This window comes from Pseudomonas sp. GW460-12-10-14-TSB1 (assembly GCF_017349775.1).
GTDB classification, from domain to species: domain Bacteria; phylum Pseudomonadota; class Gammaproteobacteria; order Pseudomonadales; family Pseudomonadaceae; genus Aquipseudomonas; species Aquipseudomonas piscium.
In genome coordinates, this window is the sequence record NZ_JACNAC010000036.1 from 1 (window position 1) to 55,535 (window position 55,535).

General features: G+C 64.0%; 52 protein-coding genes and 1 riboswitch. Of the genes, 23 read left to right on the forward strand and 29 right to left on the reverse strand.

All coding sequences use genetic code 11. The features are described 5' to 3' along the window. Positions 1-321 precede the first annotated feature (321 nt). From J4D52_RS19820 to yccS, 6 genes are all read left to right on the forward strand, one after another. Positions 322-1,764, forward strand: a complete 1,443-nt coding sequence (locus tag J4D52_RS19820; protein WP_102676328.1) for a TldD/PmbA family protein — start codon at positions 322-324, stop codon at positions 1,762-1,764. Further along, the gene (locus J4D52_RS19825; protein ID WP_102676329.1) at positions 1,764-3,101 is read left to right on the forward strand and encodes a TldD/PmbA family protein; all 1,338 of its coding nucleotides are present in this window, start codon (positions 1,764-1,766) and stop codon (positions 3,099-3,101) included. The genes J4D52_RS19820 and J4D52_RS19825 overlap by 1 nt, the downstream gene beginning before the upstream one ends. A gap of 66 nt (positions 3,102-3,167) precedes the next feature. Next, the gene (gene mdtD / locus J4D52_RS19830; RefSeq protein WP_371860279.1) at positions 3,168-4,667 is read left to right on the forward strand and encodes a multidrug transporter subunit MdtD; all 1,500 of its coding nucleotides are present in this window, start codon (positions 3,168-3,170) and stop codon (positions 4,665-4,667) included. Positions 4,668-4,925: 258 nt separating this feature from the next. Then, complete coding sequence (gene dbpA / locus J4D52_RS19835) at positions 4,926-6,263, forward strand: ATP-dependent RNA helicase DbpA (RefSeq protein ID WP_230589677.1); 1,338 nt, start codon at positions 4,926-4,928, stop codon at positions 6,261-6,263. A 158-nt stretch (positions 6,264-6,421) separates the two neighbouring features. Further along, positions 6,422-7,600: an NAD(P)/FAD-dependent oxidoreductase gene (locus J4D52_RS19840; protein WP_102676331.1), complete on the forward strand. Its 1,179-nt coding sequence runs from the start codon at positions 6,422-6,424 to the stop codon at positions 7,598-7,600. Positions 7,601-7,842: 242 nt separating this feature from the next. Then, positions 7,843-10,035: a YccS family putative transporter gene (gene yccS, locus J4D52_RS19845; protein ID WP_025807249.1), complete on the forward strand. Its 2,193-nt coding sequence runs from the start codon at positions 7,843-7,845 to the stop codon at positions 10,033-10,035. A gap of 89 nt (positions 10,036-10,124) precedes the next feature. On the opposite strand, the gene J4D52_RS19850 is transcribed toward yccS, so the two are convergent. Then, positions 10,125-10,862: an ABC transporter substrate-binding protein gene (locus J4D52_RS19850; protein WP_025807247.1), complete on the reverse strand. Its 738-nt coding sequence runs from the start codon at positions 10,860-10,862 to the stop codon at positions 10,125-10,127. 274 nt (positions 10,863-11,136) lie between these two features. On the opposite strand from J4D52_RS19850, the gene J4D52_RS19855 reads away from it, so the two are divergent. Then, a complete protein-coding gene (locus tag J4D52_RS19855) occupies positions 11,137-11,589 on the forward strand; it encodes a GNAT family N-acetyltransferase (protein WP_063433269.1) in 453 nt (150 codons plus the stop codon). Between the two features lie 66 nt (positions 11,590-11,655). Here J4D52_RS19855 and J4D52_RS19860 read toward each other — a convergent pair whose 3' ends face one another. Genes J4D52_RS19860 through J4D52_RS19870 form a run of 3 tightly spaced genes read right to left on the reverse strand, consistent with a single transcriptional unit; the run spans position 11,656 to position 14,653 of the window. Continuing rightward, complete coding sequence (locus tag J4D52_RS19860; protein WP_025807245.1) at positions 11,656-11,952, reverse strand: helix-turn-helix domain-containing protein; 297 nt, start codon at positions 11,950-11,952, stop codon at positions 11,656-11,658. 22 nt (positions 11,953-11,974) lie between these two features. After that, on the reverse strand, positions 11,975-12,487 hold the full coding sequence (locus J4D52_RS19865) for a M48 family metallopeptidase (RefSeq protein ID WP_063433270.1): 513 nt from the start codon (positions 12,485-12,487) through the stop codon (positions 11,975-11,977). Between the two features lie 42 nt (positions 12,488-12,529). Continuing rightward, a complete protein-coding gene (locus J4D52_RS19870) occupies positions 12,530-14,653 on the reverse strand; it encodes a bifunctional diguanylate cyclase/phosphodiesterase (RefSeq protein WP_063433271.1) in 2,124 nt (707 codons plus the stop codon). Between the two features lie 319 nt (positions 14,654-14,972). Between J4D52_RS19870 and J4D52_RS19875 the strand changes: the two genes are divergently transcribed. Next, positions 14,973-15,644 carry a polysaccharide lyase family 7 protein gene (locus tag J4D52_RS19875; protein ID WP_025807242.1) on the forward strand — a complete coding sequence of 224 codons (672 nt, stop codon included), beginning with the start codon at positions 14,973-14,975 and terminating at the stop codon, positions 15,642-15,644. 162 nt (positions 15,645-15,806) lie between these two features. Here the strand turns inward: J4D52_RS19875 and fba are convergent, their stop codons facing one another. The 6 genes from fba to tkt all read right to left on the reverse strand — a co-directional run bounded on the left by fba (position 15,807) and on the right by tkt (position 22,088). After that, positions 15,807-16,871, reverse strand: coding sequence for a class II fructose-bisphosphate aldolase (fba, locus tag J4D52_RS19880; protein WP_003229012.1), 1,065 nt, complete (start codon positions 16,869-16,871; stop codon positions 15,807-15,809). 170 nt (positions 16,872-17,041) lie between these two features. Beyond that, positions 17,042-17,371, reverse strand: a complete 330-nt coding sequence (locus tag J4D52_RS19885; RefSeq protein ID WP_007922315.1) for an MliC family protein — start codon at positions 17,369-17,371, stop codon at positions 17,042-17,044. A gap of 60 nt (positions 17,372-17,431) precedes the next feature. After that, on the reverse strand, positions 17,432-17,650 hold the full coding sequence (locus J4D52_RS19890; RefSeq protein WP_102676332.1) for a hypothetical protein: 219 nt from the start codon (positions 17,648-17,650) through the stop codon (positions 17,432-17,434). A gap of 31 nt (positions 17,651-17,681) precedes the next feature. Then, positions 17,682-18,845 (reverse strand): phosphoglycerate kinase, encoded by a 1,164-nt coding sequence (locus J4D52_RS19895; RefSeq protein ID WP_063433272.1) that lies wholly within the window; start codon positions 18,843-18,845, stop codon positions 17,682-17,684. A 42-nt stretch (positions 18,846-18,887) separates the two neighbouring features. Continuing rightward, positions 18,888-19,943 (reverse strand): erythrose-4-phosphate dehydrogenase, encoded by a 1,056-nt coding sequence (epd, locus tag J4D52_RS19900; protein WP_063433273.1) that lies wholly within the window; start codon positions 19,941-19,943, stop codon positions 18,888-18,890. Between the two features lie 147 nt (positions 19,944-20,090). Then, entirely contained in the window at positions 20,091-22,088 is a 1,998-nt protein-coding gene (gene tkt / locus J4D52_RS19905; RefSeq protein WP_053281235.1) for a transketolase, read from the reverse strand. 273 nt (positions 22,089-22,361) lie between these two features. On the opposite strand from tkt, the gene J4D52_RS19910 reads away from it, so the two are divergent. The 3 genes from J4D52_RS19910 (at position 22,362) to J4D52_RS19920 (ending at position 25,346) form a co-directional block, all read left to right on the forward strand. Then, the gene (locus tag J4D52_RS19910; RefSeq protein ID WP_063433274.1) at positions 22,362-23,357 is read left to right on the forward strand and encodes a metalloregulator ArsR/SmtB family transcription factor; all 996 of its coding nucleotides are present in this window, start codon (positions 22,362-22,364) and stop codon (positions 23,355-23,357) included. Positions 23,358-23,376: 19 nt separating this feature from the next. After that, positions 23,377-24,567, forward strand: a complete 1,191-nt coding sequence (gene metK, locus J4D52_RS19915) for a methionine adenosyltransferase (protein WP_025807234.1) — start codon at positions 23,377-23,379, stop codon at positions 24,565-24,567. A gap of 383 nt (positions 24,568-24,950) precedes the next feature. Continuing rightward, complete coding sequence (locus J4D52_RS19920) at positions 24,951-25,346, forward strand: DUF1090 domain-containing protein (protein WP_063433275.1); 396 nt, start codon at positions 24,951-24,953, stop codon at positions 25,344-25,346. A 52-nt stretch (positions 25,347-25,398) separates the two neighbouring features. Here the strand turns inward: J4D52_RS19920 and J4D52_RS19925 are convergent, their stop codons facing one another. Then, the gene (locus J4D52_RS19925; RefSeq protein WP_063433276.1) at positions 25,399-25,848 is read right to left on the reverse strand and encodes a cytochrome c; all 450 of its coding nucleotides are present in this window, start codon (positions 25,846-25,848) and stop codon (positions 25,399-25,401) included. A gap of 128 nt (positions 25,849-25,976) precedes the next feature. Here J4D52_RS19925 and J4D52_RS19930 point away from each other — a divergent pair, with 128 nt between their 5' ends. Further along, positions 25,977-27,152, forward strand: a complete 1,176-nt coding sequence (locus J4D52_RS19930) for a murein transglycosylase A (protein ID WP_063433277.1) — start codon at positions 25,977-25,979, stop codon at positions 27,150-27,152. A gap of 52 nt (positions 27,153-27,204) precedes the next feature. Here J4D52_RS19930 and J4D52_RS19935 read toward each other — a convergent pair whose 3' ends face one another. Both J4D52_RS19935 and J4D52_RS19940 read right to left on the reverse strand, forming a co-directional pair. Then, on the reverse strand, positions 27,205-27,591 hold the full coding sequence (locus tag J4D52_RS19935) for an MAPEG family protein (protein WP_025807229.1): 387 nt from the start codon (positions 27,589-27,591) through the stop codon (positions 27,205-27,207). Between the two features lie 36 nt (positions 27,592-27,627). Beyond that, positions 27,628-28,461 (reverse strand): EamA family transporter, encoded by an 834-nt coding sequence (locus tag J4D52_RS19940; RefSeq protein WP_063433278.1) that lies wholly within the window; start codon positions 28,459-28,461, stop codon positions 27,628-27,630. A 212-nt stretch (positions 28,462-28,673) separates the two neighbouring features. Between J4D52_RS19940 and J4D52_RS19945 the strand changes: the two genes are divergently transcribed. Both J4D52_RS19945 and J4D52_RS19950 read left to right on the forward strand, forming a co-directional pair. Further along, positions 28,674-29,843 carry an MFS transporter gene (locus tag J4D52_RS19945; RefSeq protein ID WP_053270111.1) on the forward strand — a complete coding sequence of 390 codons (1,170 nt, stop codon included), beginning with the start codon at positions 28,674-28,676 and terminating at the stop codon, positions 29,841-29,843. Positions 29,844-30,023: 180 nt separating this feature from the next. Beyond that, positions 30,024-31,283 (forward strand): sodium:proton antiporter, encoded by a 1,260-nt coding sequence (locus J4D52_RS19950; RefSeq protein ID WP_063433279.1) that lies wholly within the window; start codon positions 30,024-30,026, stop codon positions 31,281-31,283. A gap of 146 nt (positions 31,284-31,429) precedes the next feature. Here the strand turns inward: J4D52_RS19950 and J4D52_RS19955 are convergent, their stop codons facing one another. Next, a complete protein-coding gene (locus J4D52_RS19955; protein WP_063433280.1) occupies positions 31,430-31,834 on the reverse strand; it encodes an acyl-CoA thioesterase in 405 nt (134 codons plus the stop codon). Positions 31,835-32,031: 197 nt separating this feature from the next. Next, positions 32,032-32,138, forward strand: a riboswitch (S-adenosyl-L-homocysteine riboswitch). Between the two features lie 22 nt (positions 32,139-32,160). Here J4D52_RS19955 and ahcY point away from each other — a divergent pair. From ahcY to J4D52_RS19980, 5 genes are all read left to right on the forward strand, one after another. Next, the gene (ahcY, locus tag J4D52_RS19960) at positions 32,161-33,570 is read left to right on the forward strand and encodes an adenosylhomocysteinase (protein WP_009045993.1); all 1,410 of its coding nucleotides are present in this window, start codon (positions 32,161-32,163) and stop codon (positions 33,568-33,570) included. Between the two features lie 189 nt (positions 33,571-33,759). Then, positions 33,760-34,605 (forward strand): methylenetetrahydrofolate reductase [NAD(P)H], encoded by an 846-nt coding sequence (gene metF, locus J4D52_RS19965; protein ID WP_025807224.1) that lies wholly within the window; start codon positions 33,760-33,762, stop codon positions 34,603-34,605. Between the two features lie 82 nt (positions 34,606-34,687). Beyond that, positions 34,688-35,770 carry a hypothetical protein gene (locus J4D52_RS19970; protein ID WP_063433281.1) on the forward strand — a complete coding sequence of 361 codons (1,083 nt, stop codon included), beginning with the start codon at positions 34,688-34,690 and terminating at the stop codon, positions 35,768-35,770. Between the two features lie 55 nt (positions 35,771-35,825). Next, positions 35,826-36,641 (forward strand): ABC transporter substrate-binding protein, encoded by an 816-nt coding sequence (locus tag J4D52_RS19975; protein ID WP_063433282.1) that lies wholly within the window; start codon positions 35,826-35,828, stop codon positions 36,639-36,641. Between the two features lie 225 nt (positions 36,642-36,866). After that, complete coding sequence (locus J4D52_RS19980; RefSeq protein WP_063433283.1) at positions 36,867-38,726, forward strand: DEAD/DEAH box helicase; 1,860 nt, start codon at positions 36,867-36,869, stop codon at positions 38,724-38,726. A 75-nt stretch (positions 38,727-38,801) separates the two neighbouring features. On the opposite strand, the gene J4D52_RS19985 is transcribed toward J4D52_RS19980, so the two are convergent. Together J4D52_RS19985 and J4D52_RS19990 are read right to left on the reverse strand one after the other, a co-directional pair. After that, a complete protein-coding gene (locus J4D52_RS19985) occupies positions 38,802-39,401 on the reverse strand; it encodes a YceI family protein (RefSeq protein ID WP_007932534.1) in 600 nt (199 codons plus the stop codon). A gap of 32 nt (positions 39,402-39,433) precedes the next feature. Continuing rightward, entirely contained in the window at positions 39,434-39,985 is a 552-nt protein-coding gene (locus J4D52_RS19990) for a cytochrome b (protein ID WP_025807220.1), read from the reverse strand. A gap of 279 nt (positions 39,986-40,264) precedes the next feature. On the opposite strand from J4D52_RS19990, the gene J4D52_RS19995 reads away from it, so the two are divergent. Together J4D52_RS19995 and J4D52_RS20000 are read left to right on the forward strand one after the other, a co-directional pair. After that, a complete protein-coding gene (locus J4D52_RS19995; protein WP_102676333.1) occupies positions 40,265-41,671 on the forward strand; it encodes an adenosylmethionine--8-amino-7-oxononanoate transaminase in 1,407 nt (468 codons plus the stop codon). 97 nt (positions 41,672-41,768) lie between these two features. Next, a complete protein-coding gene (locus J4D52_RS20000; RefSeq protein ID WP_102676334.1) occupies positions 41,769-42,488 on the forward strand; it encodes a 16S rRNA (uracil(1498)-N(3))-methyltransferase in 720 nt (239 codons plus the stop codon). A 218-nt stretch (positions 42,489-42,706) separates the two neighbouring features. Here the strand turns inward: J4D52_RS20000 and J4D52_RS20005 are convergent, their stop codons facing one another. Genes J4D52_RS20005 through J4D52_RS20015 form a run of 3 tightly spaced genes read right to left on the reverse strand, consistent with a single transcriptional unit; the run spans position 42,707 to position 45,256 of the window. Continuing rightward, positions 42,707-43,609, reverse strand: coding sequence for a transporter substrate-binding domain-containing protein (locus tag J4D52_RS20005; protein ID WP_102676335.1), 903 nt, complete (start codon positions 43,607-43,609; stop codon positions 42,707-42,709). 27 nt (positions 43,610-43,636) lie between these two features. Beyond that, positions 43,637-43,987: a RidA family protein gene (locus J4D52_RS20010; protein ID WP_063433286.1), complete on the reverse strand. Its 351-nt coding sequence runs from the start codon at positions 43,985-43,987 to the stop codon at positions 43,637-43,639. A 27-nt stretch (positions 43,988-44,014) separates the two neighbouring features. Continuing rightward, the gene (locus J4D52_RS20015) at positions 44,015-45,256 is read right to left on the reverse strand and encodes a D-amino acid dehydrogenase (protein WP_063433287.1); all 1,242 of its coding nucleotides are present in this window, start codon (positions 45,254-45,256) and stop codon (positions 44,015-44,017) included. Positions 45,257-45,362: 106 nt separating this feature from the next. On the opposite strand from J4D52_RS20015, the gene J4D52_RS20020 reads away from it, so the two are divergent. Further along, entirely contained in the window at positions 45,363-46,277 is a 915-nt protein-coding gene (locus tag J4D52_RS20020) for a LysR family transcriptional regulator (RefSeq protein ID WP_102676336.1), read from the forward strand. A 117-nt stretch (positions 46,278-46,394) separates the two neighbouring features. Here J4D52_RS20020 and J4D52_RS20025 read toward each other — a convergent pair whose 3' ends face one another. Then, complete coding sequence (locus J4D52_RS20025; protein WP_025807209.1) at positions 46,395-47,012, reverse strand: PAQR family membrane homeostasis protein TrhA; 618 nt, start codon at positions 47,010-47,012, stop codon at positions 46,395-46,397. Between the two features lie 154 nt (positions 47,013-47,166). Between J4D52_RS20025 and J4D52_RS20030 the strand changes: the two genes are divergently transcribed. After that, positions 47,167-48,081: a LysR substrate-binding domain-containing protein gene (locus J4D52_RS20030; protein ID WP_025807208.1), complete on the forward strand. Its 915-nt coding sequence runs from the start codon at positions 47,167-47,169 to the stop codon at positions 48,079-48,081. 121 nt (positions 48,082-48,202) lie between these two features. On the opposite strand, the gene madM is transcribed toward J4D52_RS20030, so the two are convergent. The 9 genes from madM to mdcA form a co-directional block, all read right to left on the reverse strand. Continuing rightward, positions 48,203-48,967, reverse strand: a complete 765-nt coding sequence (gene madM, locus J4D52_RS20035) for a malonate transporter subunit MadM (protein ID WP_025807207.1) — start codon at positions 48,965-48,967, stop codon at positions 48,203-48,205. 1 nt (position 48,968) lies between these two features. Further along, positions 48,969-49,385: a malonate transporter subunit MadL gene (gene madL, locus J4D52_RS20040; protein ID WP_063433290.1), complete on the reverse strand. Its 417-nt coding sequence runs from the start codon at positions 49,383-49,385 to the stop codon at positions 48,969-48,971. 66 nt (positions 49,386-49,451) lie between these two features. Further along, entirely contained in the window at positions 49,452-50,387 is a 936-nt protein-coding gene (mdcH, locus tag J4D52_RS20045) for a malonate decarboxylase subunit epsilon (RefSeq protein WP_102676337.1), read from the reverse strand. Continuing rightward, positions 50,384-51,004, reverse strand: coding sequence for a malonate decarboxylase holo-ACP synthase (locus J4D52_RS20050; RefSeq protein WP_102676379.1), 621 nt, complete (start codon positions 51,002-51,004; stop codon positions 50,384-50,386). Before J4D52_RS20050 ends, mdcH begins: the two co-directional genes overlap by 4 nt. Positions 51,005-51,009: 5 nt before the next feature. Then, the gene (gene mdcE / locus J4D52_RS20055; RefSeq protein ID WP_102676338.1) at positions 51,010-51,813 is read right to left on the reverse strand and encodes a biotin-independent malonate decarboxylase subunit gamma; all 804 of its coding nucleotides are present in this window, start codon (positions 51,811-51,813) and stop codon (positions 51,010-51,012) included. Continuing rightward, the gene (locus J4D52_RS20060; RefSeq protein WP_102676339.1) at positions 51,813-52,661 is read right to left on the reverse strand and encodes a biotin-independent malonate decarboxylase subunit beta; all 849 of its coding nucleotides are present in this window, start codon (positions 52,659-52,661) and stop codon (positions 51,813-51,815) included. Before J4D52_RS20060 ends, mdcE begins: the two co-directional genes overlap by 1 nt. After that, a complete protein-coding gene (locus tag J4D52_RS20065; RefSeq protein WP_007932573.1) occupies positions 52,654-52,953 on the reverse strand; it encodes a malonate decarboxylase subunit delta in 300 nt (99 codons plus the stop codon). Before J4D52_RS20065 ends, J4D52_RS20060 begins: the two co-directional genes overlap by 8 nt. Beyond that, entirely contained in the window at positions 52,953-53,828 is an 876-nt protein-coding gene (locus tag J4D52_RS20070) for a triphosphoribosyl-dephospho-CoA synthase (RefSeq protein ID WP_102676340.1), read from the reverse strand. Before J4D52_RS20070 ends, J4D52_RS20065 begins: the two co-directional genes overlap by 1 nt. Next, complete coding sequence (gene mdcA / locus J4D52_RS20075) at positions 53,829-55,505, reverse strand: malonate decarboxylase subunit alpha (RefSeq protein WP_102676341.1); 1,677 nt, start codon at positions 55,503-55,505, stop codon at positions 53,829-53,831. It abuts the gene before it with no gap. Between the last annotated feature and the right edge of the window lie 30 nt (positions 55,506-55,535).

Genomic DNA, 55,535 nt, shown 5'->3' on the forward strand with positions numbered 1-55,535 from the left:
CTCCGTACGCAGCCGACGCAAACCAGCCACCAGGATTCACCAGGCAAGAACCCGATTGCCGAATCACAGCCCTTGGCAACAACTACAGTTCTCCAACATTTCCCTGCGCCTCCCCGCTTGATACCGCCCACCGCACAGGCCTAATCTAGGCGCTCGCAGCATTCCCCAGCACCTTTTCCGACCTGGCTTCAAAGCCCTTCGGGCTTTATCGCGAGCAATCGAGCGTCGACCAGTTGCCCCTACAGAAAAACCCTGGCCCGACGCTCGCTTGCTCTCGATAAGGCCTGCAACAGCCGGACTGTTCACATGGAGGTTCCTCACATGTTCGATTTCCACCCCCAGCTCAAGCAGCGCTTCGCTGCCTTGCGCACGGGCGCCGAATTCTTTTCCCTGCGTTACGTGCGCGAATCCGGCCAGTACCTGTCGGTGCGCAAGAACGTGGCGGAGCCGCCGAGCCTGAGCCGCGACGAAGGCGCGATGCTCACCGTGCGGGTCAATGGCGTCGAGGCTTACGCCGCCACCAATGACCTGTCGCAAAGCGGCCTGCAGGCCGCGCTGCAACGCGCCGAGCAACAAGCCCGGCTGATCGCCGCCCACGCCCTGCTCGACCTGCGCGAACAGCCGGTGTCCAGCGACCGCGCCGATTACTTCTCGCCCAACCTCGAGCAGCCCTTCCCGTCCCTGAGCGACTGCTACCAGCTGCTCGGCGACGAGTCCGCGGCCGTGCCCAAGGACGAGCGCCTGGTGAACTGGCAGGTCAGCCTCGGCCTCACCCACGTCGAGCAGATCTACCTCAACAGCGCCGGCGCCGAACTGCGCCAGGCCCAGCGTTTCGTCTACCCGGGCATGGACGTCACCGCCTACGACGGCAATGACAGCCAGACCCGCAGCCTGGGCCGCGAGAACTTCGGCCAGCAGGGCGGCGCCGACGTGATCAGCCGCTGCGGGCTGATCGGTGCCGGAACCCAGGTCGCCGACCAGGCGCTGCAACTGCTGCTGGCGCCCAATACGCCCCAGGGCCCGCGCGACCTGCTGCTGATGCCGGACCAGATGATGCTGCAGATCCACGAATCCATCGGCCACCCGCTGGAGCTGGACCGCATCCTCGGCGACGAACGCAACTACGCCGGCACCAGCTTCGTGAAAAGCAGCGACTTCGGCAGCCTGCAATATGGCTCCAGCCTGCTCAACGTGACCTTCGACCCGGACATTCCCGAGCAACTGGCCAGCTACGGCCATGACGACGACGGCACGGCCGCCAGCAAGCAGTTCCTGATCAAGCAAGGCCTGCTGCTGCGTCCGCTGGGCGGCGCGCTCTCGCAATTTCGCGCCGGCCTCGACGGCGTGGCCAACAGCCGCGCCTGCGGCTGGAACCGCCCGCCTATCGACCGCATGGCCAACCTCAACATCGAGCCCGGCGACCAGCCGCTGGAGAAGCTGATCGGCGGCATCGAGAACGGCATCCTGATGTCCACCAACCGTTCCTGGTCCATCGACGATGCGCGCAACAAGTTCCAGTTCGGCTGTGAATGGGGCCAGTTGATCGAGAACGGCGAACTCAAGGGCGTGGTGAAAAACCCCAACTACCGGGCGATTTCCGCGCACTTCTGGAAGAGCCTCAGCGCCGTCGGCGACACCAGCACCTTCAAGGTCCTGGGCACACCGAACTGCGGCAAGGGCGAACCGAACCAGGTGATCCGCGTCGGCCATGCCTCGCCGGCCTGTGTTTTCAGCAATGTCGATGTATTTGGAGGAGACGCCTGATGAGTACGTCCCTGAATCAGGCCGAGCAGTTCAAGGCTTTGGTGCAATGGCTGCGCGATGCCGTGCGCGAGCCCGAACAGTTCACCCTGAGCTATGCCGCCGAGTCTTCGCAGTTCATCCGCTTCAACCACGCCAAGGTGCGCCAGGCCGGGCACGTGCAACAGGCCAGCCTCGGCTTCAAGCTGATCGATGGCGGACGCCATGCCGACCTCAGCATCACCCTCGCCGGCGACCCGCAGGTCGACATCCAGCGCCTGGCCGAAGGCCTGCAGCAGTTGCGCGAGACCCTGCCGCTGCTGCCCCAGGACCCGTACCTGCTGCTCAACCACGACGCTTGGAACACCCACAACGTGCAGGAGCACCCGCTGCCCAGCAGCGAGCAGGTGGTGGCCGAAATCGGCCAGGCCGCCGCCGGGCTGGACCTGGTGGGGTTCTATGCCGCCGGCCCGATCAGCCGTGGTTTCGCCAGTTCCTCGGGAGCCTTTGGCTGGCACCAGGCCAACAGCTTCAACTTCGACTTCAGCCTGTTCCACGACAACGGCCAGGCCGTCAAAGCCAGCTACGCCGGGCACGAATGGAGCAGCCAAGGCTTCGCCCAGCGCTTCCAGCAGGCCCGGGAACAGCTGGCGTTTCTCGGACGACCGCTGCGCACCCTGGCGCCCGGGCAGTATCGCGCCTACCTGGCGCCGGCGGCCCTGGAGGAAATCATGGGCATGCTGAGCTGGGGCGGTTTTTCCGCGCAGTCCATCGCCAGCAAGCACAGTCCGCTACAAAAGCTCTATGCCGGCGATGCCAGCCTGAGCCCCCTGGTGTCGCTGGACGAGCAGGTCAGCGGCTCGTTGAGCCCGGCGTTTTCCGATGAAGGCTACCCGCGCAGCGACCTGTCGCTGATCGCCGGCGGCGTCGCCCAGGGGCAACTGATCAACTCGCGCAGCGCCGCCGAATACAGCCTGGCCACCAACGGCGCCGGCAGCGGCGAATACCCCAGCGCGTTGAACATGGCGCCCGGGCAGTTGTCGCAGCAGGAGATTCTCAAGCAACTGGGCACCGGCCTGTACATCAGCAACCTGTGGTACCTGAACTACTCGGACCAGCCGGCTGCGCGCCTGACCGGCATGACCCGCTTCGCCACCTTCTGGGTGGAGAACGGCGAGATCCAGGCTCCGGTCAGCACCATGCGCTTCGATGACAGCGTCTACAGCCTGCTGGGTTCGCACCTGGAAGGCCTGACCCAGGAGCGCGAGCTGCTGCTGTCGGCCAGTACCTACAGCCAGCGCCAGACCGCCTCGGCGCAGCTGCCGGGCGCGCTGGTGAGCCGGCTGACGCTGACCTTGTAAGCGCAGGGGTAACCGGTCGATGCTCGATTGCTCGCGATAACGGTTGGTCTTCGACATCGATGTTGAATGTCGCATCGTTATCGCGAGCAAGCTTCGCTCCTACAGGGGGATACGTGCTCACAACAAGAAAGAGGTCCCATGCCCAACCGTGCCGAGCTTGACGCCACCACCGCCCGCTGGCTGCCCTGGGTGGTGGCCATCGCCTTTTTCATGCAATCCCTCGACGGGACCATCCTCAACACCGCCCTGCCGGCCATGGCCCGCGACCTGGCGGAAGATCCGTTGCGCATGCAGGGCGTGGTCATCGCCTACATGCTCACCGTGGCGTTGCTGATCCCGGCCTCCGGCTGGATCGCCGACCGCTTCGGCACCCGCAAGATTTTCTTCGGCGCCATCCTGCTGTTCAGCATCGGCTCGTTGCTCTGCGCCCTGTCCAACTCCCTGAGCCTGCTGGTCGGCGCCCGGGTGATCCAGGGCCTGGGCGGCGCCTTGATGCTGCCCGTAGGCCGGCTGGTGGTACTGCGCGCCTACCCGCGCTCGGAACTGGTGCGGATCATGGGCTTCATCACCATTCCCGGGCTGCTTGGCCCGCTGATCGGCCCGACCATGGGCGGCTGGATGGTGCAGTACCTGACCTGGCACTGGATCTTCCTGATCAACCTGCCGGTGGGCGTGATCGGCTGTTATGCCGTCTGGCGCTTCATTCCCGACCTGCGCGGCAGCGAACGCACACGTTTCGACAGCCTGGGCTTTTTGCTGTTCGGCGCGGCGATGGTGCTGATCACCATCGCCATGGAAGGCCTGGGCGAACTGCACCTGCCGCACCTGCGGGTGATGTTGCTGCTGTTCGGCGGCCTGGCCTGCCTCGCGGCTTACTGGCTGCGGGCCGGGCACGTCGACAATCCGCTGTTCGCGCCTTCGCTGTTCAAGGTGCGGACCTTCGCCGTGGGCATCCTCGGCAACCTGTTCGCCCGCCTCGGCAGCGGCGCCCTGCCGTTCCTGGTGCCGCTGCTGCTGCAAGTGGCCCTCGGTTATTCACCGTCCCAGGCCGGGATGAGCATGCTGCCGCTGGCCGCCGCGGCGATGCTCGCCAAGTCCATCGCCCGCCCGCTGATCGAGCGCCTGGGCTATCGCATCGTCCTCACCGGCAACACCTTGGCGCTGGGGATCATGCTCGCCAGCATGGGCCTGGTCACGGAGCAGACGCCCTACCCGCTGCTGCTGGGCATGCTGGCGGTGCTGGGGGCAATCAACTCGCTGCAGTTCACGGCGATGAACACCGTGACCCTGATCGACCTCGACGACGCCTCCGCCAGCAGCGGCAACAGCCTGCTGTCGGTGGTGGCGCAACTGTCCCTGAGCCTGGGGGTGGCCTGCGCCGGCGCGCTGCTCGGCGGCTTCACCGCCGAAGTCGGCAACGATGGCGTGAGCACCGTGCTCGGCGCCTTCCAGCTGACCTTCCTCACGGTGGGGATCATGGCGATGCTGGCGGCGGCGATCTTCCTGCAGTTGTCGCCCAAGGACGGCCTGCGGGCGAAGAAGGTCCAGGAGCATATCGAGCACTGATCTCCATTTCCTGTAGGAGCGAGCTTGCTCGCGATGAACGTCAGGGCAACACGGTATGTCAGGAGTCTTGCGTTGCCTTGAAGGTTTTTTCGCGAGCAAGCTCGCTCCTACAGGAAACGTGGGAGTTCTGGCTACTTTTCGTCCAGAAATTGCAGGTAAAGGGAGCGGGACTGATACACTGCGCGACATTTTGTTTTGCAGGCCCGTCCCGTGACCACCATTGCCACCGCTTTTAATACTTTGCCGCTGTCCGCCGCCATGCTGGCTAACCTCGACTCACTCGGTTATGCCCAGATGACGCCGGTGCAGGCGCAAAGCTTGCCGGTGATCCTCAAGGGGATGGACCTGATCGCCCAGGCCAAGACCGGCAGCGGCAAGACCGCCGCGTTTGGCATCGGCCTGCTGAACCCGATCAATCCGCGCTATTTCGGTTGCCAGGCCCTGGTGATCTGCCCGACCCGCGAGCTGGCCGACCAGGTGGCCAAGGAAATCCGTCGCCTGGCCCGCTCCGAAGACAACATCAAGGTCCTGACCCTGTGCGGCGGCGTGTCCTTCGGCCCGCAGATCGCCTCGCTGGAACACGGCGCGCACATCATCGTCGGCACCCCGGGCCGCCTGTCCCAGCACCTGCGCAAAGGCTCGCTGAAGCTTGACGGCCTCAACACCCTGGTCCTCGACGAAGCCGACCGCATGCTGGACATGGGCTTCTACGACCCGATCGAAGAAATCATCGCCTACACCCCCGAGCGCCGGCAGACCCTGCTGTTCTCCGCGACCTACCCGGTGGGCATCAAGCAGCTTGCTTCCAAATTCATGCGCGACCCGCAGCAGGTGAAAGCCGAAGCTCTGCACGCCGACAGCCAGATCGAGCAGCGTTTCTACGAGATCTCGCCGGAAGAACGCATCGATGCAGTGGTCAAGGTGCTGAACCACTTCCGTCCGCAATCCTGCGTGGCCTTCTGCTTCACCAAGCAGCAGGTCCAGGAAACCGTCGACCACCTGACCGCCAAGGGCATGTCCGCGGTGGGCCTGCACGGCGACCTGGAACAGCGCGACCGCGACCAGGTGCTGGCGATGTTCGCCAACCGCAGCACCTCGGTGCTGGTGGCCACCGATGTGGCCGCCCGCGGCCTGGACATCGATGCCTTGGACATGGTGATCAACGTCGAGCTGGCACGGGACTCGGAGATCCACATCCACCGCGTCGGCCGCACCGGCCGCGCCGGCGAGAAAGGCCTGGCGGTCAGCCTGGTGGCGCCGTCCGAGGCGCACCGCGCCCAGGCCATCGAGCAACTGCAGAAGTCGCCCTTGAACTGGGAACAGATCGACAGCCTGAAATCCCAGGGCGGCGGCCCGCTGCTGCCGGCCATGAGCACCCTGTGCATCGGCGCCGGGCGCAAGGACAAAGTGCGCCCGGGCGACATCCTCGGCGCCCTGACCGGTGAAGCTGGCATCCCCGGTACCCAGGTCGGCAAGATCGCGATCTTCGACTTCCAGGCCTATGTCGCCGTGGACCGCGGCATTGCCAAGCAGGCCCTGCAACGCCTGAACAGCGGCAAGATCAAGGGCCGTTCGCTGCGCGTGCGCATCCTGTAATACCACCACGCTCTTATAGGAGCGAGCGGGCGGCGATCTGACTTGCTCGCGATCAGGGCACCGCGGTCCGCCAGGTACAACCGCGTTATCGTTCATCGCGGGCAAGCCTCGCTCCTACGGGAACGGGGTTGCCGCGACACTTGTGTGAGGACACCGTTTTGCGCTCTACCGAAGTCGTGATCATTGGCGCTGGCGCCGCAGGGTTGATGTGCGCGCTGACCGCGGCCGGTCGTGGCCGCCAGGTGATGCTGCTGGACCACGCCAACAAGGCCGGCAAGAAGATCCTCATGTCCGGCGGTGGGCGCTGCAACTTCACCAACATGTACACCGAGCCCGGCAACTTCCTCTCGCAGAATGCGCACTTCTGCAAGTCGGCCCTGGCCCGCTACACCCAGTGGGACTTCATCGGCCTGGTGGCGAAGCACGGCGTGCCGTACCACGAGAAAAAGCTCGGCCAGCTGTTCTGCGACAACAAGTCCAGCGACATCCTCGGCATGCTGCTCGACGAGTGCGACCAGGTCGGCGTGCAGCTGCACCTGGACACCTCGATCCAGCAGATCGAGAAGCTCGACACCGGCTACCTGCTGGAAACCACCCTCGGCCAGCTCCAGTGCGAATCCCTGGTGATCGCCACCGGCGGCCTGTCGATTCCGACCCTGGGCGCCACCGGCTTCGGCTATCAGGTCGCCAAGCAGTTCGGCCACGAGCTGCTGCCGACCCGCGCAGGCCTGGTGCCGTTCACCATCACCGACCAGCTCAAGGAGCTGTGTGGCGAGCTGTCCGGCACCTCGGTGGATTGCCTGGTGAGCTGCAACGACATGAGTTTCCGCGAGAACATCCTGTTCACCCACCGCGGCCTGAGCGGCCCGGCGATCCTGCAGATTTCCTCGTACTGGCAACCCGGCGACACGCTGGAGATCAACCTGCTGCCGGACCACGACGTGCCGGGCTGGCTGCAACAGCAGCAGGCCGAACGTCCCAACAGCGAGCTCAAGACCCTGCTCGGCGAGATCTTCACCAAGAAGATGGCCGGCCTGCTGGCCGACAGCTGGTTCGTCTCCAAGCCGATGAAGCAGTACACCCACGCCGAGCTGGCGGACATCGCCAGCAAGCTGGCGAGCTGGCAGCTGGTGCCCGCCGGCACCGAGGGTTATCGCACCGCCGAGGTGACCCTGGGCGGCGTCGACACCCGCGAGGTGTCGTCCAAGACCATGGAATCGCTGAAGAGCCCGGGGCTGTATTTCATCGGCGAGGTGCTGGACGTCACCGGCCACCTGGGCGGCTTCAACTTCCAGTGGGCCTGGGCGTCCGGCTACGCGGCTGCGCAGTACGTCTGATCCGCTTCCTGACGTTCACCTGATCCCTGTAGCCGCTGCCGCAGGCTGCGATAGGTCCGCAGGACCTCGGGGGACGCCAGATCGCTGCACCCCTTCGGGTCGATCGCAGCCTTCGGCAGCGGCTACAGGTACCGATGAACATCAGCGGGAACAGAATTTGCTGTCGGATGTGACGACCCCATTGCGCGGTCGTCAATACTGGCTCAATTTAGCGGCATCGCCCCGGAAGGCTTTCTCACTTCATGTCATCGACCAGCTTTCGTCAGTCACTGCGGCGCCTTTGGGCGCTGGATAAATTCAGCTACAGCGTGCGGGTGTTCATCGCTCTGACCGGGAGCATGGCGCTGTGCTGGTACCAGGACGAAATGGCCTTGCTGATCCCCTTGTTCCTGGGGATTATCGCCAGCGCCCTGGCCGAGACCGACGACAGCTGGCAAGGCCGGATCAATGCCCTGGCCGTGACCCTGGTGTGCTTCAGCGTCGCCGCCCTTTCCGTCGAACTATTGTTCCCCTACCCTTGGATCTTCGTCATCGCCCTGGCGCTGGCCAGCTTTGGCCTGACCATGCTCGGCGCCCTGGGCGAACGTTACGGGGCGATTGCCTCGGCGACCCTGATCCTGTCGGTCTACACCATGATCGGCGTGGACCAGCGCGGCGGCGCCGTCACCGACTTCTGGCACGAGCCGCTGCTACTGGTGGCCGGCGCCGCCTGGTACGGCCTGCTGTCGGTACTGTGGCAGGCGATGTTTTCCAACCAGCCGGTGCAGCAGAGCCTGGCGCGCCTGTTCCGCGAGCTGGGCTATTACCTCAAGCTCAAGTCGTCGCTGCTCGAACCGATCCGCCAGCTGGACGTGGAAGCGCGCCGGCTGGAGCTGGCGCAGCAGAACGGCCGGGTGGTGGCGGCCCTGAACGCCGCCAAGGAAATCATCCTGCACCGGGTCGGCAACGGCCGGCCGGGCTCGAAAGTCAGCCGCTACCTGAAGCTGTACTTCCTCGCCCAGGACATCCACGAACGCGCCAGCTCGTCCCACTACCCCTACAACGCCCTGGCCGATGCGTTCTTCCACAGCGATGTGCTGTTCCGTTGCCAGCGCCTGCTGCGCCAGCAAGGCAAAGCCTGCCGGGCCCTGGGCGAATCCATCCAGCTGCGTCAGCCCTTCGTCTACGACGCCAGCTTCGCCGAGGCCCTGAGCGACCTGCACGCCTCCCTGGAACACCTGCGCATCCAGAGCAACCCGGCCTGGCGCGGCCTGCTGCGTTCGCTGCGAGCGCTGGCCGCCAACCTCGGCACCCTCGACCGCCTGCTCAGCGACGCCAGCAACCCCGACGCCCTCGCCGACGCCACCGACAGCAGCCTGCTGGACCGTTCGCCGCGCAACCTCAAGGATGTCTGGACCCGCCTGCGCACCCAGCTGACCCCGACGTCGCTGCTGTTTCGCCATGCCCTGCGCCTGCCCCTGGCCCTGACCATCGGCTACGGCATGGTGCACCTGATCCACCCGTCCCAGGGTTACTGGATCATCCTCACCACGCTGTTCGTCTGCCAGCCGAACTACGGCGCCACGCGGCGCAAGCTGGGCCAGCGGATCATCGGTACCGCCATCGGCCTGGTGGTCGCCTGGGCGCTGTTCGACCTGTTCCCCAGCCCGCTGGTGCAGTCGCTGTTCGCCATCGCCGCCGGGGTGGTGTTCTTTACCAACCGCACCACCCGCTACACCCTGGCCACCGCCGCCATCACCATCATGGTGCTGTTCTGCTTCAACCAGGTGGGCGACGGCTACGGGCTGTTGCTGCCGCGCCTGTTCGATACCCTGCTGGGCAGCCTGATCGCCGGCCTGGCGGTGTTCCTGTTCCTGCCGGACTGGCAGGGCCGACGCCTGAACAAGGTGCTGGCCAATACCCTGACCTGCAACAGCATCTACCTGCGGCAGATCATGCAGCAGTACGCGGCCGGCAAGAGCGACGACCTGGCTTACCGCCTGGCCCGGCGCAATGCCCACAACGCCGACGCGGCGCTGTCCACCACCCTGGCCAACATGCTGATGGAGCCCGGGCATTTCCGTAAGGAAGCGGACGTGGGCTTTCGCTTCCTGGTGCTGTCGCACACCTTGCTCAGTTACCTCTCCGGCCTCGGCGCGCACCGGGAAACCCAGTTGCCGGCGGAAGTCCGCGAGCACCTGATCGACGGGGCCGGGGTCAGCCTGGCCAGCAGCATCGATGAAATCGCCCAGGGCCTGGCGAACAAGCAGCCGGTGGCAATCCAGAGCGATGCCGAAGAAGCCCTGGCCAACGAGCTGGAGCAGATGCCGGATGAGATCGATGAAAGCCAGCGCCTGGTGCAGACCCAATTGGCGCTGATCTGCCGCCAACTGGGCCCCTTGCGGACCCTGGCGGCGCATCTGATCAAGGACACTGGCGAAGAACAAGCCGCGTAGCCGCTGCCGCAGGAGGCGCAAGCTATCAAGCACGCCGCAGGTTTTGGCCTTGGTACCCAACCTGCGGCAGCAGCTTTAATGGCGTCGTTTTACATCCCGTGCTGACGCAGCAAGCGGTCGTAGCTGCCGTCGGCTTTCATCGCCTCGATCTCCCGATCGAACTTCGCCACGATCTGCGCATGCTCGGGGTTCTTCAGGCTGACCAGGATATGCAAGCCGTTCTCGCTCAGGGAATTGGGCAGGAACTCCACCGCATTGCGCACCCGCGGCGACTCCCGCGCCAGGTAGTAACGGGCGACATATTCGTCCTCCAGGGTCAGCTTGACCCGGTCGGCCGCCAGCATGCGCACCGCCATCGCGAAGTTGTGCACCAGGACCTTCTGCAGTTCCGGATCGCTGTCGAAATCGGGGGAATAGGCATAACCACGCACCACCGCGATGGGGTACTGGTGCAATTGCTTGAGGCTGGTGTATTCGATGGGTGCATCCTTGCGCCGGATAAAACGCACCCGATTGACCAGGTACTCCGAGGAGAACTGCCCCAGCTGGGTGCGCGCCTCATTGAACCAGGCATTCACCAGCACGTCGTAACGGCCCTCGCCGACGCCGAACAAGGCCCGCGCCCAGGGCACCTGTTCGAACTCGCTGGCGTAACCGGCCCGGGCCAGCGCGGTGCTGACAATATCGGTGGCCAGCCCGCCGTTGACCAGCGTCGCATCCGTAAAGGGTGGCCAGGCGTCGGCCACCAATCGCAATTTTTCCGCATAAGCGCTCTGGCCCAGCAACAGCAATCCGATCAAAGCAAAAGCTCGATGCAATCGCAGCATGCTAAAAGATCCTTAGCGGGCGGACAGCCCTGCGTGTTTTTTGCCCAGACTCGAGGTCCTGCGGCCGGTGGACGGCCGCGACCCAGCCCCTAACAGTAGCTTATGGGCGCCACTGCACAGCGCTTCAGAGCAGATTACACAAAGAAGACAGTCGCGAACCAACGCGATGATGGCATTTTGACCTACCTCACAGAATCGCCACTGCGCTGCCAGGCAAGACAAGCCACCCGCCAGGCGCTTAACATCCGGGCACAGCTTTCCAAAGGATGAAACGATGACAATCGAATGGGTCTGCAAACACCACACCGATCTGGGCAAGGAGCAGCTGTACGCGATCCTGCAGTTGCGTACCGAAGTCTTCGTGGTCGAGCAGAAATGCGCCTACCAGGAAGTCGATGGCCAGGACCTGGAAGGCGACACCTGCCACCTGATGGCCTGGGACGATGACCAACTGGTGGCCTACCTGCGCCTGCTCGATCCGGTTTCCCAGGGTGGCGACGTGGTCATCGGCCGCGTGGTGATCGCCCCGCAGGCACGGGGCAAGGGGCTGGGCCATGAGCTGATGGAGCACGCCCTGAAACAGGCGCAGAAACACTGGCCGCAAACGCCGATCTATCTGTCGGCACAGGCCCATTTGCAGGGGTATTACGGGCGCTACGGCTTCAACGTGGTGGGCGAACAATACCTGGAAGACGATATCCCGCATATCGGCATGCGCCGCAGCTGATATCGCGATCGCGAGCCTGCTGCAGCCAGCAGGTTCGCGTTCACATCGACGGACTGCCGAGGTCCCTCAGGGATACTCCAGCACCGCCTTGATCCGCGACAGATTCGCCTCGATCCAGCCCTTGTCGATGGCGCCCCAGCTTTTGATCCGATAGCTGCCGGCATGATTGCGTGCGCCGTCCTGTTGCTCGAACTCACAGAGGATATCCAGATCCGCCAGGGCGGCGATGGTGTCCTGCGCCGTGCGCCGCGGCATGCCGGTCGCCTCGGTCAGGGCCGGGACGTTGCTGGCCAGGCCGCTGTCGATCAGGTAGGCCACGTACAGCCGGCGGTAAAAACTGCTCTTGGTCTTGCTCACGTCCATCGCCCGCTCCTTGTGCCCGGGGTCACTCGGCCCCGCCCGGGCGCGCTTGCAGGTCGCGCCAGGTCAGGTAGACCCGCAGATCGAATTCCAGTTGGTGATAGCCCGGCAGCATGTGCTCGCAGAGCTTGTAGAAGGCCTTGTTGTGCTCGCTTTCCTTGAAGTGCGCCAGCTCGTGGACGACGATCATGCGCAGGAATTCCGGCGCCGCTTCCTTGAACAATGAGGCGATGCGGATTTCCTTCTTGGCCTTGAGCTTGCCGCCCTGGACCCGCGAGATCGTGGTGTGCAGCCCCAGGGCGCGGTGCGTCAGGTCCAGGCGGTTGTCGAACAGCACCTTGTCGATGGCCGGGGCATTGCGCAGGTACTCCTGCTTCAACTCCAGAGCATAACCGTACAGCGCCTTGTCGCTCTGTACCCCGTGCTTGCCGGGGTAACGCTGGCTCAGGTAATCGCCCAGCCGCCCTTGCGCAATCAGCTGGCGCACTTGCTCTTGCAGGGTGGCGGGATAGGCCTGGAGGTATTTCAACGCGGTCATGGGGCGGCAACGCAATCACGAAAGGCCGCCAGTGTAGCGAATTCAACCCGGCAACGCGCTCCAGTCGAAGGGCTCGGCGAAGCGCTCGACATCCGCGGCGATCAACGGCCGCGCCACCAGGAAACCCTGCACGTACTCGCAGCCGTTGTCCTGCAGCCAGCGGTACTGTTCCAGGGTTTCCACGCCCTCGGCGATCACCAGCACACCGAACGCCTTGCACAGGTCGATCACGCAGCGTGCCAGCGTCGCGTCCCGTGTCGAACCCGGCAGCCTGGCGATCAGGTGGCGGTCGAGCTTGAGGGTATCGAGCTCCAGGTCCCGCAGGTGGGCCAGCGAACAGGCGCCCGAGCCGAAGTCGTCCAGCGCCACCCGCACCCCGAGACTGCGCAACAGGCGCAGTTGCTTGCGCGATTCATCGAGGTTCTGGGTCAAGGCGTCTTCCGTGACCTCGACCTCCAACTGCCGCGGTTCCAGGCCATGCCGCTCCAGGACCTGGCGCAATTCGGTGGCCAGGTTCGGCATGGCGAACTGGGTGCCGCTCAGGCTCACGGCCAACACGGTCTGTTCGGCAAACAGCGTTTTCCAGGACGCCCGCTGGCTCGCACTCTGCTGGTAGATCCAACTGCCCAGGCGACTGATCAGCCGCGCTTCCTCCAGCAGCGGCAGAAACAACCCCGGCGGTACATCGCCGACGCTCGGATGCCGCCAGCGCAACAAGGCTTCGAAACCGCGCAGGCGCCCATCGGCAATCGATACCTGGGGCTGGTACACCAGGTTGAACTCCTTGCGCTCGACCGCGCTGCGCACACTTTCCTCGAGCATCAGCCGCGAGCGGGCACGACCGTTCATTTCGTGGTCGTAATAACGGTACTGCTGGCGCCCGGCACGCTTGGACTCGTACATGGCGATGTCCGCCGCGCGCATCAGGCCATCCAGGTTGGAACCGCAATCGGGGTAGATGGCGATGCCGATGCTGGCCCCCAGGGCGACATCCAGGCCGTCGATCTGCTGACAGATGGATATCCGCTCGATGAGCTTCTCGGAAATCTTCGCCGCCTGTTCCGGGAACTCCAGTTCCAGTAAGGCGGTGAACTCATCGCCGCCCATGCGCGCCAGGATATCGAAGGAGCGCAGGCAGGCCTTGATCTGCTCGGACACCCAGCGCAACACCCGGTCCCCTGCGTCGTGCCCGAGGGAATCGTTGACCCGCTTGAAACCATCCAGGTCCAGGTACAGCAGCACCAGTGACTTGTCCGAACGCTCGCTGCGCAATAACACGCTTTCCACCGTCTGGTAGAAGCCGCGCCGGTTGAGCAGGCCGGTCAGCGGATCGGTCACCGCCTGGTACTCCAGTTGCTGATGCAGGTGGCGGACTTCCGACATGTCGAGCAGGGTCACCACCATCGCCTTCTGTTCGCTCGGCAACGGCGCGCAGGACAACGCCACCGACACCTGCTGGCCCGGGACGGTACGCAAGGTGGCGTCGTGCAGGCGATAGGTCTCGCCCTTGCGATAGCTGGCAAACAGCTCGGATTCGGCCCACAGCGGCACATGGGGCTTTTGCAGATAGTCGAGCAGCGCCGAGCCCTCCAGCTCGCTCACCGGGGCGTTGAGCAAGCGCGAGATCGCCGGGTTGGCGAAACGGACGATCCCGCCTTCGTCCACCACCAGAATCCCTTCCGCGGCGTTGTCCAGCACCGAGGCGTTGAAGGCCCGGGCGTTCTCCAGATCGTGGCTCAGGCGCTGCAGCGCGCGGCGATTGCGCTGCTGTTCCAGCAACGCCTGGACCTTGGGTTTGAGGATCTGCGGGTCGAACGGCTTGAACAGGTAATCCACCGCGCCGCTGGCATAGCCCTTGATCACGGCGTCCTTGGACTGCTCGTTGGCGGTGAGGAAAATGATCGGGGTCAGGCGGGTTCGCTGGCTGCCGCGCATCAGGCGAGCCACCTCAAAACCGTCCATTTCCGGCATCTGCACATCCAGCAACACCAGATCGATGTCGTGTTCCAGTAACAGACCCAGGGCCTCGACACCCGAGGCGGCGGTCATGACCTGCCAGTCGTGGCGCTGCAAGAGGGCTCGCATGCTGAGCAGGTTTTCGGGGTAATCATCAACAATCAGTAAGACCGAGCTGGCTTCACCTGGCCGAGTTTGCGCGCATTCCATGCTGCTTCTCTTGTCTGTGTAGGGCCGGCCTGCGAAGAAGACCGGACAAAAACTGAGCCTTCACTCTAGACCCGGATCCTGCAAAGCAGAAGCTGTCACAGCGCCATCATTTAGCCAAAGCCCCAGGCTCCCGACTAACGGTCAGCCCCATAGGGGTTGAAACCGGTAGAGGCATTTTTTCGACAGATGGTTGACGCCAATTATCCGCCGGACGGGCATTAACAAAAGCACCTTCTACGCTTATAAAGATCGCCTTCAAAAGCGCAGGCTAAAGCCTTTGTCGGCTTTTCATCCGGCATCAAATCGGGAAGCTTTGACTATGATCGACCTCGCAACCTGGAATCTGAGCATTCCCGAAGGCAGTCCACCGGCGACCATCGACACCCCAAAACTGGTGGATGGCTTCAAGGATCAGTACTTCCATTCCGACACCGGCACCCTGTTCTTCTGGTCGCCCGTCACCGGCTCCCGCACCGCCAACGCCATCTACCCGCGCAGCGAGCTGCGTGAAACCTACTCCAACGGCACCCTGAAGAACTGGACCTACCCGGAAGCCGACAACCTGCTCTACGCCACCCTGGCGGTGAACCAGGTGCCGTCCACGGGCAAGATCGTCATCGGCCAGATCCACGCCTACAACAGCACCAAGCCCCTGGTGAAGGTCGAGTACCAGTACAAGACCACCACCCAGAGCGGCAACATAGTCGCCAAGGTCCGCATGCGTCCGGACGATACCGAAAGCCGGGTGATCATCGTCGCCGAGAACGTGCCGCTGAACCGGGAGTTCTCCTACCTGATCCACCTGAGCCCGGGCGGCGCCCTGGGCGTCAGCGCCGCGGGCTACCAATGGGACACCCAGCTCAGCAGCACCTGGCGCGACAAGCCGCTGTACTTCAAGGCCGGGGTGTACGTGCAGGACAACACCGGCTACACCAGCGAAGGCGGCAAGGTGACCTTCTACAAGCTGGATATCGATCACAACGAAACCTGATCTTCTGCAGGAGCGAGGCTTGCCCGCGATAGCGGTCTGCCAGGCGACATCCATGGCGAATGTCAGGTCCTCACCGCGGGCAAGCCTCGCTCCTGCCAGATTCTGGAGACCGGGCACAAAAAAACCCGCATCGCTGCGGGTTTTTTCGTTCAACGCTAAGGCTTAGTTGACCTTGGCGTTCAGCTCACCTTTGAGGTAACGCTGGAACATCGCTTCCAGGGAGATCGGCTTGATCTTCGAAGCGTTGCCCGCGGTGCCGAAGGCTTCGTAACGGGCGATGCACACGTCGCGCATGGCGGTTACGGTGGCGCCGAAGAACTTGCGCGGGTCGAACTCGCTCGGGTTGGTGGCCATCAGGCGACGCATCGCACCGGTGGACGCCAGGCGCAGGTCGGTGTCGATGTTGACCTTGCGCACGCCGTACTTGATGCCTTCGACGATTTCTTCAACCGGCACGCCATAGGTTTCTTTGATGTCGCCGCCGTACTGGTTGATGATCGCCAGCCACTCTTGCGGAACCGAAGAAGAACCATGCATCACCAGGTGGGTGTTGGGGATGCGCTTGTGGATCTCTTTGATGCGGTCGATGGCCAGCACGTCGCCGGTAGGCGGCTTGGTGAACTTGTAGGCACCGTGGCTGGTACCGATGGCGATGGCCAGGGCGTCGACCTGGGTCTTCTTGACGAAGTCCGCGGCTTCTTCCGGGTCGGTCAGCATCTGGCTGTGGTCCAGCACGCCTTCGGCGCCGATGCCGTCTTCTTCACCGGCCATGCCGGTTTCCAGGGAACCCAGGCAGCCCAGCTCGCCTTCTACCGAAACACCGCAGGCGTGAGCCATGGCCACGGTCTGCTGGGTCACGCGCACGTTGTACTCGTAGTCGGTCGGGGTCTTGCCGTCTTCGCCGAGGGAGCCGTCCATCATGACCGAGGAGAAACCCAGCTGGATCGAGCGCTGGCAGACGTCAGGGCTGGTGCCGTGGTCCTGGTGCATGCACACCGGGATGTGCGGGAATTCTTCGATCGCCGCCAGGATCAGGTGGCGCAGGAAAGGCGCGCCGGCGTATTTGCGGGCACCGGCCGAAGCCTGGACGATCACCGGAGAGTCAGTCTTGTCAGCTGCTTCCATGATGGCGCGCATCTGTTCAAGGTTGTTGACGTTGAAGGCTGGAACGCCGTAGCCGAATTCGGCTGCGTGGTCCAACATCTGGCGCATGCTGATGAGTGCCATTGTGTGTATCTCTCCCGGTCGAGGGTCGTTAATCGTGCAAGCCTGCCGTAGCGGCGGCTGCTATTCAAGTGATTGCAGATCGAGGGTCAGCCCGGCCTGCGGATTCGTTACTGCATCAATCTTGCGAGCCCTGTGCGCTGCTATTAATAGAAGCGGCATCGGCTCCCGGCCTACGGCGCTTTACAGCCGCGGCCGATCAAATCGTTGGTGGCGACCCAGTAAACCAGGCCTTCGTCACCTTTTTCGTGAAACGCCAGCATGTCGTTGCTGTACAGCGAACCGGAACCGCTCGGCTCCAGCTTCAGGCGATAGACCTGATCGGCCCCGCCCAGCCGCACATCGACTTCCTTGCGGCTGCTGTCGGTGTAGCGCCAGACCACTTGCGCCTGGCTGTCGCACACCCAGGTCGTCCAGTTATCCGTCTCGGCCGGCTTGAACAGGTCGAAGTTGGCGCAACCTGCCAGCAATCCCAGCGCAGCCACGGCGATAAAGCCTTTCATCGGTGTTCCTCGGCTGACGGCCCACGGCCGCCAGCACAGCGCGTTATCGAATCAGACCCGTCAAGGGCAACCATGTTCCTTGGCCTTGGCTGGAGTCTCGTACTTGTCCAGACCATCGGGCCCCATGCGCTTGTTGATCACCGGCGCAGTCTCGGCCTGCCAGTCGGCCTGATAGCAGCCTTTCTCGGGCTCTGCCGAATCGGGCTCCGACTGGGCAGGCTGGCTGCCGCAACCGGCAAGCAATCCCGCGACGATCAACAGCGGTAACGTCTTGACCATATGAACACTCCCTTGCCTGGCCATTGGGGCTTCAGGCCTTGGCCCGGCTTTCCAGGACTTCGACCGCCGGCAGCACCTTGCCCTCGACGAATTCGAGGAAGGCGCCACCGCCGGTAGAAATGTAGGAGATCTGCTCGGCTACGCCATATTTATCGATGGCCGCCAGGGTGTCGCCGCCGCCGGCGATGGAGAATGCCGCACTTTCCGCGATGGCCTGGGCCAGCACCTTGGTGCCGTTACCGAACTGGTCGAACTCGAACACGCCGACCGGGCCGTTCCACAGGATGGTCTTGGACGACTTCAGCAGTTCAGCGAAGTTCGCCGCGGTTTGCGGGCCGATGTCCAGGATCATGTCGTCGGCAGCCACGTCGGCAATCAGCTTGACGGTGGCGGTCGCGCTCTCGGCGAACTCCTTGGCTACTACCACGTCCACCGGCAGCGGCACGCTGACCTTGGCGGCGATGGCGCGAGCGGTATCCAGCAGGTCCGGCTCGTACAGCGACTTGCCGACCGGGTGACCGGCAGCGGCGAGGAAGGTGTTGGCGATGCCGCCGCCGACGATCAGCTGGTCGCAGATCTGGCTCAGGCTATTGAGGACGTCGAGTTTGGTCGACACCTTGGAGCCCGCGACGATGGCGGCCATCGGCTTGGCCGGAGCGCCCAGGGCCTTGCCCAGTGCTTCCAGCTCGGCGGCCAGCAGCGGGCCGGCAGCGGCGACCTTGGCGAACTTGGCCACGCCGTGGGTCGAACCTTCGGCGCGGTGCGCGGTACCGAAGGCGTCCATCACGAACACATCGCACAGGGCGGCGTATTGCTGGGCCAGTTCGTCGGCGTTCTTTTTCTCGCCCTTGTTGAAGCGCACGTTCTCGAACAGCACGATGTCGCCGGCCTTGACCTCGACGCCGCCCAGGTAGTCGGCCACCAGCGGCACTTCGCGACCCAGGGCACGACTCAGGTAGTCGGCCACTGGCTTGAGGCTGTTCTCGGCGGAGAATTCGCCTTCGGTCGGACGACCGAGGTGCGAGCAGACCATCACGGCCGCGCCTTTTTCCAGGGCCAGCTTGATGGTCGGCAGCGAAGCCAGGATACGCGCATCGCTGGTGACAACACCGTCCTTGACTGGGACGTTGAGGTCTTCGCGGATCAGTACGCGCTTACCTTGCAGATCGAGGTCGGACATCTTCAACACGGTCATGGGTCGCAATTCCTGGGTTACTGTTTTTTTGGAAACGGGAAGTTAAGAGACAGCTTTGGGTGCAGCGGCTTGCAGATAGTGTCCTGCAACATCCAGCATTCGGTTGGCAAAACCCCATTCGTTGTCGAACCAGGCCAGGATGTTCACCAGCCGCGGGCCGGAAACACGGGTCTGGCTGGCATCGACGATCGCCGAATGCGGATCATGGTTGAAATCACAACTGGCGTGCGGCAACTCGGTATAGGCCAACAGGCCCTTGAGCGGGCCGCTGGTGGCAGCCTCGCGCAGGATCCGGTTGACTTCGCCGGTGTCGGTATCGCTCACGGTCTGCATCGTGATGTCGAGGCAGGACACGTTGACGGTCGGCACGCGCACAGCTTTGGCCTGAATTCGCCCGGCAAGTTCCGGCAACAGCCGTTCGATGCCACGCGCCAGACCGGTGGACACCGGGATCACCGATTGGAACGCCGAACGGGTGCGGCGCAGGTCCTCGTGGTGATAGGCGTCGATCACCGGCTGGTCGTTCATCGCCGAGTGAATGGTGGTGATCGACACGTATTCCAGACCGATGGCCTGGTCCAGCAGGCGCAACAGCGGCACGCCGCAGTTGGTGGTGCAGGATGCGTTGGACACCAGCAGCTCGTCGCCAGTCAGGCAGTCCTGGTTGACGCCGTAGACGATGGTGGCGTCGACATCCGCCTCGCTGGCCATCGGCTGGGAAAACAGCACCCGCGGCGCACCGGCGTCGAGAAAACGCTGGCCGTCTTCACGGGTGTGATAGGCACCGGAACATTCAAGCACCAGATCGACGCCCAGGGACGCCCAATCGATGCCTTCGGGGGTGGCACTGCGCAGGACCTTCACGCAGTTGCCATTGATATGCAGACAGTCGCCGTCGACCTTCACCTCGCCGGGAAACCGGCCGTGGGTGGAGTCGAAGCGTGTCAGGTATTCCACGCTGGCCATGTCGGCCAGGTCGTTGATCGCGACAATCTCGAACCCGGCCGCAGCCCCCCGTTCGAACAGGGCACGCAAGACACAACGACCGATCCGGCCGTAGCCGTTGAGTGCAACTTTGTAGGGACGCGGTTGAGGCATGGGATTCTCGATTACCGGGGTGAATCCATCACTGTCGTGTTGCCTGTTCAATTGTCATCGCGGGCAAGCCTCGCGCCTACGGGATCGTGATGATCTGTAGGAACGAGGCTTGCCCGCGAAGAACAGCAGACAATGCGACTGGCGGACTTAGTCTTCCAGCAGCTCTTCAGCCTGACCCAGGATGTTCTCCAGGGTGAAACCGAACTCTTCGAACAAGGCCGGCGCAGGCGCCGACTCGCCGTAGGTGGTCATGCCGATGACGCGACCTTCCAGGCCGACGTACTTGTACCAGTAGTCCGCGTGAGCGGCCTCGATGGCAATACGGGCGCTGACCTGCAGCGGCAGGACCGACTGCTTGTAACCGGCGTCCTGAGCATCGAACACGCTGGTGCATGGCATGGACACCACGCGCACCTTGCGGCCCTGCTCGGTCAGCTTGTCGAAAGCCTGCACCGCCAGACCGACTTCGGAACCGGTGGCGATCAGGATCAGCTCAGGCTCGCCTGCGCAGTCCTTGAGCACGTAGCCGCCGCGGCTGATTTCGGCGATCTGCACGGCATTGCGGGTCTGATGCTGCAGGTTCTGGCGGGAGAAGATCAGCGCCGAAGGACCGTCCTTGCGCTCGATCGCGTTTTTCCAGGCTACCGCCGATTCCACGGCATCGGCTGGACGCCAGGTGTCGAGGTTCGGGGTGCAGCGCAGGCTGGCGATCTGCTCGATCGGCTGGTGCGTCGGGCCGTCTTCGCCCAGACCGATGGAGTCGTGGGTGTAGACGTGGATCACGCGCTGCTTCATCAGGGCCGACATGCGTACTGCGTTGCGGGCGTATTCCATGAACATCAGGAAGGTCGCGCCGTAAGGCACCAGGCCGCCGTGCAGGGCCACGCCGTTCATGATGGCGGTCATGCCGAACTCGCGAACGCCGTAGTACATGTAGTTGCCGCTGGCGTCTTCAGCGCTGACACCCTTGCAGCCTTTCCACAGGGTCAGGTTGGAACCGGCCAGGTCGGCCGAACCGCCGAGGAACTCCGGCAGCAGCGGGCCGAACGCATTCAGGGCGTTCTGGCTGGCTTTACGGCTGGCGATGGTTTCGCCCTTGGCCGCGACTTCGGCGATGTAGGCATCGGCCTTCTCGGAGAAATCGGCCGGCAGGTCACCGCTCAGGCGGCGCACCAGTTCGTTGGCCAGCTCAGGGAATTCGGCGGAATAGGCGGAGAAACGCTGGTCCCACTCGGCTTCGACGGCGCGACCGGTTTCCTTGGCGTCCCACTCGGCGTAGATGTCGGCCGGGATTTCGAACGGGCCGTGGTTCCACTTCAGCGCGGCGCGGGTCAGGGCGATTTCCTCGGCACCCAGTGGCGCGCCGTGGCAGTCTTCCTTGCCCTGCTTGTTCGGCGAACCGAAACCGATGGTGGTCTTGCAGCAGATCAGGGTCGGCTGCTCGCTTTTGCGCGCGGTGTCGATCGCGGTCTTGATCTCTTCAGGGTCGTGACCGTCGACGTTGCGGATCACCTGCCAGTTGTAGGCTTCGAAACGCTTTGGCGTGTCGTCGGTGAACCAGCCTTCGACTTCGCCGTCGATGGAGATGCCGTTGTCATCGTAGAAGGCGATCAGCTTGCCCAGGCCCAGGGTGCCGGCCAGGGAAGCGACTTCATGGGAAACGCCTTCCATCATGCAGCCATCACCCAGGAACACGTAGGTGTGGTGGTCAACAACGTTGTGGCCGGGACGGTTGAACTGCGCCGCCAGGACCTTTTCCGCCAGGGCGAAGCCCACGGCGTTGGCCAGGCCTTGGCCCAGCGGGCCGGTGGTGGTCTCGACGCCCGGGGTGTAGCCGAATTCCGGGTGACCCGGAGTGCGGCTGTGCAGCTGGCGGAAGCTCTTCAGGTCGTCGATGGTGACGTCGTAGCCAGTCAGGTGCAGCAGCGAGTAGATCAGCATCGAGCCGTGGCCGTTGGACAGCACGAAGCGGTCACGGTCGGCGAAGGATGGATTGCTCGGGTTGTGCTTCAGGTAGTCACGCCAAAGTACTTCGGCGATATCCGCCATACCCATAGGGGCACCGGGATGGCCGCTGTTGGCTTTTTGCACGGCATCCATGCTGAGGGCACGAATGGCGTTGGCACGCTCACGACGGCTTGGCATCGCTGATCTCCTGAGGGTTATCTAAGTCGAGTTGAATAAAACGAATCGGAAAAAGGCGTGCATTTTCCCTCAGCCGGTAGGCCGGGGGCAATGACAGATAGTCACTCTAGAGCGTTTTTCCGGTCGATAAAGGTGCAATCGCCTGATGAAACCATTCCGCAGCTCGTCTGTAGAACACAGCGACCTGCGTTAAGTGCCATCTATCGAGCAATATCAAAACTTTTTGATATTGGTCTTGCGAGGTTGGGGGGGCATCACTAGACTGCTGGCCTTATGAATTTACGCGCGCCCTCCATGAGCCATGATGACTGCGACGAGCTGGCGGCCCTGTGCAAGGCCGGCGGCGATCCGCTGCGGCTGAATGTATTGCGCGCGCTGGCCAACGACTCGTTCGGCGTACTGGAACTGGCGCAGATCTTCGCCATCGGCCAGTCCGGCATGAGCCACCACCTGAAGGTCCTGGCCCAGGCCGGCCTGGTGGCGACCCGCCGCGAAGGCAATGCGATTTTCTACCGGCGCGCCCTGCCCCACACCGAACTGCTGGGCGGCAGGCTGCACGCCGCCCTGCTGGATGAAGTGGACAACCTGACGCTACCCGGCGAAGTGCAGTCGCGTATCGGCCTGGTGCACCGCCAGCGGGCGGCCGCCAGCCAGGACTTTTTCTCACGGGTCGCGGAGAAGTTTCGCGCCCAGCAGGACCTGATCGCAGGACTGCCCCAGTACCGCGAAAGCGTGCTGGCACTGCTCGACAAGCTCAACTTCACGGACACCGCCACGGCGATCGAAGTCGGCCCCGGGGATGGCAGTTTCCTGCCGGAACTGGCCCACCGCTTCACCCGGGTGACCGCGCTGGACAACAGCCCGGCCATGCTCGAACTGGCACGCCAGGTCTGTGAACGCGAAACGCTGGCTAACGTCAGCCTGCAACTGGCCGATGCATTGAATGGCGTGAGCCTGGCGGCCGATTGCGTGGTACTGAACATGGTCCTGCACCATTTCGCCGCGCCGGCCGATGCGCTGAAACGCCTGGCCGGCTTGCTGCAACCGGGCGGCAGCCTGTTAGTGACAGAGTTGTGCAGCCACAACCAGAGTTGGGCCAGGGAGGCCTGCGGTGATCTCTGGCTGGGGTTTGACCAGGACGATCTGGCCCGCTGGGCCACCGCTGCGGGACTGGTTCCCGGAGAAAGTCTGTATGTAGGTTTACGTAATGGTTTCCAGATCCAGGTCCGCCACTTTCAGCGACCGGCTGGCAACACTCACCATCGGTAAATTTTAGGAAACCGTCGAGATGAGCGAATACTCCCTTTTCACCTCCGAGTCCGTGTCTGAAGGGCATCCGGACAAAATCGCCGACCAGATTTCCGATGCGGTGCTGGACGCCATCATTGCCCAGGACAAGCACGCCCGCGTAGCGGTGGAAACCCTGGTCAAGACCGGCGTGGCCATCGTCGCCGGCGAAGTCACCACCTCGGCCTGGGTTGACCTGGAGCAGATCGTTCGTGACGTGATCACCGACATCGGCTACACCAGCTCCGACGTCGGTTTCGACGGCGCGACCTGCGGCGTGATGAACATCATCGGCAAGCAGTCCCCCGACATCAACCAGGGTGTCGACCGTGCCAAGCCTGAAGACCAGGGCGCCGGTGACCAGGGCCTGATGTTCGGCTACGCCAGCAACGAAACCGACGTGCTGATGCCGGCACCGATCACCTTCTCGCACCAACTGGTACAGCGCCAGGCCGAAGCCCGCAAGTCCGGCCTGCTGCCTTGGCTGCGTCCGGATGCCAAGTCCCAGGTCACCTGCCGCTATGAAGGCGGCAAGGTGGTCGGCATCGACGCCGTGGTCCTGTCGACCCAGCACAACCCTGACGTGTCGTACAAAGACCTGCGCGAAGGCGTGATGGAACTGATCGTCAAGCACGTGCTGCCGGCCGAACTGCTGTCCAAGGACACCCAGTTCCACATCAACCCGACTGGCCAGTTCATCATCGGCGGCCCGGTCGGCGACTGCGGCCTGACCGGTCGCAAGATCATCGTCGACAGCTACGGCGGCATGGCCCGTCACGGCGGCGGCGCGTTCTCCGGCAAGGACCCATCGAAGGTCGACCGTTCGGCCGCCTACGCCGGTCGTTACGTGGCCAAGAACATCGTCGCCGCCGGCCTGGCCGAGCGCTGCGAGATCCAGGTGTCCTACGCCATCGGCGTGGCGCAACCGACGTCGATCTCGCTGAACACCTTCGGCACCGGCAAGATCAGCGACGACAAGATCATCAAGCTGGTCCGCGAAATCTTCGACCTGCGCCCTTACGCGATCACCACCATGCTCGACCTGCTGCACCCGATGTACCGCGAAACCGCGGCCTACGGCCACTTCGGCCGTACCCCGCAAACCAAGACCGTGGGTGACGACACCTTCAGCACCTTCACTTGGGAAAAGACCGACCGCGCCGAAGCCCTGCGCGCCGCTGCCAGCCTGTAATCACGGCAGCACCCAAGCAGCCCCGCAAGGTTCGCCCTTGCGGGGCTTTTTTGTGGCTGCGATTCAGGCCAATTGCTGGCGAAAGAACCACTCACCACGCCTCCTCCCCCAAGCGGCAGAAACGGCCGGACACACTACGAATCAACAGCGGGGTGGATTGGTTGCCCCTTCCTCCCCACAGAGCTTGCTACCATTACCAGCTTCGGACGCGCCGCTCGGACGAGCCTTTGTTCCCGCGATCCGCAGGTCCCGGCCTGAAAAAAATTGCCTGCCGACGGAATGCAGCCCCCTTTACATCCGGCGGCGTTGAACCCCGGGGACGCAGATGGCTCAAACAGCCCATCGCCCCACTCCTGCTATTCATCTTTTCACATGGAGCCTTTATGAAATTTCTTGCACCGCTCACCCTTTTCGCCGCGTTCAGCCTGGCAACCCCAGCCCTGATGGCCGCCGAACAGACCCCGGAACTCACCGGTTGCGCCGCCAAGCGCCAGGCCATCAGTACCCAGATCGAACAGGCCAAGGCCCACGGCAACAGCGAGCAACAGGCTGGCCTGGAAAAAGCCCTGAGCGAAACCACCGCGAACTGCACCGACGCCTCGCTGAAAAAGGAACGCGAAAACAAGGTGCTGGAAGCCAAGCACGAAGTCAGTCGGCGTCAGACCGACCTGGACAAGGCCATGAAAAAAGGCGACGCCGAGAAGATCAACAAGCGCAAGGACAAGCTGGCCGAGTCCCGCAAGGAATTGCAGGAAGCCCTCGACGAACTGGACAAGTAAGTTCGAGCCGCCGCGGCAGATGTGCCTGCCGCAGCCACCTCAGGCGACGGGATCAGTGATCGCGAAACTCTTTATGGCAGGCACTGCAGGCATCTTCGACTTTCTGCACCGCCGGTCCCAGATTGCTGGCCCTGTACGGCTGGACCTTGCTGGCGACTACCAATTCACCGGTGGCCGCCTCGAGGGTACGGGCCAGTTCCTGGAAACGCGCCTGCTTCTGCCAGACATCGTCAGTCGCGCTGGTGTGCTCCTGCTCCTTGACCTGCGGGAAGTGCTTCCAGGGTTCGTGAGACAGGTTGTCCAGCTTGATCGCGCCTTCGGTAAAACGCGGGCCGTCGAAGGGGATACGCCCACGGAGCATGCCGCCCAGGTCTTCACCGGTCTTGAGCATCTGTTTGAAGATCGCCTTGCGCTGCCCCAGCGGGGAGTTCGGATCGACACCGCCGCAGGCGGACAACGTCAGGCAGGCCAGCAATACAACAGAGAGTCTTTTAAGAGTCATGGTGGCTTCGGGTCACGGGAAACGGCCGCCAGTATCCTCGCCTGCCCGGCAAAGACCAATAGCCCTATTAACAATATGGATTGCCTGAAGTTGCCATGCGCCCAGGCAAGCCACAAAGGAAGTACCCAATGAACACCCGTTTCAAACTGTGGCGTCGACACCTGGCCTGGGCCTTGCCGACCGCGATCCTGCTGGCCGGATGCAATGGCGGCGAAGTCGGCAAGCCCCCCCAACCCCACGCTATCGCCACCTATACCAGCACCAACTGGGAAGCCTTGCCCACTGTGTCCGACGACGACCTGCTGGCCGGCTTCGGCTCCTGGCGCAGCGCCTGCACTCGGCTGAAGGCCGACCCGGTATGGGGCCCGACCTGCGCGACGGCGGCCAACGTGCCGCTCACTGCCCTGGATGTCCGCAGCTTCCTCAAGGAACACCTGGACGTCTACGGCCTGCGCTCGGCCAGCGGCAGCAGCAACGGCCTGATCACCGGCTACTACGAACCTGTCTATCCGGGCAGCCTGACCCAGACCAAGACCGCGTCGGTACCGGTCTATGGCGTGCCGGAAGACATGATCATCGTCGCCCTTGACAGCATTTATCCCGAACTCAAGGGCAAGCGCCTGCGTGGCCGCCTCGAAGGCCGGGTGCTGAAACCCTATGACGATGCCGCGACCATCGAGACCAAGGGGGTCAAGGCGCCGGTGATCGCCTGGCTGACCGACCCGATGAACCTGCAGTTCCTGCAGATCCAGGGCTCAGGCCGCATCCAGCTGGAAGACGGGCGCCAGTTGCGCATCGGTTATGCCGATCAGAACGGTCACCCCTACCGCCCCATCGGCCGCTGGCTGGTGGATCAGGGCGAGTTGAAGAAAGAAGACGTGACCATGGGCACCATCGCCGCCTGGGCCAAGGCCAACCCCAATCGCATCCCGGAACTGCTGGGCAGCAACCCCAGCTACGTGTTCTTCAACCGCAACCCGGACAGCAACGAAGGCCCGCGCGGCTCGCTGAACGTACCGCTGACGTCCGGCTACAGCGTGGCGGTGGACCGCAAGGTGATTCCGCTGGGCAGCCTGCTGTGGCTCTCCACCACCCGGCCCGATGGCAGCAGCCTGATCCGCCCGGTGGCGGCGCAGGACACCGGTGGCGCGATCGCCGGCGAAGTTCGCGCCGACCTGTTCTGGGGCACCGGCGACGCGGCCGGGCAACTGGCGGGGGACATGAAACAGCAGGGTCAGATCTGGATGCTCTGGCCCAAGGGCGCCACGCTGCCGAAAGTGCCTGAAGTCACCGACAGCAAGTAACCCCGTGACTGCTGCCGCTTCGGCGAGAGGCGGCAGCCGCTACCAAAGCCGGTCAGATCGATACGAAAAAGAAGCTGGCAATCAGCGCCATGCCGACAAACCACACCAGCGAACGCAGGACCGCCCAGTCCGCCAGGTAGCAGATGATGTACAGCAGGCGGCTGGTGATGAACAGCACCGCCAGCACATCGATGGTCACCAGTTCGGCGACGTTGGCGACATGGGCAATGATCACCCCCGCCGCAAAGGCCGGGGTCACTTCAAAACTGTTGAGCTGTGCCGCTTGCGCCCGCCGGGGGAAACCCTCGAGGGTCTCGAGATAGGCCCGCGGGTCATGGTTCTGCCGCAGGCCAAAGTTGCCCCCGCTGAACTTGGCGATGCTGTTACACAGGTACGGCAGGAAGATGGCGATCAATACACACCAGAAAGCGACGGTCATGGCAGAGTCCTTTTTAAAGTCATGAGGGGAGCGGGGTCAGAACTTCATCACCAGCATGCCGATCAGCACCAGCCCACAAGCTAAGAGCCGAGGTCGACCGAAAGGTTCTTGCAGGTAACGCATGCCGAACAACACCACCAGGATCACGCTGATTTCCCGCAGCGCCGCCGCCTCGGCGATCGATCCCAGCTGCATGGCCCACAGCACCAGAGCGTAGCTGAACAATACGCAGAACCCGACACTCAACCCCAACTGCCATTGCTCGCGCCAGAACAGGGTGAAGGCCGCACGCTTGCGCAGCAGCGCCAGCAGCGGGAAGGGCCAGGCGCTGAGCAGCGTCACCCACACCAGGTAATCCAGCGGATGGGACCAGCGGCGCAGCGCCTGGCCGTCGATAAAGGTGTAGCAGCCGATGCACAGGCCGATCAGCGCCACCACCGGCAACATCGACCACGGCAGGCGATCGCCGCCACCGCCCTGCCACAGCAGGCACAGCATGCCGAAAGGGATCAACAGGATGCCGAGGATCTGCTGGGGGCTGAGCACCTCGCCCGCGAAAATCAGGGTCAAGGCCAGCACCACCAGGGGCGAAAGGCCGCGCATCAATGGATAGACCAGGCCCAGGTCGCCGACCCGATAGGCCTGGATCAACAGGTAGCGGTAGAACAATTCGAAAACCGCCGACGCCAGGATCCACGGCCAGATCTCCAGCGGCGGCCACTCGACGAACCCCAGCATCAGCGCCACGAACAGCAAGCCGACGCTGTCCATGCAGGCCACCACCAACAACCGCTCGCCGCTGAACTTGATCAGGGTATTCCACGCCGCATGCAGCAGCGCCGCCACCAGAACCAGAGTTGTCGCCAGCACCTCACACTCCCTGTTTGCTACAAGAGAATCGATTCACCTAGGCGCAACGGCTGTCTATACTGACGCCGACCACGCCGCACTCATGTTGCGCATATACCTATTCCAATATTTTTTGCTGCTGCCCGATCCGCCGGACCCGATCCGATGGAGGAGCAAAGCCGGCATGCGTATGCCTGACCAGGGCGTCAAGACTACAGACAGAGAACCCTCGCATGCCACTCGCCTTGCTCGCACTGGCTGTTGCCGCCTTCGGCATCGGTACCACTGAATTCGTCATCATGGGCCTGCTGCCCGATGTCGCCCGCGACCTGTCCGTCAGCATTCCCCATGCCGGCCTGCTGATTACCGGTTACGCCCTGGGCGTGGTGTTCGGCGCGCCGATCCTCGCCGTCGGCACCGCCAACATGCCACGCAAGGCCACGTTGCTGGGTATGACCCTAATGTTCATCCTCGGCAATGTGCTCTGCGCGCTGGCGCCGAACTACGCCACGCTGATGGCCGCGCGGGTGATCACCGCGCTGTGCCACGGCGCGTTTTTCGGCATCGGCTCGGTGGTTGCCGCCAGCCTGGTGGCGCCGAACAAGCGCGCCCAGGCGATCGCCATGATGTTCACCGGCCTGACCCTGGCCAATGTGCTCGGCGTGCCGCTGGGCACGGCGCTGGGGCAATACGCCGGCTGGCGCTCGACCTTCTGGGCGGTGTCGGTGATCGGAGTGATCGCCGCCATTGCCCAGTGGCTCTGGCTGCCCCGGCACATCGCCATGGACAAGGCCAACCTGGCCAGCGAGTTCAAGGTCCTGGGCAAGACCAACGTGCTGCTGGCCCTGGGCATGAGTGTGCTGGCGTCCACCAGCCTGTTCAGCGTCTTCACCTATATCGCGCCGATCCTGCAGGACGTCACCGGCGTCAGCCCCCATGGCGTGACCATCATGTTGCTGCTGTTCGGCGTCGGCCTGACGGCCGGCAGCATGCTCGGCGGCCGCCTGGCCGACAGCCGCCTGCTGCCGTCGCTGGTGGCCATGGCGCTGGCCGTGGTGCTGGTGCTGGCCGCGTTCAGCCAGACCAGCCACCTGCTGATTCCGGCGGCGATCACTTTGCTGTTGTGGGGGATTTTCGCCTTCGCCCTGTGCCCGATCCTGCAACTGCTGATCATCGACCAGGCCCATGAGGCACCCAACCTGGGCTCGACCCTGAACCAGAGCGCCTTCAACCTGGGCAACGCCGCCGGCGCCTGGATCGGCGGCCTGGTGGTGGCCAGCGGCGCCGACCTGGCCGACCTGCCGTGGACCGGCGCGCTGGTCGGCGGACTGACGGTGCTGACCGCGCTGCTGTTCATTCACCTGCAACGTCGCCAGGCGGCCGCGGTCAATGTATCCGGCTGAGCCCCGACGAGCGCGCGACTGACCGACAGTCGCCTGCAGGTCCCCAGGCTGGCAGCCGGCTCACCGCCAGAAGAATCTGAACTTTCCTTGTCGGTGTGCCCCGGGCCGCCAGCGGCCCATCAAACCCATGCCCGATGGCTTTCGGGCTTTCTTTTCACGTTTCTATCCAAGGGACTCCGGATGCTTGAACTCGTTGCCGCCTTCATCTGCCTGACCACCCTGCTCACCTACGTCAACTTCCGCTTCATCGGCCTGCCGCCGACCATCGGTGTGATGGTCACCGCCCTGCTGTTTTCCCTGCTGCTGCAAGGCTTGAGCTTCCTCGGCTATCCCGGCCTGGAAGAGCACGTGCAACAGCTGATCGGCCAGATCGACTTCGGCGACCTGCTGATGAACTGGATGCTGTCGTTCCTGCTGTTCGCCGGCGCCTTGCACGTCAACCTCAACGACCTGCGCAGCTACCGCTGGCCCATCGGCCTGCTGGCCACGGTCGGCGTGCTGATCGCCACGTTCGTCATCGGTAGCCTGGCCTACTGGATCTTCGGCCTGTTCGGCTGGCACGTGAGCTTCCTCTATTGCCTGCTGTTCGGTGCCCTGATCTCGCCGACCGACCCGATCGCGGTGCTCGGCGTGCTGCGTACCGCCAACGCGTCGAAGCCACTGAAAACCACCATCGTCGGCGAATCGCTGTTCAACGACGGCACCGCGGTGGTGGTGTTCACCGTGCTGCTGGGTATCGCCCAGCTCGGCGAAACCCCGACCATCGGCGCCACCGCCCTGCTGTTTGCCCATGAGGCCATCGGCGGCGTGGTGTTCGGCGGGCTGATCGGCTACCTGGTGTACCTGATGATCAAGAGCATCGAGCAGCACCAGATCGAGGTGATGCTGACCCTGGCCCTGGTGATCGGCGGCTCGGCGATGGCCAGCGAACTGCACGTCTCGGCACCGATCGCGATGGTGGTGGCGGGCCTGATCATCGGCAACCTGGGGCGCAACCTGGCGATGAACGACATGACCCGGCGTTACCTGGACGGTTTCTGGGAACTGCTCGACGACATGCTCAACGCCCTGTTGTTCGCCCTGATCGGCATGGAGCTGTTGCTGCTGCCGTTCAACTGGCTGCACTTGCTGGCCGCGAGCCTGCTGGCGGTGGCGATCGTGCTGTCGCGCCTGCTCACCGTGGCCCCGGCCATCGTCCTGCTACGCCGCTGGCGCAGCGTGCCGCGCGGCACCATCCGGGTACTGACCTGGGGCGGCCTGCGCGGCGGGGTTTCGGTGGCGCTGGCGCTGGCCCTGCCATTGGGCCCGGAGCGCGACCTGGTGCTGAGCATCACCTACATCGTGGTGCTGTCGTCGATCCTCCTGCAGGGCCTGACCATCGGCAAGCTGGTGCGCCATGTCACCAAGGATGCGCCGGCCGCCGAGCAGGAGGCTCACTGACAACCTGCATCTGTAGGAGTGAAGCTTGCTCGCGATTGGGCCGTCCAGACACCGCGCTGCCTCAAGCAGATCGCGGCGCCTGGCAGCTCTGATCGCGAGCAATCGAGCGTCGACCGGTTGCTCCTACAAAGGGTATGGCGCGAAGTTCAGGCGATGGGCTCGTCGTCCTTGAACTGATCCTTCACGTATTTGATTTCGGTACGACCGTGGGGAGCCGGCAAGCCGTCCTCGCCCAGGTTGACGAAGACCATCTTCTCGACGGTGAGGATGCTTTTGCGGGTGATCTTGTTGCGCACTTCACAGGTCAGGGTGATCGAGGTGCGGCCGAATTCGGTGGCGGTGATACCCAGTTCGATGATGTCGCCCTGGCGCGAGGCGCTGACGAAATTGATTTCGGAAATGTACTTGGTGACCACGCGCTGGTTGCCCAGCTGGACGATGGCGTAGATAGCGGCTTCTTCGTCGATCCAGCGCAACAGGCTGCCGCCGAACAGCGTGCCGTTGGGGTTGAGGTCTTCGGGTTTTACCCATTTGCGGGTGTGGAAATTCATACTCACTCCTGACCGTCTTGCCGATTGATGCCGGCATCATGGCAGACCCCGGCGCAGAGCTCTATTGGGCTTCTACTATGGTCGCGATTACCGTTCGAACATCGTCCGACAGAAATCCTTGGGAAGTCGCAAGCAGACAGCTATAATCGCCCCCGTTTCAAAACGGTAACGATCACCTGATACCGTTTTCCCGCCACCTGTCCGAGGGGCGCTGCAGCAGGCTAAGCCTGTCAGGCTCGGATGGGGCGTTGTCTGGCCGTGATGGTTCGGTCAGTCACTAAACGCACAACGGCGCCCATTCGCATACTTACGAATGGAGGCTCTTCATGAGCGCTGTAATCACGCCTGCAGATTTTACCGACTACAAAGTCGCCGACATGTCCCTGGCCGCCTGGGGCCGTCGTGAAACCATCATCGCCGAATCGGAAATGCCGGCCCTGATGGGTCTGCGTCGCAAGTACGCCGCTGAACAACCGCTCAAGGGCGCGAAGATTCTCGGCTGCATCCACATGACCATCCAGACTGCCGTGCTGATCGAAACCCTGGTTGCCCTGGGTGCCGAAGTACGCTGGTCGTCCTGCAACATCTTCTCGACCCAGGACCAGGCCGCTGCCTCCATCGCCGCTGCCGGTATCCCGGTATTCGCCTGGAAAGGCGAGACCGAGCAAGAGTACGAGTGGTGCCTGGAGCAGACCATCCTCAAGGATGGCAAGCCTTGGGACGCCAACATGATCCTCGACGACGGCGGCGACCTGACCGAGCTGCTGCACAAGAAGTACCCGCAGGTGCTGGATCGCGTCCACGGCGTGACCGAAGAAACCACCACTGGCGTGCACCGCCTGCTGGACATGCTGGCCAAGGGCGAACTGAAGATCCCGGCCATCAACGTCAACGACTCGGTGACCAAGAGCAAGAACGACAACAAGTACGGCTGCCGTCACAGCCTGAACGATGCGATCAAGCGCGGTACCGACCACCTGCTGTCCGGCAAGCAAGCGCTGGTCATCGGTTACGGTGACGTGGGCAAGGGCTCGGCCCAGTCCCTGCGTCAGGAAGGCATGATCGTCAAGGTTTCCGAAGTCGACCCGATCTGCGCCATGCAAGCCTGCATGGACGGTTTCGAACTGGTTTCGCCGTTCATCGACGGTATCAACACCGGCACCGAAGCAAGCATCGACAAGGCCCTGCTGGGCAAGATCGACCTGATCGTGACCACCACCGGTAACGTCAATGTTTGCGACGCGAACATGCTCAAGGCCCTGAAGAAGCGCGCCGTTGTCTGCAACATCGGTCACTTCGACAACGAAATCGACACCGCTTTCATGCGCAAGAACTGGGCATGGGAAGAAGTGAAGCCACAGGTGCACAAGGTTCACCGTACCGGTCCAGGCGCTTTCGACGCCCAGAACGACGACTACCTGATCCTGCTGGCCGAAGGCCGCCTGGTGAACCTGGGCAACGCCACCGGTCACCCAAGCCGCATCATGGACGGTTCGTTCGCCAACCAGGTACTGGCGCAGATCTTCCTGTTCGGCCAGAAGTACGCCGACCTGTCGCCAGCCCAGAAAGCCGAGCGCCTGACCGTTGAAGTACTGCCGAAGAAACTCGACGAAGAAGTGGCCCTGGAAATGGTCCGCGGCTTCGGTGGCGTGGTCACTCAACTGACCAAGCAACAGGCTGACTACATCGGCGTCACCGTCGAAGGCCCGTTCAAGCCACACGCTTACCGCTACTAAGAGCAGTTGCAAGCCTTGAGCTTCAAGCGACAAGCAAAGGCCACAAGCCGTGCTTGCCGCTCGAAGCTTTCGGCTTCGTCCCTATTTGCTTAAACAGTTTCAAGCAGCCCGTTCCAGGCACAAGAGCTGAGCGCACCTCCGCTACTCTTGCAGCTTGTGGCTTGCGGCTTGTAGCTGGAGGTTTCCTCCATGTCCCAAGACCGTCGCTACAGCTTCGAGTTCTTCCCGACCAAGACCGATGCTGGGCATGAAAAACTGCTCGCCACTGCCCGCCAGCTGGCCAGCTACAACCCCGATTTCTTCTCCTGCACCTACGGTGCCGGTGGCTCGACCCGCGACCGCACGATGAACACCGTGCTGCAGCTCGAAAGCGAAGTGAAGGTCCCCGCCGCGCCGCACCTGTCCTGCGTCGGTGACAGCAAGGCCGACCTGCGTGGCCTGCTGACCCAGTACAAGGCTGCCGGCATCAACCGTATCGTCGCCCTGCGCGGCGACCTGCCTTCGGGTATGGGCATGGCCAGCGGCGAGCTGCGTCACGCCAACGACCTGGTGAGTTTCATTCGTGAAGAGACCGGCGATCACTTCCACATCGAAGTGGCGGCGTATCCGGAAATGCACCCACAGGCGCGCAATTTCGAAGACGACCTCAACAACTTCGTGCGCAAGGCCAACGCCGGCGCCAACAGTGCGATCACCCAGTATTTCTTCAACGCCGACAGTTATTTCTACTTCGTCGAACGCGTGCAACAAATGGGTGTGAACATCCCGATCGTGCCCGGCATCATGCCGATCACCAACTACAGCAAGCTGGCGCGTTTCTCCGACGCCTGCGGCGCGGAAATCCCGCGCTGGATCCGCAAGCAACTGGAAGCCTACGGCGACGACAGCCAGAGCATCCAGGCGTTCGGCGAACAGGTCATCACTGAAATGTGTGAACGTTTGTTGCAAGGCGGTGCGCCGGGATTGCACTTCTATACTCTGAACCAAGCCGAGCCAAGCCTGGCCGTCTGGAACAACCTGAAGCTGCCGCGTTAACCACCCGACAGCATCGGAAAAAGGCCTTGGCGAAATCCAGGGCCTTTTTTTTACCCCCCATACATCCGAAGGATCGCCGTAGATGTCCACAGGCAGCACCGCAGCACGCCCACAATTGATCTATCTGGTTTACGGCGCCGCGACCTATCACCAGGAAGCCGCGTTCAGTATTGCCAGCGCCCTGGCCGGGCTGCGCGAAACACCGGGCGAAGCCCTCGATATCCAGGTCTTCACCGACAATGCCGCGCCTTACCGCGACCTGCCTGTGCGCGTGCGCCCCTTGGATGAAAGCACCCGCCAGGCCTGGATCGCCCCACACGGCTACCACTTTCGCGCCAAGCACGTGGTGATGCAGCAGGTGTTGCAAGAGTCCGAACTGGCGTTGCTGATCGACACCGATACCTTTTTCCACTGCTCGCCGCTGGAGCTGTTTCGCCGCGTCCAGCCCGGCACCCTGCTGTGTAATGCGTTCGGCATGTGCTACGGCGCCAACAAGGAGTCCGGCCTCTACCAGTCCCTGGCCGGCTTGCTGCAAAAACGCAAACTGGCCGACGACCAGATGCCTTTGCTCAACTCCGGCGTGATCGGCCTGCACCGCGCGGACGCCGACGTACTGGAGCGCTCCATCGCCCTGATGGACGAGCTGCACCCGCTGGCCAATGGTGCCTACACCCTCGAAGAGTTCTGTCTGTCGGTCGCCGCCTATCGCACCAAACAGGTCCGCGAATGCCCCGACCTGATCCACCACTACTGGAGCCGCAAGCAGCTGTTTCGCGCCAAGATCAAGGCCTGGCTGGACAAGCACGGCGCAGCGCCCACCAGCACCGTCGCCCTGGACGAAACCCGCCTGGTCACCGCGACCCTGCCACGCCCACCGGCCTTGCAACGCCTGGCCTACAAGATCGTGACCCTGGCCCTGCCCGGACACCAGCGGCAGTTCATGCGCGAAATCCTCTACGGCTGCTACCGCCACACCAACGAATTCGACCAGGCCTGCGCCCCGGTCTGGTGGGAGAAAGCCCGGGAAAACGCCGAAGGCCGCCTGAAAAAACCGCTCAACAGCCATCAACTCGAGCGCTGGTTCAACCACCCGGTGATTCGCCTGGTACTGGGCCAGCGGCGCAAGGCCATCTACCTGCATCTGATCGAGACAAAGGCTGACTGAGGCTTGAGCTAGACGGCCTCTAGTATTGGACGACCTCTCGTCGTAATCTCCATCGATGCCCGTCATTGCCCAGTTGCTGACAGCCTTTATCTGCGCTTGCCTGAGCCTCACCGCCCACGGCGAGAAGCTGCGCATTGTCACCGAGCCCTGGGCCCCTTATGTCTATGAGGAACAGGGCAAGGCCCTGGGGCTGGATTACGAAACCACGGCGATCGTCTTCCAGCGCCTGGGGATCGAAGTCGAATGGCAGTTCCTGCCCTGGAAACGTTGCCTGGCCATGCTCGAACAAGGCCAGGCCGACGGTGCCCTGGACATCTTTCACAGCAACGAACGCGAAAGCAGCCTGCTCTACCCCAGCGAGCCGCTGTCGGACGTCGAGTTCGTGATGTTCTATGCCAACGCCCGGCCCTTTCCGTTCCGCACCCTGGAAGACTTGCGCGGGCTGACCGTGGGCACCTCCCCCGGCTACCTGTACAGCCAGGACTTCAGGGAATCCACCCTGTTCAAGCACGAGCCGGCGCCGACCCACGAAGCCAACTTCGGCAAGCTGCTGCGCGGCCGTATCGACCTGCTGATCACCGATCGGCGGGTCGGCCAGCATCTGCTGGACCAACTGAACATTCGCCAGCAGATCACCGAGAACCCGGTGGTCATCAGCCGCCAGAGCCAGTTTCTGGCGGTACGACGCAATGCCGGCATGGACTTGCTGGTGCAGCGTTTCGGCGCCGAACTCAAGCGCTTCAAACGCGAGCCGGCCTACGCCGAACTGAGCGCACGCTATGGCGCGGCGCCGGCCATGGCCGACTCAAGCGCAATGCCGCCCGGCGCACCGGTGAAAACCGTTGAGCAGCAGGAAAGCAGCGCACGCTGATTGCTCTGTTATACTCCGGCCTTCCCGCCAGGCTCACGCCCGGACGCTCGACCCTGTTCAAGGCCTCTCGATACCGCTACAGCGCAGCCACAAGGCCCGCGCGAGCCCTCGCCGATGAGCCTTCAGGAGCCAGCAGGACCGGACGGGATTGCGTCCTCTTAAACGCCATTCGCGCCAGGCAAGACTATCCCTCTGGGCCAAGCCCTCACTAAAACAGGATTACTCATGTCCTTTGCTTCCCTCGGTCTCTCCGAGGCTTTAGTCGGTGCCATCGAAGCCGCCGGCTACACCCAGCCTACTCCGGTGCAACAGCGGGCCATTCCCGCCGTGTTGCAAGGTCGCGACCTGATGGTCGCGGCACAGACAGGTACTGGTAAAACCGGCGGTTTCGCCCTTCCGATCCTGGAACGGTTGTTTCCCAACGGTCACCCGGACAAATCCCAGCGTCATGGCCCGCGCCAACCGCGCGTCCTGGTCCTGACCCCAACCCGCGAACTGGCCGCGCAAGTGCACGAGAGCTTCAAGGTCTATGCCCGCGACCTGAAGTTCGTCAGTGCCTGCATCTTCGGCGGCGTCGGCATGAACCCACAGGTTCAGGCCATGGCCCGCGGCGTCGACGTGCTGGTGGCCTGCCCCGGCCGCCTGCTCGACCTGGCCGGCCAGGGCAGCGTCGACCTGTCCCACGTGGAAATCCTCGTGCTCGACGAAGCCGACCGCATGCTCGACATGGGCTTCGTCCATGACGTGAAGAAAGTCCTCGCACGCCTGCCCGCCAAGCGCCAGAACCTGCTGTTCTCCGCGACCTTCTCCAAGGACATCACGGACCTGGCCGGCAAGCTGCTGCACAACCCCGAGCGCATCGAAGTCACGCCGCCGAACACCACGGTCGAGCGTATCGAGCAACGGGTGTTCCGCCTGGCCGCCAGCCACAAGCGTGCCTTGCTGGCCCACCTGATCACCGCTGGCGCCTGGGAACAGGTACTGGTCTTCACCCGTACCAAGCACGGCGCCAACCGCCTGGCCGAGTACCTGGACAAGCACGGCCTGACCGCCGTCGCCATCCACGGCAACAAGAGCCAGAACGCCCGTACCAAGGCCCTGGCCGACTTCAAGGCCGGTGAAGTGCGGATCCTGGTCGCCACCGACATCGCCGCCCGCGGCCTGGACATCGACCAGTTGCCACACGTGGTCAACTTCGAACTGCCGAACGTCGACGAAGACTACGTGCACCGCATCGGTCGTACCGGCCGTGCCGGTCGTTCGGGCGAAGCGATCTCGCTGGTCGCGCCGGACGAAGAGAAGCTGCTCAAAAGCATCGAGCGCATGACCAAGCAGAAGATCCCCGACGGCGATCTGATGGGCTTCGACGCCAGCGCCGTGGAAGCCGAGAAACCGGAAGTACGCGAGCGTCCGGACGTGCGTAACCCACGCAATTCCCGTGGCCCGCGTGGCGACGGTCCGAATGGCGGCGGTGGTGGTGGCGGTCGTAAAGACAAAGGCAAGGACAAGGGCAAGGAAAAACCGGCCGCTCGCGGCGACCGTCCAGCCCGTGAGCAGAAACCTCGCGAAGGTACCCCGGCCCGCGAACAGCGCCAGCCGACGCCACGCGCTGACCGTGCCCCGGACGAGTTCCTGGACGACGACGTGGACAACTTCGGCAATCGCGCCGACTACGTCAGCCCGTACCAGAACAAGAACAACCAGAGCCGCGGTCGCCGTCCAGGCGCGCCAGGCCAGGGCGCGGCAGCCAACAGCAATGCGCCGCGCAGTGGCGGCCAGGGTCGCTCCGGCGGTCCGCGCAACAGCAGCGGCGCCAGCACCGGCACTCCACCTGCCAAGCGCAACGGCCCACGCAGCGGCGCTCCACGTGACGGCCAGGCCCGTCGCGAAGAGTCGCGCAATCGTCGTCCGGCCCGCGACGACCAGGCGCGTCAGGAACCGGCGGTGCAGAACCCGCGCGGCAACCAGCCGAAGATCATGCACAAGGAATCGAAAGCCGACCGCTTCCCGACTCCCGAGCAGCTCGATCAACTGCCAAGCCGCCCACGTGGCGAGAAACCAGCCTTGCTGACCCGCAATCGCTGAGTTACCCGCGGCAATAAAAAACGCCCCTGATCTTGCGATCAGGGGCGTTTTTTTATAGCTGCTACAGGCGAAGCATTACTTCGCTTTCACACCTTCGAAGGTGATGTACAGCTGAACGGTGTCGGACTGCGGGCCAACATCCATCCCGTCCTTGTTGAACTCTTTGCGGCTGATGCTGGTGGTGCCTTCAAAACCGGCGCGGTAGCCGCCCCATGGATCCTTGCCTTCACCCAGGAAGGTGGCCTTGACCACGATCGGCTTGGTCACGCCGTGGAAAGTCAGGTCGCCAGCCACATCAGCGGTCTGCTTGCCATCAGCATTCTTGCCGGTTGGCTTGACGCTGGTGGAAACAAACTTCGCATCAGGGAATTTGCCCGACTCCAGGAAGTCCTTGCTGTTGACGTGCTTGTCGCGTTCAGCGTGGTTGGTGAACACGCTGGCGGTGCGTACGTTGACTTCGATCTTGGCGTCTTCAGGCTTGGCTGCGTCGAAGCTGAACTTGCCGTCCAGGTCCTTGAAGGTACCGGTGATGAAGCTGTAGCCCAGGTGGCTGATCTTGAAGTCGACGAAGGCGTGCTGGCCTTCCTTGTCGATCACGTAGTCCGCGGCCATCGCCTGACCGGCAGACAACAGAGCAGAACCGATTGCCAGAGCGGCGAGAGTCTTTTTCAACATGCTTTCTATTCCTTTTGAGTAGAGGTTGAGCATCAGGCTTTGCGCCCCAGCATTCGAGCCAGGGTCGCGTCACGATCGATAAAGTGGTGTTTCAAAGCGGCCAGGGCATGCACTCCGGCGAAGATCACCAGGCCCCAGGCCAGGTACAGATGCACCTCGCCGGCCACATCTGCCTGGTCCGGTAGACCGGAAACCAGGGCAGGAATTTCAAACAGGCCAAACACCGGGATCCCGACACCGTCTGCGGTGGAAATCAGGTAACCGGCAATCATCACAGCGAACAGACTGAGATAGAGGAAGGCATGGCCGAACTTGGCACCCAGGCGCGTCAGGCGACCGTGGTTGTCCGGTGCCGGTGGCGGTGGGCTGACGAAGCGCCACAACACCCGCAGCAGCATGATCGCGAACAGCGTCAAGCCAATGCTTTTGTGCAGGTCCGGCGCATCTTTGCGCCAGGCACTGTAGTAATCCAGGCCGACCATCCACAGGCCCAGGGCGAACAATCCAAAGACTGCCAGCGCCACGCTCCAGTGCAGAAAAATGCTTACCCAGCCGTAGCGGGAAGAAGAGTTACCTAGCTGCATCACTTGAATCCTGTAAGAACTGCTGCCCAAGACTATCGATTTAACTATCGAATTAAAGCGGAAATTTTCGCTTTGAAATATCGAGAAATACGATGTTGATCCTAGGAACACTAAATTAACCAGGCATTAAGGTCTACCGGGGAAAAACGTGACAGACCGTCCTGCGACCGCTACCAATTCGCCCTCAACGCATGCAATGGGTTGTGACACGGCCTGGCATTGCATAGGCTTGCGCGATTGTTTGCTCGCGTACTTAGAGCCGCCTCCAGGAGACTGAACATGGGCCTCAACAACCAGTGGATGCAACGCGATCTCGCGGTGTTATGGCATCCCTGCACCCAGATGAAAGACCACGAACAGCTGCCGCTGATCCCGATCAAGCGCGGTGAAGGCGTGTGGCTGGAGGACTTCGAAGGCAAGCGCTATCTCGATGCGGTCAGCTCCTGGTGGGTCAATGTGTTCGGCCACGCCAACCCGCGCATCAACCAGCGCATCAAGGACCAGGTCGATCAACTGGAGCACGTGATCCTCGCCGGCTTCAGCCATCAGCCGGTGATCGAGCTCTCCGAGCGCCTGGTGAACATCACCCCGCAAGGCCTGACCCGCTGTTTCTATGCCGACAACGGTTCGTCGTGCATCGAAGTGGCGATGAAGATGAGCTTCCACTACTGGTTCAACCGCAGCCAGAAGGACAAGAAGCGCTTCGTCACCCTGACCAACAGCTACCACGGCGAAACCATCGCCGCGATGTCGGTGGGCGATGTGCCGCTGTTCACCGAGACCTACAAGGCCCTGCTGCTGGACACCCTCAAGGTGCCGAGCCCGGACTGCTACCTGCGCCCCGAAGGCATGAGCTGGGAAGAACACTCGCGCAACATGTTCGCGGCCATGGAGCAGACCCTGGCGGAACACCACGCCACTATTGCCGCGGTGATAGTCGAGCCGCTGATCCAGGGCGCCGGCGGCATGCGCATGTACCACCCGGTATACCTCAAGCTTCTGCGCGAGGCCTGCGATCGCTACGGCGTGCACCTGATCCATGACGAAATCGCCGTCGGCTTCGGCCGCACCGGCACCATGTTCGCCTGCGAACAGGCCGGTATCCGCCCGGACTTCCTCTGCCTGTCCAAGGCCCTGACTGGCGGCTACCTGCCGCTGGCGGCGTGCCTGACCACCGACGAAGTCTACAGCGCCTTCTACGACGACTACCCGACCCTGCGCGCCTTCCTCCACTCCCACAGCTACACCGGTAACCCGCTGGCCTGTGCGGCGGCGCTGGCGACCCTGGATATCTTCGAGCAGGACAAGGTCATCGAGAACAACCAGGCGCTGGCCCAGCGCATGGCCAGCTCGACCGCGCACCTGGCGGACCACCCGCACGTTGCGGAAGTACGCCAGACCGGCATGGTGCTGGCCATCGAGATGGTCCAGGACAAGGCCAGCAAGACCGCCTACCCGTGGCAGGAGCGCCGTGGCCTGAAAGTCTTCCAGCACGCCCTGGAGCGTGGCGCCCTGCTGCGTCCGCTGGGCAGCGTGGTGTATTTCCTGCCGCCCTACGTGATCACTCCGGAGCAGATCGACTTCCTCGCCGAGGTGGCCAGCGAAGGCATCGATATCGCCACCAGCGACAAGGTCAGCGTGGCGGTGCCCAAGGACTTCCACCCAGGCTTCCGCGATCCGGGCTGATAACGCGCGAGCAAGCCCACCCTCCGTAGGAGCGAGCTTGCTCGCGAAAAGCTCCGACTGACTGACACCGATCCAGAATTTTCCCCAGAGAACCACCATGAGACTGTCCCGCTTCTTTATCGACGCCCCCCTGAGCCTCGGCGAGCACGAGCTGCCGGAGGCCCAGGCCCACTACATCGGGCGCGTACTGCGCATGGCCGAGGGCGACGCGCTGCAGCTGTTCGACGGTTCGGGCAACGAGTTTCGCGGCACGCTGCTGGAAGTCGGCAAGAAACGCGTGGTGGTCCGGCTCGATGAAAGCTTCGCCGGGCAGGTCGAGTCGCCGCTGCAGATCCACCTCGGCCAGGGCCTGTCCCGGGGCGAGCGCATGGACTGGGCGATTCAGAAGGCCACCGAGCTTGGGGTGAATGAAATCACCCCGATCTTCAGCGAGCGCTGCGAAGTGCGGCTCAAGGACGAACGCGCCGACAAGCGCCTGGCCCATTGGCGCCAGGTGGCCGCCAGCGCCTGCGAGCAATGCGGGCGCTCACGGGTGCCGGTGATTCACCCGCCAGTGCTGCTGGCCGACTGGATCAAGCAAACCCAGGCCGACCTCAAGCTGGTGCTGCACCCGGTGGCCGAGCCGCTGGTGAGCCACGCCAAGCCTGCGACCCTGGCGTTCCTGATCGGCCCGGAAGGCGGTCTGTCCGATGCCGAGGTGAACCAGGCTCAGGCCACGGGCTTCCTGCCGGCCCGCCTCGGCCCGCGGGTGCTGCGCACCGAAACCGCCCCAGTGGTGGCGCTGGCGGTAGCGCAGCAACTCTGGGGCGACTTCTAACCCGCTTCTGCCCCTGTAGGAGCGAGCGGGCGGCGATCCGACTTGCCCGCGAAACGTTTCACCTGACACACCGCGGTGCATCTATCGCCAGCAAGCTTGGCTCCTACAGAAGCAGATCGCCCCCAACCCTGCCTCTGTGCCCGCGAAAGCGTTTTGCCTGACGCTCCGCGACGCACCTATCGCCGGTAAGCCTGGCTCCTACAGAAGCGGGCCGGTGTTTACTCCACCGGATCGCTCACCGGCTTGGCGATGATTGCCTTCAACTCGCTGGTCATCGGGAATTCCAGGTTCAGGCCCTTGGGCGGAATCGGTTGTTCGAACCAGCGCTGGTAGATCCCATTGATCTCCCCTGAGCGGTACAGGTCCGCCAGAGTGCTGTTCACCAGTTCCAGGAACTGCGGATCGTCCTTGCGCACCATGCAGCTGTAGATTTCCCGCGACTGCTCCTCGCCGACCACCACCCAGTTATGCGGGTCGCGGGCCTTGGCCCGTTCGCCGTAAAGCAGCGCGTCGTCCATGTAGAACGCCGCGGCGCGACCGGACTGCAGCATCTGGAAGGCTTCGCCATGGTCCTTGGCGCTGATCACGAACATGTCGATCTTGTGCTCGACGTTGTAGTTCTTGAGGAAGCGCTCGTTGGTGGTGCCGGCGGTGGTCACCACGTTCTTGCCGCGCAGGTCGGCGAAACGCTTGATCCCGCTGTCCTTGGCGGTCAGCAACTGGCCTTTGACGTAGATGAAGCCGTAGGAAAACGCCACCTGCTTCTGCCGTTCGGCGGTGACCCCGGTGGAGCCGCATTCCAGGTCCACGGTGCCGTTCTGCACCAGCGGGATGCGGGTCTGGGACGTCACCAGATTGTACTTCACCGCCAGTTGCGGCAGCGCCAGCTTGTGGCGGATGCGTTCGACGACCTTGCTCGCCAGGTCCACCGAATAGCCCATGGGTTTGCCGCTGTTGTCACCCACATAGGAAAACGGCACCGACGCATCGCGATAACCCAGGGTAATGCTGCCGGCAGTGGCGATCTTGCCCAGGGTGCCGGTCAGCGGCGCCTCGCTGGCGTACAGCGGGGAGCCGAGCAACAGGCCAAGGGTGCAGCCGAGCAACGTGATTTTTTGCATTGTTATTCTCCGTTGTGGGTGAAGGCGTTAGCGGCGAACCGCGATGACGGTGATTTCCACCAGGATGTCCGGGCGCGCCAGGGCGGCCTGCACGGTGGTGCGGCTCGGTGCCTGGCCAGGGGACAGCCAGGCCGACCAGACCTCGTTCATCGCGGCAAAGTCCTGCTGGATGTTTTTCAGGTAGATGGTCGCACTGAGCAAATGATCCTTGTCGCTGCCGGCCTCGACCAGCAAGGCGTCGATCTTCGCCAGCACTTCGCGGGTCTGGCCGGCGGCATCGGTGGCCGGGCCCGGCACCTGGCCGGAAAGGAACAGCAGATCGGCAAAACTCACGACAGCGCTGAGGCGGTCATTGCTGTGGAGACGCTGGATGGTCATGGTATAGCTCCTTGTACGCGAAAGAAATCAGGCGGCATGGGGCGCGAGCCCCTGCATGTCGATGGAAGTACGGCGCTGGCCGATCAGCTCGGCCAACAGCCGCCCGCTGCCACAGGCCAGGGTGAAACCCAGGGCGCCATGGCCGAGGTTGAGCCACAGGTTGCGGTAGCCCGTGGCGCCAATCAGCGGTACGCCGCTGGGGGTCGCCGGGCGCATGCCGGCCCACTCGATGGCGGCATCGTAGTCGCCGGCGTTGGCGAAGGTTTCCCGGGCCTGGCGCTGCATCAGGGCCAGGCGTTTGGGATCCAGGGACGGGTCGAAACCAACGATATCGACCATGGCCGCCACCCGCAGCTGCTGGCCGATCCGCGCATAGACGATCTTGCGGTTGTAATCGGTGATGCTGATCTCCGGCGCCCGCTGCCCGGCGCCGATCGGCACGCTGAGGCTGTAGCCCTTGAGCGGATACAGCGGCAGCTTCAGGCCGGGCAGCGCCAGTTCGCCACTGCGATGACCGGCGGCGAGTATCAGTTGGTCCACCGCCAGCACCTCGTCGCCCAGCTCGATGGCCTGCACCTGGCCGCCTGCCTGACGAATGCCGGTGACCGGGCGCCCCGTCAGCAGCTGGCAGCGGCCGGAGGCCTGTAGCCGCGCCACCAGTTGCTGGCAGAAGGCGTGACAGTCGGCCACTTCTTCATCCGGGGTGAAGATCCCACCGACAAAGGGCGCGCCGCCGAGGGTCGGCTCCAGTTGCGCGCATTCGCCAGCGGACAGCACCTGCTGCTGGCGCGGATCGGCCAGGCCGTGGCGGGCATGCTCGAAGCTGGCGGTTTCGCGAAAGGTCACCAGCTTGCCGTTGCGCCGCCAGTGAAAACCCTCGAGCCGGTCCTCCTCGCGCCAGCTCTGCAAGGTGGCCTGGCTCAACAGCGCCAGGCGCAGCAGGTGGGCGCCGTTGCGCCGGTTGACCGAACCGCGGCAGGCCGCCAGGAACCCGGCCATCCAGCGCCACTGCGCCGGGTCCAGGCGCGGGCGCAGCTTCAGCGGCGAATCGCCACGCAGCATCCAGCCCAGGGCTTGCCAGGGCACGCCGGCATCGGCCAGCGGCGCCACGTAGCGGTACGACAGCTGGCCGCCGTTGGCGAAGCTGGTCTGGCTGGCGAAGGCCTCGCGCGCCTCCACCAGGCTGACGTCGAACCCCTCGCGAACCAGGGCGTAGGCGCTGGCCAGGCCAATGACCCCACCGCCGATGATGCAAACCCGCTGTGCCATGTCAGTCCTTAAACCTTGTTGAGCAGGCTTCAGGTTAGGACCAGGTGACAGGCCCGGGACAATGAATAAAGATGGGCCACCCATAAACAAAGGTTATGGATCCATCATGCGACTGCGTCATATCGAGATTTTCCAGGCCATCCGCCAGACCGGTTCGATCAGCGGCGCGGCGCAACTGCTGCACGTCTCCCAGCCGGCGGTGACCAAGGTCTTGCAGCACGCCGAGCAACAGCTGGGTTTCCCGCTGTTCCTGCGGGTCAAGGGCAAGTTGCAGGCCACCCCGGAAGCCCTGGAACTGGAGCGCGAAGTCGACAAGGTCAGCGAAAGCCTGCAAGGGGTGCGGCGCCTGGCCCAGAGCCTGCGCCGCGAGCCGGGCCACAGCCTGCGGGTCGGCGCCACGCCGGCACTGGCCCTGTCCTTGCTGCCGCCGGCCATCAACCAGTGGACCCGGCGCTACCCGGACATCGTCTGCGAGCTGTCCAGCGCCCACAGCCGCGAGCTGGTGCAGAACCTGCTGATGCGCGAGATCGACGTGGCGCTGACCCTGCAGCGCCCGGACCACCCGGGACTGACCGCCCAGGCCCTGGCCAGCGGGGTGCTGGTGGCGCTGGCGCCGCTGGATTACTGGCCCCAGGCGGCCAGGGGCACGCCGCTGCCCTTGATGGAATTGGCCGGTGCGCCCTTGATCGGCCTGTCCAGCGCCGACCCGCTGGCGGCGAAACTCGACGGTTACCTGAAAGCCGTGGAACCGGCGCCACGGGTCAGCATCGCTGTGCAGACCTACTCCCTGGCCCGGGCCATGGTCGAATCCGGGGCCGGGCTGGCGGTGATCGATCCCTTCACCGCCCTCGGCGCCTCCCCCGCCAGCACCGCGATCCGTCCGCTGACCCCGGCGCTGCCGATCACCCTGTATGCCGTGACCCGCGCGGCGGAGGCGCTACCCCATACCTTGAGCAGCCTGCTGGAGATCTTCGGCGGCCGGGCCCAGGAGCAGCTGGATCGGTTGATGACAGGGGATTGAGGCGGCCCTGCCGGGCCTTATCGCGAGCAATCGAGCGTCGACCGGCTGCTCCTACAGAAGCACCTCGTACCTGTAGGAGCGAAGCTTGCTCGCGATAAACGATAACGCGGTCACCGATCACAACACATAGAAGAAGATCGCCACAAAGTGCAGCAAACTGCCGGCGATCACGAACAGGTGCCAGATCCCGTGGGCGTGGCGCAAACGGCTGTCGAGGGCGAAGAAGATGATGCCGACGGTGTAGAGCACCCCGCCCGAGGCCAGCCAGGCAAAGCCGGCGGGGCCCAGGGCCGCCAGCAGCGGCTTGACCGCCACCAGCACGATCCAGCCCATCACCGCGTAGATCACGATGGACAGGATGCGCGCCTCGGAGCGCGGCTTGATCTCCTGCAGGATGCCGATCAGCGCCAGCCCCCAGACGATCCCGAACAGCGTCCAGCCCCAGGGCCCGCGCAGGGTCACCAGGCAGAACGGCGTATAGCTGCCGGCGATCAGCAGGTAGATGGAGAAGTGATCGACCTTCTGCATGATGCTTTTCGCCCGCCCGCGCACGCTGTGGTACAGGGTCGAGGCGCTGTACAGCACCAGCAAGGTGAAACCGTAGATCGCGACGCTGACAATTTTCCACGGACTGCCGTCGAGGCTGGCCAACACCAGCAGCCAGATCCCCCCGACAAGTGCCGCCACCGCGCCGACCAGATGCGTCCAGGCGTTGAGTCTTTCCCCGTGATACATGTGCCACTCCCCTCCCAAGGCGGAAAATCTGCGCAAGGCTCAGGCCTATAGCCTGAAAGCGCAATGTTTCCGAATAAAGCTATGGACGAAAAAACCTCCAGCCAAGTCATGACCCGGCAGGCACAATCGGAGCATTCGAATAAGAGTGCCCATCATGCTGATCGATGAAGAGTTGACCCTGAAAAAGCTCGAAGTGTTTCTGGCGTTCATGCGCACCGGCAACCTGGCGCGCGCCGCCGCCGAGTTGCAGACCAGCAATGTCAGCGTGCACCGGGCCATTCACTCCCTGGAAAGCGCCCTGCGCTGCCCGCTGTTCAAGCATGAAGGACGCAACCTGACACCGCTGGAGAGCGCCTTCGTCCTCGAAGAACGGGCGCAGAAGCTGATCCAGGACGTGCTCGAAAGCGTGCGCCTGACCCGCGAAGCCGCCGGGTTCTCGGCGGAGCGCTTCAAGCTCGGCTCCCTGTATTCATTGACGGTGAAGACCGTGCCGCAGCTGATCATGGGCTTGAAGCTGCGCCGTAGCGAGCTGAATATCGACCTGATCCTGGGCTCCAACATCGACCTGCTGTACAAACTGAAGAACATGGAAGTCGACGCAATCCTGGTATCCCTGGACGACAGCGTCAGCGACCCGGACTGCGAGCAGATCCCGCTGTTTTCCGACGATATCTTCCTGGCCACGCCGGCCGATTCGCCATTCGCCCAGCAGGCGGAAGTCGACCTCAGCGATGTGCGCGACGCGACCTTCATCACCCTGACCCAGGGCTTCGCCACCCATCAGGACGGTGTGCGGGTGTTCAAGCAGGCGGGTTTCGAGCCAAAGGTGGCGATGCAGGTCAACGACATCTTCACCCTGCTGAGCATGGTCAGCTCGGGGGTGGGCTATGCCCTGCTGCCGGGAAGGATTGCCGCGGTGTACGAAAACCGCGTGAAGCTGATTCCGCTGCAGGCGCGCTACCGGCTGCAACAGCATATCGGTGTGGTATTCCTCAAGGCCAAGGAGCGTGATCCGAACCTGCTGGCGTTGCTGGCGGAGTGCCGGATGTATGCCAATCGGCAGGATTAGAACGCCAGAGTTTCGCTGTGATCATGAGATTGTCATCGCGGGCAAGCTCCGCTCCTACAGACACCGCCTACTCTGTAGGAGCGAGCGGGCGGCGATCCGACTTGCCCGCGATGACGTCATATCAGCCCACCAATCCCCGAACGATGAAATACAACAACGAAGGCCCGAGCAGGCAACCCAGCCCGGTATGGAAGGTCGCGGTCAGCGCGCCGTAGGGCACCAGGCGCCGATCGGTCGCCGCCAGGCCCGCGGTCACCCCGCTGACGGTGCCGGCCAGGCCACCGAAGACCATCGCCGAACGCGGGTTGTCCAGGCCCATCCAGCGCGCCGCCATGGGCGTGCCGACCATCACCAGGATCGCCTTGATCAGCCCGGTAGCGATGGACAGCGCCACCACATCGGAACTGGCGCCAATCGCCGCCCCGGTCACCGGGCCGACAATGTAGGTCACCGCGCCGGCGCCGATGGTGGTCATGCTCACCGCATCGCGATAGCCGAAGGCCCAGGCTATGCTCGCGCCGACAATGAACGGCAGCACAGTGCCGAGAAACAGCGCGATGGCGCCGATCATCCCGGCCTTGCGCGCCTCGGTAGCCTGTACCTCGAAGGCCGTGGCGACAATCGCGAAGTCCCGCAGCATGGCGCCGCCCATCAGGCCGATGCCGGAGAACAGCGCCAGGTCCGCCAGGCCCTTTTGCCCACCGGTGATGGTGCCGCCGACCCAGGCCAGCACCAGGCCGATGACGATGGCGATGGCCGAGCCATGCACCCGGCCGAACGTCAGGCGCTTGGACAGCAGCACCGAAACCCACATGATCACGCCGACGAAGGCGAAGGCGGTGACCAGGCCGTTGTGTTCCAGGCCTTTCTCGATCAGATCCCACATATCAGCGTCCCCCTGCCGCAGCGACACCAGGGGCGACACTGTCCGGTTCGTCCGGCAACGGTTCGCCTTTGTTGGTGCGGCTGATCAGGGCAATGGTGCCGCCACAGAGCAGCACCGAACCGATGGCCGCCAGCACCGCCACCGGGCCGCCGTGCAGGGCGGTCACCACGTTCTGTTGCGCGGCCATGGCCACCACCACCGGGATGTACATAGCGCCCCAGAAGCCGACGCCCATCTCGCAATCCTTGGTCATGCCGCCGTGCCTGTGCATCCACAGCCGCGCGCAGATCAGCAGGATCATGGCGATGCCCACACCGCCGACGTTGGATTTCACCCCCAGCAGGACGCCGAGCATGTCACCGATAATCACCCCTGCCAGCGTACAGATCGCCAGCAGCGCCACACCGTAAATAATCATTGTTGTAGTCCTCAAAGTGCATCGTCGAAGTTGTTGTTCTTGTGCTTCGCCAGCTTGAGTCGGTGTCTAGGGTTGGCGGCTTCCCTCCTCACGCAACAGCGCTTGCAGGGTGTCGAGCCGGGCACCGTCACAGGCAATCACGGTGCCCTGCTCGAACACCCGGCGCGCCAGAGCGGTCAACACCGCGCCGGGCGGCAGTTCGATCTGTAGCCGCACGCCGCGCTCGTAGGCGCTTTGCACGGTGCCGCGCCAATCCACCAGCCGGCACATGTTGAACGCCAGGTCGTCGCGCAGCTGCTCCGGCGTACGCAGCGGCCGCGCGCGGCTGCCGCTCAGGTAACCCAGGCGCAGCGGCTGCAGGGTCACCCTGGAGAAGGCCTCAGCCAGGGCCTTGGCCGGCTGTTCCAGCAACGGGCAATGGGACGGCACACTGACCGCCAGACGCTTGGCCACCCCGACACCACAACCCCGGGCCAGCTCGGCGACCTGGCTCATGGCGGCATCGCTGCCGGCGATCACCACCTGGCTATCGGCATTGATATTGGCCAGGTACACCGGGTTGTCCGGGCTGTGTACCCGGGCCAGCAAGGCCTCCACCGTCGCCAGTTCCAGGCCGATGATCGCGGTCATGCCATAACCCTGTGGATAGGCCTGCTGCATCAGCTCGCCGCGCAGGCTGACCAGACGCAGCGCATCGCCAAAATCCAGGGCCCCGGCCACCACCGCGGCGGGGTAGGCACCAATCGACAGACCCGCCACGTAATCCGCGCCCGACCCGTTTTCCAGCAACACCCGGGCATTGGCCACGCCGGCGATCAGCAGGCACAGCTGCACCGCCCGGGTACTCGCCAGGGCCTGGGGCGAATCCAGGGCCAGGGCATCCTCGCCCAGGACTTCACTGGCCTGTCGCAGGCAGGCGTCCGCCAGAACGCTGGTTGGCAGGCGATGCAACATCCCCGGCTGCTGCGTGCCCTGGCCTGGAAACACCAGCAGGCTGCTCACGCCACCTGCTCCAGGGCCTGCCACGGATCGCCGACCAGACGCGCGCCGCTGGCGCTTTTCAGCAGCACCCGCGCCGAAGTCCCGGCCCATTCGCGCAGGGCCACGGCGCCGTTGGGCGTCTGCAATTGCATGTCCACCGGGCAAACGGCGGCGTCGAGCAGTGCCAGCAGTACCCGGGCCTCGGACCTCTCCATGGGCCGCGCAGTGCGCAGGATCAGGTCCAGGTCGCTCTGCCGATACAGCGCCGGCACGCCGCTGGCCAGTTCAAAACCAGCACTGCCGCTGACACCCCAGGCCAGGCCGAGGCCATCCAAGGGTTCACGCAACCGGGCCAGTGCCTGGAGCGCTGGCCAGGCCCGCTCCGACTCGACATGGCACAGCTGTTCCGGGCGCACCCGGCACTCGATGGCCGCCACCGCCATCAGCGTCCCGTAGCGCTGCTCCCGCAGCCGTCCACGCACGCCCACCGCCACCTGCCCCACCGCGGTCAATGCACGGCGCACCACCACCGGTTGCCCGGCAGCCATGGCTGCCAACGCCCAGGCCGGGGCATCGGCGGGCAACTGTTGCGGGGTCAGGCCCCACAGCAGGTCATGGGGCAGTAAGGCGCTGGCCATGGCGCTCACCATTGCTCGCGCAACAGCTGGCGGACCCGGCTGGACGCGCCGCGGTTGCTGGCCCCCAGGCGTCCCGACAGATCTCGACCATGGATGCGCACATCGGCAATCGCCTGGCTCAGGCACTGCCGCACCTGGCTCAGGTCGTCGGCGGTCGGCTGTTCGACCTGACTGACCGAGAGCGTCTCCCAGAGCAGGCCGAGGCTGGCATAGCTGTCGATGTCATAGGCCATGGGCGGCACGCTGGCGGCCAGAGCCTCCAGTTCCTCGACACTGCGCAGGGTGACCCGCGCCGCCGACACCTTGCCCATGGCATGCACCATCACCCCCGGATCGCGCAAGGCAATCAGGCGGTTGGCCTGGTAACCCTGGGCCAGGAAGGCCCCGGACATGGCCTTGCCCACCAGCAGACCGATTACCGGATGCCCGGCCAACCGGGCCCGGGCGTAACTGTCGGCGGCCGCGGCCAGCGCCTGATGGATGCCCAAAGCTTCCTCGCGCCGCCCATAGGCCTGGCTCGGCACATCGACTATGGCGATCAGCGCGCGCTTGACGCTCTGCTCGCGGTCAGCCTCGATCGCCTCGTCCACCGCCTTGGCCAGGCCCCATCCCTCCAGCAGGCCGACCTCACCGTTGCGGGCGCGCACAAAGGGGTTGGCCGGATCGGCGACCACGGCGATAAACCGCACAGGCTGCTGCTCCAGGGTGGCGTCCGCCACTTTCAAGGAGGCGGGCAAACCCGCGACTGGGGCAGCGCCCGCGCTCAGGGCCGTGAACCAATGCAGGCCCCGTAGGGAATAAGCACTCATCAGTGATCTCCTCGATACAGCTGGCGAACCGTCGCCGGGTCGATCTGTGGGTGGCTGTCCAGCCGGGCCAGGCGTTGCAGGTACAGCTCGGCCTGACGGCTGCGCTGCTCGTCGGGCAACCCTTGGGCCAGCAGTTCGCTGACCTGTTGACGGATCTGCGCCACGTCGTCGGCCACATAACGATCCGCCAGGCCGCTGGCGAAACGCTGCTCGCCGCCGGTCAGGCTCCAGATAAAGGGCCGGTCGCGGGAATCGTATTCCTCGAGGCCGGCTTCCTGTTCGATCACCTGCGGGCCGTTGAGGCCAAGCCGCGCCTCCTGGGTCACCAGCAGGTAACTGCACAGCCCGGCGGCAATCGACATGCCGCCAAAACAGCCGACGCTGCCGGCCACGATGCCTATCACCGGCTGGTATTGGCGCAGGTCGACGATGGCCGCGTGAATGTCGGCGATCGCCGCCAGCCCGAGGTTGGCTTCCTGCAGGCGCACGCCGCCGGTTTCCAGCAACAGCACGGCGCGAGTCGGAATGCCCTTGCGGTTGTCTTCGGCCGCCAGTTCCAGGGCGCCGGCAATCTTCGCCCCGCCGACCTCGCCGAGGCTGCCACCCTGGAACGCGCCTTCGATGGCGGCGATCACCACCGGCAGGCCGTCGATGCGGCCCTTGGCGATCACTACCCCGTCATCGGCCTGGGGCACCACGCCCTGGCGGGCCAGCCAAGGCGACATGACGCGCTGGAATGGATCGAGCAATTCACGAAAGCTGCCGGCGTCCAGCAAGGCCTTGGCCCGCTGCCGGGCGCCGAGTTCGACGAAACTGTGTTTGTTGAGCAAACGGGCGCTGTCAGTCATGGCCGATCTCCTCGAAGCCCTGTTCCAGGCGCAAACGCACCACGCCGGGGGTGGCGCCGAAATCATGGATGTCGATGCTCAGGGCCGGCGGCGTCTGGCCGTCGAACATGCGCTCGAACAGATGCTGCCAGCGCGACGCGCTGCCGTTGACCGAGGTCTGCACCTGGATGCTCAGCTTGCCGGGCTGCCCGGGTTCGAGCAGCACCTCCAGGTCGCCCGAGCCGACACAGCCCACCAGCGCCCGGCCCCGGGCGGGTTGCCCGGCGGGAAATTCGAAAGACAAGGTTTCCATCACACTGCTCCCTGGATGAAGACGGCGCCGGAGGCGATCCGGTCGATCAGCAGGCAGGCCGCGAGCAAGTCCGCGGCGCCACCGGGCGAGGCATTCAAGGCCAGCAGACACTGGTCCAGCTCATGCAGGCGGCGACGCCCGGTCAGGCTGGCGCTGCCACCAGCGTCGAGCACCGCCTGGGCGCCCTGCTGCATGGCCTGCAGGCCTTCCTCACCGGCGCGATACAAAACGCAGGTGTCGGCCAGGCCGCTCATGATCGCCAGCAGTGCATCGAGCCGGGCGTTCTGTTCGCCATGCCCCTGGGCCCGGCTGCGTTCGAGTTGCGGCAGGCCCCGTTGCAGCACCGCCGGAAAGCCCAGCTGGGCTTCTTCCCGGGCGCCGCGCACGCCATAGCGCAGCGCCACTTGCGCGCCATGGCTGAGGGGCCGCGGCGCGTAACGGTCGTCCAGCAGCGCCAGGCGCGCGGCTCGCAGGCACAGGGCGCCTGCCGTGTTGGCTTGAGGTTCCAGGGCGGCGGCGGCCACCAACAGGCCCAGGGCCCAGATCGCGCCACGATGAGTGTTCACCCTATTAGTAGTGGCAAGCATCGCCGCTTCGCCTTCACGGCCGATGCGGCCCAGGGCTTCGCGCAGGGGCAGGCCGACCGTGCCGAACTCGTTGGCAGCTTCAGCCATTTCCTTGAAGGCTGGCCACAGCGACAGGGCCGAGGCATGCATCAGCCCCAGGTGCAGGTCGCTGTGGGCGCCGTTGCCGCGACGGTCGACCAGGGCCGGTTTCGGCGACAGGTCGGCTTCGTCGATCAGCGCGTCCACCGCCAGGTCCGCCAGGCGCTCGGCCAGGCTCAGGGGTTTGCTTTGCAGGTTGAAGGCGTGCATTTACCAGCTCCTGAACTTGGCGGGCGGGTTGTACAAGCCACCCGACCACTCCACCAGATCGGCGACGCTTTTCGCCGCCAGCAGCTCGCGGCTGGCGTCGGTGCGGCGGATGCCGAGGTCTTCGGGCAAGGCAATCAGGCCTTCGCGGCGCATGCGCGCAGTGTCTTTCGGGTTGTGGCGCAGGCCGATGGCGGTCACCCCGGCCACCGCCGCGATCATCGCCTGGCGCTCTTCCAGGGAGCGGGCCTTGTATAGGTAGGCGATGCCCTCTTCGGTCAGCAGGTGGGTGACGTCGTCGCCGTAGATCATGATCGGCGCCAGGGGCATGCCGCTCTTGCGTGCCACTTCCACGGCGTCGAGGGTTTCGACGAAGGTCGGTTTGCCGCCTTCCTGGAAGGTCTCGACCATCTGCACCACCAGCTTCTTGCCCCGTTCGAGCATGGCCGCCGGTGCGTCGCTCTGGTCCTGGCGCATATCCAGCCAGGCCGGGGTGCCGTGGCGCCGGCCGCGCGGGTCGTGGCCCATGTTCGGCGCACCGCCGAAGCCGGCCAGGCGGCCGCGGGTCACAGTGGAGGAATGGCCGTCGCCATCGACCTGCAGGGTGGCGCCGATAAACAGGTCCACCGCGTATTGCCCGGCCAGCTGGCAGAACATCCGGTTGGAGCGCAACGAGCCGTCGCGCCCGGTGAAGAACACATCCGGCCGCGCGGCGATGTAATTTTCCATGCCCAGTTCGGTGCCGAAGCAATGCACGCTTTCCACCCAGCCGCTTTCGATGGCCGGAATCAGGGTCGGATGGGGGTTGAGGGTCCAGTTGCGGCAGATCTTGCCTTTCAGGCCCAGGGATTCGCCGTAGGTCGGCAGGATCAGCTCGATGGCCGCGGTGTTGAAACCGATGCCGTGGTTCAGCGACTGGACCTTGTGTTTTTCATAGATGCCGCGGATCGCCATCATCGCCATCAGCACGTGCACCGGCTTGATATGGCGCGGGTCGCGGGTGAACAGCGGCTCGATGTAGAACGGCTTGTCGGCCACCACCACGAAATCGACCCAGGACGCCGGGATATCCACCCGTGGCAGCTCGCTGACGTCGTCCACCAGCTGATTGACCTGGACGATGACGATGCCATCGCTGAAGGCTGCCGGCTCGATCAGCGCCGGGGTGTCCTCGGTGCTCGGCCCGGTATAGATGTTGCCCGCGCGGTCGGCCATAAAACCGGCCGAAAGCACCACGTTGGGGATCAGGTCCACCACTAGCCGCGCATAGAGTTCGATGTAGGTGTGGATGGCGCCGATCTCCAGCAGGCCGTCTTCCAGCAACTGGCTGATACGCAGGCTCTGGGTGCCGGCGAAGGAGAAGTCGAGCTTGCGGGCGATGCCGCGTTCGAACAGGTCCAGGTGCTCCGAACGGCCGACGCTGGGCATGATCATGTGCAAATCGTGCAGGCGGCTGGGGTCGGCCTTGGCCAGGGAGCGGGACAGGAAGTCCGCCTGCTTCTGGTTATTGCCCTCCAGCACCACGCGGTCGCCGGGCAGAATCAACGCCTCCAGCGCCGCGACTATCTTGTCGGTGGGCAACACCGCGCCATCGGCGAGACCCCGCACCTGCTCGAGACGCCGCTGCTTTTCAGCGCGCCGCCGCGTCCAGCGCGAGTCGGGGGATATTGTTGTTGTCATGCTCACTCCACGGGTTCGCTGTCGTGGCAG

Excerpts from the sequence above, each read along its gene's own strand:
- J4D52_RS19820 (WP_102676328.1), top strand. The coding sequence starts at position 322 with ATGTTCGATTTCCACCCCCAGCTCAAGCAGCGCTTCGCTGCCTTGCGC.
- J4D52_RS19825 (WP_102676329.1), top strand. The coding sequence starts at position 1,764 with ATGAGTACGTCCCTGAATCAGGCCGAGCAGTTCAAGGCTTTGGTGCAA.
- mdtD (WP_371860279.1), top strand. The coding sequence starts at position 3,168 with ATGTCGCATCGTTATCGCGAGCAAGCTTCGCTCCTACAGGGGGATACG.
- dbpA (WP_230589677.1), top strand. The coding sequence starts at position 4,926 with ATGCTGGCTAACCTCGACTCACTCGGTTATGCCCAGATGACGCCGGTG.
- yccS (WP_025807249.1), top strand. The coding sequence starts at position 7,843 with ATGTCATCGACCAGCTTTCGTCAGTCACTGCGGCGCCTTTGGGCGCTG.
- J4D52_RS19850 (WP_025807247.1), bottom strand. The coding sequence starts at position 10,862 with ATGCTGCGATTGCATCGAGCTTTTGCTTTGATCGGATTGCTGTTGCTG.
- J4D52_RS19855 (WP_063433269.1), top strand. The coding sequence starts at position 11,137 with ATGACAATCGAATGGGTCTGCAAACACCACACCGATCTGGGCAAGGAG.
- J4D52_RS19860 (WP_025807245.1), bottom strand. The coding sequence starts at position 11,952 with ATGGACGTGAGCAAGACCAAGAGCAGTTTTTACCGCCGGCTGTACGTG.
- J4D52_RS19865 (WP_063433270.1), bottom strand. The coding sequence starts at position 12,487 with ATGACCGCGTTGAAATACCTCCAGGCCTATCCCGCCACCCTGCAAGAG.
- J4D52_RS19870 (WP_063433271.1), bottom strand. The coding sequence starts at position 14,653 with ATGGAATGCGCGCAAACTCGGCCAGGTGAAGCCAGCTCGGTCTTACTG.
- J4D52_RS19875 (WP_025807242.1), top strand. The coding sequence starts at position 14,973 with ATGATCGACCTCGCAACCTGGAATCTGAGCATTCCCGAAGGCAGTCCA.
- fba (WP_003229012.1), bottom strand. The coding sequence starts at position 16,871 with ATGGCACTCATCAGCATGCGCCAGATGTTGGACCACGCAGCCGAATTC.
- J4D52_RS19885 (WP_007922315.1), bottom strand. The coding sequence starts at position 17,371 with ATGAAAGGCTTTATCGCCGTGGCTGCGCTGGGATTGCTGGCAGGTTGC.
- J4D52_RS19890 (WP_102676332.1), bottom strand. The coding sequence starts at position 17,650 with ATGGTCAAGACGTTACCGCTGTTGATCGTCGCGGGATTGCTTGCCGGT.
- J4D52_RS19895 (WP_063433272.1), bottom strand. The coding sequence starts at position 18,845 with ATGACCGTGTTGAAGATGTCCGACCTCGATCTGCAAGGTAAGCGCGTA.
- epd (WP_063433273.1), bottom strand. The coding sequence starts at position 19,943 with ATGCCTCAACCGCGTCCCTACAAAGTTGCACTCAACGGCTACGGCCGG.
- tkt (WP_053281235.1), bottom strand. The coding sequence starts at position 22,088 with ATGCCAAGCCGTCGTGAGCGTGCCAACGCCATTCGTGCCCTCAGCATG.
- J4D52_RS19910 (WP_063433274.1), top strand. The coding sequence starts at position 22,362 with ATGAATTTACGCGCGCCCTCCATGAGCCATGATGACTGCGACGAGCTG.
- metK (WP_025807234.1), top strand. The coding sequence starts at position 23,377 with ATGAGCGAATACTCCCTTTTCACCTCCGAGTCCGTGTCTGAAGGGCAT.
- J4D52_RS19920 (WP_063433275.1), top strand. The coding sequence starts at position 24,951 with ATGAAATTTCTTGCACCGCTCACCCTTTTCGCCGCGTTCAGCCTGGCA.
- J4D52_RS19925 (WP_063433276.1), bottom strand. The coding sequence starts at position 25,848 with ATGACTCTTAAAAGACTCTCTGTTGTATTGCTGGCCTGCCTGACGTTG.
- J4D52_RS19930 (WP_063433277.1), top strand. The coding sequence starts at position 25,977 with ATGAACACCCGTTTCAAACTGTGGCGTCGACACCTGGCCTGGGCCTTG.
- J4D52_RS19935 (WP_025807229.1), bottom strand. The coding sequence starts at position 27,591 with ATGACCGTCGCTTTCTGGTGTGTATTGATCGCCATCTTCCTGCCGTAC.
- J4D52_RS19945 (WP_053270111.1), top strand. The coding sequence starts at position 28,674 with ATGCCACTCGCCTTGCTCGCACTGGCTGTTGCCGCCTTCGGCATCGGT.
- J4D52_RS19950 (WP_063433279.1), top strand. The coding sequence starts at position 30,024 with ATGCTTGAACTCGTTGCCGCCTTCATCTGCCTGACCACCCTGCTCACC.
- J4D52_RS19955 (WP_063433280.1), bottom strand. The coding sequence starts at position 31,834 with ATGAATTTCCACACCCGCAAATGGGTAAAACCCGAAGACCTCAACCCC.
- ahcY (WP_009045993.1), top strand. The coding sequence starts at position 32,161 with ATGAGCGCTGTAATCACGCCTGCAGATTTTACCGACTACAAAGTCGCC.
- metF (WP_025807224.1), top strand. The coding sequence starts at position 33,760 with ATGTCCCAAGACCGTCGCTACAGCTTCGAGTTCTTCCCGACCAAGACC.
- J4D52_RS19970 (WP_063433281.1), top strand. The coding sequence starts at position 34,688 with ATGTCCACAGGCAGCACCGCAGCACGCCCACAATTGATCTATCTGGTT.
- J4D52_RS19975 (WP_063433282.1), top strand. The coding sequence starts at position 35,826 with ATGCCCGTCATTGCCCAGTTGCTGACAGCCTTTATCTGCGCTTGCCTG.
- J4D52_RS19980 (WP_063433283.1), top strand. The coding sequence starts at position 36,867 with ATGTCCTTTGCTTCCCTCGGTCTCTCCGAGGCTTTAGTCGGTGCCATC.
- J4D52_RS19985 (WP_007932534.1), bottom strand. The coding sequence starts at position 39,401 with ATGTTGAAAAAGACTCTCGCCGCTCTGGCAATCGGTTCTGCTCTGTTG.
- J4D52_RS19990 (WP_025807220.1), bottom strand. The coding sequence starts at position 39,985 with ATGCAGCTAGGTAACTCTTCTTCCCGCTACGGCTGGGTAAGCATTTTT.
- J4D52_RS19995 (WP_102676333.1), top strand. The coding sequence starts at position 40,265 with ATGGGCCTCAACAACCAGTGGATGCAACGCGATCTCGCGGTGTTATGG.
- J4D52_RS20000 (WP_102676334.1), top strand. The coding sequence starts at position 41,769 with ATGAGACTGTCCCGCTTCTTTATCGACGCCCCCCTGAGCCTCGGCGAG.
- J4D52_RS20005 (WP_102676335.1), bottom strand. The coding sequence starts at position 43,609 with ATGCAAAAAATCACGTTGCTCGGCTGCACCCTTGGCCTGTTGCTCGGC.
- J4D52_RS20010 (WP_063433286.1), bottom strand. The coding sequence starts at position 43,987 with ATGACCATCCAGCGTCTCCACAGCAATGACCGCCTCAGCGCTGTCGTG.
- J4D52_RS20015 (WP_063433287.1), bottom strand. The coding sequence starts at position 45,256 with ATGGCACAGCGGGTTTGCATCATCGGCGGTGGGGTCATTGGCCTGGCC.
- J4D52_RS20020 (WP_102676336.1), top strand. The coding sequence starts at position 45,363 with ATGCGACTGCGTCATATCGAGATTTTCCAGGCCATCCGCCAGACCGGT.
- J4D52_RS20025 (WP_025807209.1), bottom strand. The coding sequence starts at position 47,012 with ATGTATCACGGGGAAAGACTCAACGCCTGGACGCATCTGGTCGGCGCG.
- J4D52_RS20030 (WP_025807208.1), top strand. The coding sequence starts at position 47,167 with ATGCTGATCGATGAAGAGTTGACCCTGAAAAAGCTCGAAGTGTTTCTG.
- madM (WP_025807207.1), bottom strand. The coding sequence starts at position 48,967 with ATGTGGGATCTGATCGAGAAAGGCCTGGAACACAACGGCCTGGTCACC.
- madL (WP_063433290.1), bottom strand. The coding sequence starts at position 49,385 with ATGATTATTTACGGTGTGGCGCTGCTGGCGATCTGTACGCTGGCAGGG.
- J4D52_RS20050 (WP_102676379.1), bottom strand. The coding sequence starts at position 51,004 with ATGGCCAGCGCCTTACTGCCCCATGACCTGCTGTGGGGCCTGACCCCG.
- mdcE (WP_102676338.1), bottom strand. The coding sequence starts at position 51,813 with ATGAGTGCTTATTCCCTACGGGGCCTGCATTGGTTCACGGCCCTGAGC.
- J4D52_RS20060 (WP_102676339.1), bottom strand. The coding sequence starts at position 52,661 with ATGACTGACAGCGCCCGTTTGCTCAACAAACACAGTTTCGTCGAACTC.
- J4D52_RS20065 (WP_007932573.1), bottom strand. The coding sequence starts at position 52,953 with ATGGAAACCTTGTCTTTCGAATTTCCCGCCGGGCAACCCGCCCGGGGC.
- J4D52_RS20070 (WP_102676340.1), bottom strand. The coding sequence starts at position 53,828 with ATGCACGCCTTCAACCTGCAAAGCAAACCCCTGAGCCTGGCCGAGCGC.
- mdcA (WP_102676341.1), bottom strand. The coding sequence starts at position 55,505 with ATGACAACAACAATATCCCCCGACTCGCGCTGGACGCGGCGGCGCGCT.